Below are 54,867 nucleotides of genomic sequence, written 5' to 3'. Positions count from 1 at the left end.
TTCGCCGGGCTTTTCGCGGATGAGTTCTTCGGAGACGCCGTCATCCGGGTGGGTGCGGGGGCTGAGCCCCCGCGGGGGCGGCGGCCCCCCCCCCCCCCCGGCCGGGGCGCCCCCCCCGGGGCCCCACGACCGCGCTCCGCACCGGCCCGGTCCGGGCAGTGCGGTCGGAGCTCACTCCGCGGCCCGCGGTGGCGGGACGTCCGCGCAGGTCAGCCCGGTGGACGGCGAGCCGGGGAGGCGACGCCACCTTCGACGGTACCGAACCGCGGTGACCGTTCCGTCCTCCGGACGGAGGCAGCGCTCCCCGAAGTGGGTGAAGCCCGTGGAGTTCACTCCAACGGCCGCATCCGGTTCGGGGCGCCATACCCTCAGCCCGCGCGCAACGCCGAATCGTGCGCGATCGCGTGCTGGACGACGGAGATCAGCACCTGCTTGGCGGAGTCGCGCTCACGCGCGTCGCACGCCATGATCGGGACCGACGGCGCGATGGTGAGCGCGTGCCGCACGTCCTCGATCTGGTGGTGCAGAAGCCGGTCGAAGCAGTTGATGGCCACGACGTAGGGCAGCTTCCGGTTCTCGAAGAAGTCGATCGAGGGGAACGCGTCGGCGAGCCGCCGCGTGTCCACCAGCACGACCGCTCCGATGGCACCGACCGCGAGGTCGTCCCACATGAACCAGAACCGGTGCTGACCAGGGGTGCCGAAGACGTACAGCACCAGGTCCGAGTCCAGCGAGATGCGCCCGAAGTCCATCGCCACGGTCGTGGTGGTCTTGTTCGGCGTCGCCGAGGTGTCGTCGTGTCCGACGCTCGCCTCGGTCATCATGGCCTCGGTGGTCAGCGGGTCGATCTCCGAGATCGCCCCGACCATCGTTGTCTTCCCCGAACCGAACCCGCCGGCGACCACGATCTTGGCCGACGAGGTCGGACCCGTCACCTGCGGCGCGTTCGCGTCGGAGTCAAATTCTCCGAAGCCCACTGAGCACCCTTTCCATGAACTCGATACTCGGCCGGTCACCCACGGTCTGGTTGCTGGAGTGCACCAGCACCAGCCCGAGCCCCGCCACGTCACCAATCAACACCCGCACCACACCGAGCGGCAGGCGCAGCAGCGCCGCCACCTCGGCCACCGACCGGGTGTCGAGGCACAGGTCACAGATCGACCGGTGCTCGGGCACCCGGACCCGGTCGAGCATCCGGCCCTGGTCACTGGTCGAGATCAGCGCCTCGATCGCCAGATCGAGAGTCGCCTTCGTCCGGCCCCGGGTCCGGAAGTACGGCCGGACCAGGCCGGACGTCTCCATTTCGGTCGGCGCCGGCTCGTCGACGTACTCCTGGTGGGCCTGCCGCGGCAGCGCCGCGGCCAGCTCGCCGGAGTCCAGTCCCGCCGAGTAGTCACGATCGTTGCTGTACGCGGCGAAGTCGTGCGCGTCGTACAACGGCCCGCTCGACCCGCCGAACAGCTCCGCTCCGGGGCCGCCCAGCAGCCGGTCGCGGTACTCGCCGCTACCGGGCTGGATCGGCCGGATCGGTTCCTGACCGGCATTGCTGTCGGTCAGCCAGTTCGGCGGCTCTCGCACGGGGTCGTTGTCGGACGCCTGCACCCGGCGTGACCGCCACTCGCGGTCGACCCGTTCCCGGAACGACTGCCAGTCCTCCCGGCCGTCGTCCGAATGCTCGGACCACCCGCCGGAGAAGTCGTCACCGAGCCGGCCATCGCCCCTCAAGCGCCCGTCGTCCACGGCTCTCTCCTCGGTTCCCGGGTCCTCAGCGGCGGACTGCCGAGCCCTGCAGCTGGGCCCGCATCTCCGGTGTCAGCTGCTGGCCGACCCGCTCCACCAGCAGGGTCATCTCGTAGACGACCAGGCCGATGTCGCTCTCCGGCGAACCGAGCACCGCAAGGCAGGAACCGTCGGAAACCTGCATGAGGAAGAGGAAGCCGTTGGCCATCTCCACGACGGTCTGCGCGACCGTCCCGCCTTCGAACACCTTGGCCGCACCGCGTGCGAGGCTCGTGAGCCCCGACGCCACCGCCGCCAGCTGGTCCGCCCGGTCCTTCGGCAAGCCTCGCGAAGCCGCCAGGAGCAGGCCGTCGGCCGACACCACGACCGCGTGGGCCGCGCCGGGCACCCGGTGCACGAAATCCGTGATCAGCCAAGCGAAGCTGCCGGCATTGTTCGCCTTGGCATGCGCTTGGCCGTTCGGCTGCGCGGAGCCACCCGGCTGCATTGCACCCGCCCGTGTCACTTTCGCTCCTCACTGCTGTCTGTGGTGTTGCCACGCCCCGGAACCCTGCTGCTTTCCAGCTGTTCGTCGGCCGGGAGCTCCTTCAACGCATGCCGGCCGGAGGTGTAGCCACGCTGGAAGCTTGCCATCCTGCTCCGCGCCGCGGACGCCGAGCGGGTGATCGCACCCTTTCCGGGCATGCCCGCGGTGTTGTCCGCGAAGTTGTTCTGCGCCGGCCCGTCGGACGAAGGACCGTTGATCGACCCCGGCACCAGGTAGGCGTTCGGGACACGTTTGGGCAGCCCGGCCGTGGTGATCTCTTCGTTCTTGGCCTCCAGCAGCGACTGCGCCTTCTGCCAGCCGTCGTCGGAGGCACTGTGCCAGCCGTCGTCGGGCGGGAGGAGCGGGTGCCGGGTCGCCGCGGTCGGCAGCAGCTCGTCGGCCGGCCCGGGCTCGGGCACGCGCTCACGCTCGGGAGCACGCTCGCGCTCCGGGCGCCGGCTGACCGGCTCGGCGACGACGGTCCGCTCCGCCACCGGCTCGTCGGAGCCGGTGAGCGGCGGGAGGTTCGGGTCTTCACCCTCGCTCTGCGTCGGGACCGGGTCGGCCACCGAGTCGTCGCCTTCACTGAACCAGCGTGACAGCACCGACTGGTAGATCGGCAGCCGCCGGGTGGGTACATCGTCCTCGAGGGCCGACGGACCGACCTCCTCCGCACGCGGCGGGGGTGGTGGCGGCTCCTCGGGCGGGACGTACTTCGGCTCGCGCTTCGGCAGGACCAGCGGCGCGAACTGCGTGTCGTTCGCCCTCGAGCTGGCGCCCTCGCCGTTCGGCGACGGCGTCAGCGGCGCGAGGTCTTCGGCGGTCGGCCAGGCCGGCACCTCGGGCTTCGGCAGCTCGGGCGACAGGAACGGGCCCGCCGCGCGGCCACCGCTGACCAGGTCGTCCAGGCTGATCGGCTGGTCGAGCGGGACCAGCCCGCCCTGGTTCGCCACCGGTTCGTGCACCGGCGGAGGCGGGGGTGGCGGCGGTGCCGAAGGCGGGATCGGCGTGTGCGCCTGCGTCTGGTCGTAGTCCGAACGCGCGGCCGGGATCGGGATGCTCGGCATCGACATCGACGTCTCGGACCGGTTCGGCGGCAGCGGGGTCTGCCGCGTCATGCCCGGGCGGAGCTGGGTGAGCAGCTCGGCCGGGACGACGACGCGGGCGATCACGCCACCCTCGATGTCCTCGTTCTCGCGCAGCCGCACCTCGATGCCGTGGCGCTTGGCCAGCCGGGAGACCACGTACAGGCCCATCCGGCGGGTCACCGACACGTCCAGGTCCGGCGGCTCGGCGAGCCGCCCGTTGACCTCGGCCAGCCGCTCGTCGCTCATGCCGACACCGTGGTCGGTGACCTGGATGGCGAGGGCCTTCCGGCGGGTCACCACGGCGCGGACGATGACCTTCGTCTCCGGCTCGGAGAAGTAGGTCGCGTTGTCGAGCAGCTCCGCGAGGACGTGCACGAGGTCGTGGATCGCGAGGCCCTGGACCGCGACGTCGGGCACGATGCCGACCTCGATCCGGGCGTACTGCTCGATCTCAGACACCGCTGCACCGATGACGTCGGCGGCGGGCACCGGCTTGGGCACGGACTTCGCCAGGCCGGCACCGGAAAGCACCAGCAGGGACTCACCGTTGCGCCGCAGCCGGGTGGCCAGGTGGTCGAGCTCGAACAGGCTCGCCAAGTGGTCCGGGTCCTGCTCGTCGGCCTCGAGGCGGTCGATGACGCCGAGCTGGCGTTCCACCAGCCGCTGCGACCGCCGGGAGAGGTTCACGAAGATGCCGTTGACGTTCTCGCGCAGGAGGGCCTGCTCGGCGGCCATCTTGACGGCCTGTTCGTGGACGATGTCGAACGACCGCGCGACCTCGCCGATCTCGTCGCGTGAGGTGACGGGCACCGGCTGGACGGCCTTCTTCGAGGCGCCGACCGGGTCCGGGTCGTCGAGGATCGCCTGCACCGTTTCGGGCAGCCGGGTGTACGCGACGTCCAGCGCGCTCTTCCGCAGGATCCGCAGCGGGCGCAGCATCAGGCGGGCGACGATGAGCATCAGCGCGATCGCGGCCGCCAGCGCGGCGAGCACGATGGCACCGCCGACCCAGGCCGAGTTGACCGCCGCCGTGGCGAGGTCGTCGGCACGGGTCTTGAGCTGGGCCAGCAGGTTCGACTCGACCGCGTGCAGCTTGTCCGCCGACACGGTGCTGTCCTTGCCGAGCGCCGTGGTGTCGATGCTCGGCGCGTCACCCAGCTGGGCGAACGAGAACGCCGCGGTCTGGATCCGGCGGCGGTCGTCGACCTCCGGGCCGGAGTACGTGTCGTTGTAGAGCTGGCGCTGGTCGTCGTCGGCGTTCGCGAGGAAGGCCGCGACCGAGGCGTCCGCACTGGAGGCCGACGCACGCGTCTGGTCCAGGAGGTCACCGGGGAAGTTCCCGCGGAACGCGGCGATCTGCAGCTCGGCGTCGGAGCGGGTGGTGAACTCCTTCGCCTCGCTGATCGCCTGCGTGCTCGTGCCGAGCCGCAGCACGTCCCGGTCGGTGACCGCGGTGGTCACCTCGCGGCCGAGCTCGATCAGCGCGTCGAGGATGCCGGAGTAAGCGGTCATCACCGTGATGTCCGGCAGGCCGTTCGCGGTGTTGAACGCCGCCCGCAGCGGGCGCAGGGCGTCGAGGCGCTGGATACCGCGGGTGTAGCGGTCCTTGGTCGCCTGGTCGTCGTAGCTGAGGGTCGACGCCGCGTTGCGCAGGTCGGTCACCTCGCGGTCGACCTTGGCGATCTGCGCGTCGAGGCCCGTCTGCAGCAACTGGTTCGCGGACGCGATCCGGGCGACGGCCAGCGAGCGCTCGTTCTGCAGTTCGTGCACGACCGTGGTGACCTTGACCGCGAACGCGACCTGGTCGGCGGTGTGCTGGAACTCGGTCGCCTGCTGAGCGTCGTCGACCACGCGCAACGTGCCCAGTGTGAGCGCCGTCAACGTCGGGATCAGGAGGATCGCGGCCAGCTTGGACCGCAGCCTCCAGTCGCGCATGCCGGAGAACAGCCCGGCCTTCCGGCCCGGAGCATCTCCGGGCGACTGCGCGGGGGTCCCTCCTACCCCCGCGGCGTCTTCGTTCGGCACCGCCGCACCACCATCATCGTTCGTGCTATGGAAACCCTGGTCGGTCCAGCGCCCGCCAGGGCGCATCGCGTTCTCCTCAGCCACTCGTCTGCACGCTCCCGGCGCTCCGGCTCAACGGCCGATCGGTAGGAGCCCAGCGCGAGACGCTACCCGTACGGGTGAAAAGATCGTCTTCGACGGGGGTCCCTGAACCCCGTCCGATCGGACGGAATCGGTTCAGCTCGAGCATCACGGTCCGGTCCCTGCGCTGGTCCTGCATTGGTCTGTTTCTCCGGCCTAGCCCGCCCGAACGGCGGCTGAGCCCGGCCAGGCAGTGGTCTCCGCGGGGGAGTTTCTCTCAGGAAAAGCACAGCGTGCCCTGGTAAACCGGGGATCGTCTTGATCGGCCATCCAGGCACTCTCTCTCACTACATCGGAGGTTGATACCTCCCCGCAGGTGCAGAGGGTAGCGAACGCCCGGGGAAGATGTAACCCTCCCGACGCTTCGTGCACGATGTTGCACAGCGTTCGCTCAGTCGGCGCACAGCTGGCGGTCCCTCATTCAGGAACTGGGCCCTACGCTGGGTGAACAGCTACGGCGAGTGGAGCAGTGGGTCTAGACCAGAGGCCAATAGAGTGACGTGCGCCACTCTCTCGGGTATTTATCACACCCGTTGTGAGCGAGCTGTCACGTTCTCTACAGTGACCCGCGTACTCCCGAGAATGAGTTACGTACTTCCCCGGGATTCGGTCCACCAACCGTCAAATCTCCCAAGGAGCAGGCCTTGCTTCGAAACGCCATGAGCAGCCGCCGGGGTCACACACGCCGCGCCGCGCTCGGGCTCGCCCTCACTGTCGCGGCCGCGACAGCCCTCACCGGCTGCAGCGCGCTCGGCTCGGACGACTCGAACGCCTCGTCGAGCGGGGGTGGCCTGGAAAAGTCGAAGATCAAGGTCTCCATCATGCCGACCACCGACCTGGCGCCGTTCTGGCTCGCCCAGGACAGCGGCTACTTCAAGGCCGAAGGGCTCGAGGTCGAGCAGATCATCGCGCCGAGCGGCCAGGCGTCGATGACGAAGGCCATCTCGGGTGAGGCGGACATCGCGCTCTCGACCTACACGCCGTTCTTCGTCGCCAAGAGCAAGGGCGCCGCGGACATCCAGCTCGTCGCCGACGGCACGTCGGTGAACGCGAAGAGCAACGCCATCGTGACGGTGCCGAACTCCCCGGTGAAGACGGTCGGCGACCTGAAGGGCAAGCGGATCGCGATCACCGCCCTGAACACCGCGTCCGACATCCTCACCAAGTCGGTGATGAAGGACCACGGCGTCGACTACAGCACGGTCAACTGGGTCCCGATCCCGCTCCCGAACATGGCGGCGGCGCTGAAGGACGGCCAAGTCGACGCGGCCTACATGCCGGAACCGCAGCTCTCGCAGGCGGCGAAGATCGCCGGCGCGACGCCGGTCATCGACATCAACACCGGCGCCAGCCAGGACTTCCCGCTGACGGGCTACGGCACGACGGCGAAGTGGGTGCAGTCGAACCCGAAGACCCTCGCCGCCTTCCAGCGCGCCATGAAGAAGGCCACGGCCGAATCGCTCAACGACCGCGCGAAGGTCGAGCCGCTGCTGGTGAAGTACGCGAAGATCGACCAGGACACGGCGAAGCTGCTCACCCTGCCGGGTTACGGCTCCACCCTGGACGCCCGGCGCCTCCAGCGGGTGCCCGACCTGCTGCTGCAGATGGGCGTCATCACCAGCAAGGTCGACGCCGCGACGATGATCGCTCCGCAGGCGACCAGCTGACGTGACGAAACTGCTCCGCGGCCTGGCCGGCCTGGCCGGCTTCCTCCTGCTCTGGGAGGTCGTCGTCCAGGTCGACCTGGTCAGCAAAACGTTCATCCCGCCGCCGAGCGTCGTCCTGGTCACCGTAGGGGACCTGCTGGGCGACGCCGACTTCATCCGCGACGTCATCGCGACCATGCTCGCCTGGCTGATCGCCATCCTCATCGCGATCGTCGCCGGTGTGCTCGCCGGGCTGCTGCTGGGCAGCGTCCCGGTGCTGCGCACCGCCACCGCCGCGATCGTCGAATTCCTCCGCCCGATCCCGGTCACCGCGCTGGTGCCGCTGGTGCTGCTGGTGATCGGCTCCGGTCCCGACGCGAAGATCTCCCTCGCGGTGTACGCCTCGCTGTGGCCGATCATGTTCAACACCATCTACGGCATGGGCGAGATCGACCCGGTGCTGATGGAGACCGCGCGCGCGTGCGGGACCAGCCGGTTCCGCATCCTGTCGTCGGTCGCGCTGCCGCAGACCGCGCCGTTCGTCTTCACCGGCATCCGGCTCTCGGCGACCATCGCGCTGATCGCCGTCGTCAGTGTCGAGTTCCTGGCCGGTTCCGAAGTCGGGCTCGGCAACTTCATCCTCGTCGCCAGCACCGGTTCGGTCCGCTTCGACCTGGTCCTGGCCGGTACCGTGGTCGCCGGGGTGCTGGGTTACCTGATCAACGAGGGACTCGAACAGCTCGGCAAGCGGCTGTTCCGCTGGAGCAGCATCGACCGGGAGGCGATCGCATGAGCACGGCGACTCTTTCCGGCCGGGTGGGCCGCCGGGCCGCGCGCGGCGCGGCCACCGTCGCCCGCAACTGGCTGCTCTTCGCGATCCTCGTGGTCGTCTGGGAGTTCGCCGCCCGCGCCGGCGGCAGCAAGTTCTTCCCCCCGCCCACGGAGATCGCGGTCGCCGCCGCGAAGCTGTGGTTCACCGGGCCCGCGTCGCACCTGTTCCTCACCGACGCGGTGTTCGACAACGTGTTCCCCAGCCTCGGCCGGATGCTCGGCGGCTGGGCGCTGGCCGCGCTCGTCGGCATCGGGCTGGGCGTGCTGGTCGGCCGGTCCGAGAAGGCGATGGACTACCTCGGCCCGCTGTTCGCGTTCTTCCGCTCGATCCCGCCGCCCACGCTGATCCCGGTGTTCGCGGTGCTGTTCGGGCTGAGCTCGGGAATGCAGATCGGCGCGATCATCTTCGGTGCGATCTGGCCGGTGCTGCTCAACTCGGTCGACGGGGTCCGCTCCGTCGACTCGGTGAAGGTGGAGACCTCGCGGGCGTTCCGCACGCCGAAGCGCTACTGGGTCTCGATGGTGGTGCTGCCCGCGGCGGCGCCGAAGATCTTCGCCGGGCTGCGGGTCAGCCTGTCGATCTCGCTGCTGCTGATGGTCGTCTCCGAGCTGGTCGGCGCGTACAACGGCATCGGGCGGTCACTGATGAACGCCCAGCAGGACTTCGACTTCCCGACCATGTGGTCGTGGCTGGTGCTGCTCGGCATCCTCGGCTACGTCTTCAACACGATCTTCCTGGCCGCGGAGCGGCGGGTGCTGGCCTGGCAGCCGACCCGTCTCGGCCGCGACTGACGCTGGAAAGGCCTCTCCCATGTCAACCATGCTCGAAGTGTCCGGCCTCAGTCACCGCTACGGCACGGGCGCGAAGGCGCACACCGCGGTGAACGACCTTTCGTTCACCGTCGAGGCCGGGCAGCTGGCCAGCATCGTCGGCCCGTCGGGCTGCGGGAAGTCGACGCTGCTGCGCTGCGTCGCCGGCCTGACCCCGCCGACCGAGGGCTCGGTGAGCCTGCACGGCGACCGCGTCTCGGGCGTGCCGGACGACCTCGCCGTCGTGTTCCAGGACTACAGCCGGTCGCTGTTCCCGTGGCTTTCGGTGCAGAAGAACGTCGAGTTCCCGCTGCGCTGGCGGCCGATCTCCCGCGCCGAACGGCGCTCGCGGGCGGCCGAGGCGCTGGAGCAGGTCGGGTTGTCCGCGGTGGGCGGGAAGTTCCCGTGGCAACTGTCGGGCGGTATGCAGCAGCGGGTGTCGATCGCCCGCGCGCTGGCCAGCCGGCCGTCGCTGCTGCTGATGGACGAGCCGTTCGCCTCGGTCGACGCGCAGACCCGCTTCGAGCTCGAAGACCTGACCCGGCGGGTGCAGCGCGAGCAGGGCACCACGATCCTCGTCGTCACGCACGACATCGACGAGAGCGTCTACCTGTCCGACCGGGTGCTGGTGCTGTCGAAGTCGCCGGCGTCGATCGTGGCGGACCTCAAGGTGGGCCTGCCGGCCGAGCGCAACCAGATCACCACGCGCGAATCGGTGGAGTTCGTGACGCTGCGCGGCGAAGTGGCGCGGCTGCTGCAAGGCGGCACCCCGGCGGATGCGGCCGCGGCCGCGTCGGACGCCGCCGAATGGGAGCTGGCCGAGCGGGCCAAGAACGTGACGAGGTCGACGACCAGGAGCTGACGACCGCAGGGGGGATCATGGCCGCGGCCAGGGCGGTACTGGCTGGCCGAGGACGGCGGGTACTTCCGGCGCGAAGGCCTCGACGTCTCGACGACCGAGGCCGCGACCGGGCAGGCGTCGCTGACGAAGCTGCTCAGCGGCGAAGCCGACATCGCGTACTCGAGCTACACGCCGTTCTTCGTGGCGCGGAGCAAGGGAACCGCGGACATCCGGCTGATCGCGGACGCGTCGTCGGCCGGGCCGCGGTCCACGGGCGTGGTCGCGCTGCCGTCGTCCGGGATCCGCTCGGTGGCCGACCTGGCGGGCAAGCGGATCGGCATTTCGGCGCCCAACACGATCGCGGACACGCTGACGAAGTCGGTGCTGGCCGACAACCACGTCGACGCGTCGGGCATCAAGTGGGTCCCGCTGCCGCTGCCGAACACGGCGGCGGCGCTGAAGAACGGCGACATCGACGCGGGCTTCCTGACCGAGCCGTTCATCACGCAGGCTTCGCGCACGGCCGGCGCGGAGCTGGTCGCCGACACCGGCACGGGGTCCACAGTGGACTTCCCAACGGCGGGCTACGGCACGCTGGGTTCGTTCACGTCATCATCACCCAAGACGGCGGCGGCCTTCCAGCGCGCGATGGCGGCGGCGACGCGGGACGCGTCCGCGGACCGCAAGAAGATCGAGCCGCTGATGGTGAAGTACGCGAAGATCGACGCGGACACGGCCGCCCGCACCGGGTTGCTGACGTTTCAGTCCACTGTGGACGCCCGTCGGCTGCAGCGGGTGCCGGACCTGCTGCTGAAGACGGGCGTCCTCGCGAAACCGGTGGACGTCTCGGCGATGGTGGTGCGGTAGCTAGCGGTCGGCGGAGTCAGGGAAGACGACGTGGTGGTCGGTGTGCCGGTCGAACAGCCGCCACTGCTCGACGTTGCGCCCCGCGCACGCCGGGAAGACCTCGATCACGACATGTCCGGAAAGCCGCACCGACAGCGTCCCGACCGGTCCCAGGGCCGCCGCGTCGACGAGGCATTCGTGCTCCGTGACCATCCGGGTCAGCTGCCGGGCCTGGCGGTCGTACTTCGTCCGGTACTCGTCGAACGCCGTCTCCGCGTCGCCGGTGTCCCGGTAGCGCATGTCGACCGAGCCGAACAGGAGCTGTTCGCGGTGCGTCACGCGGAACGGGCACTGCGCGTGGAGGCGCTTTTCGACGTCCTCGCCGTGGAAGCCGACGATGGCGATGTCGAGGGTCCGGGAGAACTCGGTGACCCGGCATCCCGCCAGCCGGGCCACCGCCGCTTCCAGCTCTTCGGTTGTCGACAAGTCAGTAGATCGTCCGGTCCGACGCCGCCACCCGGATGTGCACCAGCGTCGGGCGCTTCTCGCCCAGCGCCGCCGTCAGCCCCGGGACCAGGCCCGACGGCTCGGTGATCGTCACGGCCTGGCAGCCCATGCTCGCCGCCAGTGCCGCGAAGTCGATGCCACCCAGCTGGGTGCCCGGGATCTTCTCGCCGCCGATCGCGTCGCCGAGGATGCGGACGGCCGCGTACTCGCTGTTGTCCAGGATCAGGATCGTCACCGGGACGTCTTGGCGTGCGGCCGTCCACAGTGCCTGGATGCCGTACATGCTGGAGCCGTCGCCGATGACGCCGATGACCTTGCGGTCCGGGGCACCGAGCGCCGCGCCGACGGTGCCCGGGACGCCGTAACCGAGGGCACCGCTGGCGATCGTCAGGAAGCCGGTGTCGGTCTGGGTGATCGGCAGGTGGTCGTGCAGGAATCCGCGGTGGCTGGGTGCCTCTTCGACGACGATCGCGTTGTCCGGCAACAGATCCGCGAGTGTCGAGTAGACGAACTCGGCGGTGAGCTTGTCGCCGCTGGGCTTCGCCGGGCGCTGGAGCGGGGCCGGCGCGGGCCGCGAGCTCTGGTCGACGACGTTCAGCAGGGCGCGGACGCCGAGCTTCGGCGTCGCCCGGATACCCGTGCCCTCGAAGGCGCGCGCGAGGATCTGCTCGTCGTCGCTGAGGATGAACAGCGGCGGCATCTGCGCGTCGTCGCGTCCGCGGTCGACGTGGTAGGTGAAAGCCGGCGCCCCGAGCACCACGACGAGGTCGTGCTGCGCGAGCCGGTCCGAGACCGCGCCGCGTTCGGGGTCCAGGAAACCCTGGAACAGCGGGTGATCCTCGGGGAACGAGCACCGGAACGACATCGGCGCGACCCAGACAGCCGCGTTGAGACGTTCGGCCAGCGCGACGGTCTCCACGACGGCACCGTCCTGATCGACAGCTCCCCCGACGACGATCGCGGGCCGCTCGCTCTTTTCCAGGGCGGCGACGAGCTCGTCGATCGCCTCCGGGTCCGGCGCAAAACCACGGATCCGGGGCCGGGAGATGACGGGCCGTTCGGTGGTGACGGTCCAGTCGTCGGCCGGCACCGACACGAAGACCGGCCCGGACGGCGCCTGCGTCGCCACGTGGTAGGCCCGGGAAAGCGCGGCCGGGACGTCCTCGGCGGTCGCGGGCTCGATGGACCACTTGACGTACGGCTTGGGGAACTCGGGCGCGTCCGTGGCACCGAGGAAGGGATCGTGCGGCAGGAGAGCCCGGTTCTGCTGCCCGGCGACGACGATCAGCGGCGTCCGGTTGCGGTAGGCGGTGAAGAGACTGCCCAGCCCGTGCCCGACACCGCCCGCGGAGTGCAGGTTGACGAGCACGGCCCGGCGCGTGGCCTGGGCGTAGGCGTCGGCCATCGCCACCACGGCGGACTCCTGCAGGCCGAGGACGTAGTCGAAGTCGTCCGGCCAGTCGGTGAGGAACGGGACCTCGGTGGTGCCGGGGTTGCCGAACACCGTGGTGAGGCCGAGTTCGCGGAGGAGTTCGCGGGTGGCGTCCAGCACCGTGCGCTTGTTCATGCCCACAGACTAATGCTTAGTCTTGCGAAGGAAAGCCCCCAAGCGGCCGGACGCCGGGGCCGTCGCACGGATGCGACAGCCCCGGCCCCCTGCGAACTCAGCCGATCAGGCCCGACAAGCCGCTCCCCTTGAACGAACCCCAGCCCGTCACCTGGTCATACCCGGTGCCCGCGGTGAAGCCCGTCGTCCCGTGCAGGGTGTTGTTGCCGGTCGTCACGTCGTGGAAGCCCGTGCCGTACGACGACCCGTTGCCGATCGAGTAGAACTTCGGGTTCAGGTTGCCCAGCCCACCGCCGTGGACCTGGTTCTGCAGCGTCGCGAACGCCGCCCACAGCGGGGCCGCGCCCGACGTGCCCCACACCGTCTCCCACGAACCCGCCGTGTAGATGTAGTAGCCCGAGCCGCTCGCCGCGTCGGCCGAGACGTCCGGGACCTTGCGGTAGGTCGTGCTCTGCGAGGACTGCCACGACGGCGCCGTGAACACCGTCGAGATGCCGCCACCCGTCGAACCGTTGGACGCGCCGTCGTTCCACGCCTTCTCGCTGCTGTACGCGTTCGAGGAGGTCACGGTCAGCTGCGTGCCGCCGACGCCCGTCACGTTCGGGCTCGACGCCGGGAAGTCCACGGCCTTCGCCGTCGACCCCGTCTGGCGGTAGCAGTCGGTCGTGCCGTCGTCGCCCGCGGCCGCGAAGTACGAGATGCCCTCCGCGGTGCCCGTCGCGATCGCGTTGCTGACGCTCTTCGCCGCGCTCGACCCCTCCGCGGATTCACAGGCGCCCCAAGAGATCGAGACGACGTTCACCGTGTGGTCCGACGCGATCTTCTGGTACATCGCCAGTTCGCCGGCGCTGGTGTTCGGCGCCTCGTACACGTAGTCGTTCGCCGCGGCCGCCAGCGCGTGCACGACCTCGATGTCGAGCTCGACCTCGATCTGGCCGTCGCCCGGCGCCGAGTCGTAGTTCGCGCCGCTGACCGGGACCGTGGTCACCGAGCCCGCCGAAAGGCCGTACGTGCTGTCGTACTTGGTGACGTTGGACTTCTGGTAGCCGTCGAACTCGACGAAGCCGACCTTCACGCCGCTGCCGGTCGCCGAGAGACCGCTGGTGCCGTACGCGGTCTTGAGCACCGGCGGGGTGACCGCCTTGACGACGTTCGGCTTCGCGGCGGCGGTGGTGTGCGTCCGCAGGGCGTGGTCGTCGAGGCCGACGACGTTGCCCACGACGGCCGAGACGTCCGCCGGCACGGTCGGGGCGGCGTCGTTGGCGAAGAAGTCCCGGCCGGACACCTGGTCGTGGTAGGTGCCGATCCGGGTGTGGAACGCCGATTCGAGCTGGGCCGCCGAGCCGGTGAACGTGACGGCCTGACGGTTGCCGGAAACCTCGATCCCGGTGGCGCCAGCCTTCTCGAGGAATGAGACGGCCTTGCCGACCTCGGCCTGGGTCGGGCCGAACTCGGCATTGAACTGCGCCGGGGTCAGAAAGTGGTGGTATTGCGGCGAGGCCGGGTTCTGCACGTCGGCGAGGAACTTTTCCAGCGCCTGCTGGTTGTGCAGTTTCAGCGACAGCGCCGCGGTGATCCGCTGCCCGCCCGCGACGTCACCGGTGCGAGCGCTGCTGACGAGTGGAGCGGCGTTGTCGGCCAGGGTGACCAGGGGTTCCGTCGCGGCGGCGGCAGGAACGACCACGGCGAGGCCGAGCAACGCCGGCAGCGGCACGGCGGCCGCGACGAGCTTGCGCAAGCGCATGGGGGATTTCCTCTCGGCGGTGGGGACCGGGCCTGCGCGGAATGCTCGCCGCAGGTTGCCGAGAAGCATAAGAAACCGCTGTCGCGCCGAGGAACCTACTTTTGGCTGCCCTTTCGCGGTTCCCCTTTTCAGTTTCCGGGCGGTTTACCTTTCCATGGCCATTCGATTATCGTCCGGAATGCCCGAGATCGCCGAGACGGTCGACGATCTCCCTTGCGTCCGCATTGCCGGAAAACCGGCGGGCCGCCGCCGACAGCGAGCGCAGCCGCTGCCGCGTCCGCGGCGACCGCAGGGCGCCCGCCAGCTCGATCGCCTCCTCGCCGACGGCGGTGGCGACGTCGAGGTCGCCGTCCAGCGCGTGCACGGTGGCGAGCCAGATCAAGGTCAGCGAGCGGCTGCGCGTCATGCCGGTGCCGTACCCGGCGATCGCGTCGGTGAGCGCGGGGATGCCGTCCCGGCCGTGCCGGATGTCGACCACCTGGGCCAGCTCGCCGTGCACCGTGCCGACCATCGCCGCCATGTCGGTGGCCCCGAAGAACGAGTCCCACGGCGACGGCTCGCGCCCCTCGGCTTCCGCGAACTCCTCGCGGGCGCGGCGGAGGTAGGTCAGCGCCTCGGCGACGTCGGCCTTCTTGGCGTGCGCCCACGCCTGGTTGGCCGACAGGATCGCCTGCGCGAGCTTGGAGTGCGCCTGCAGCGCGGCCTCCCGGCCCCGCGCGAACTCCTCGAGCGCCGCGTCGACGGCGCCGTAGTGCAGGTGCAGCCGTCCGATGCGGTACCGGATGTTGGCCTGGAGATCGTCGTTCTCGGCCTGGATGGCGAGCTCCAGCGCCCGCCGGAACGCGGCCAGCGCGGCGGCCGGGCGGTCCTGGTCGAAGTTCGTCCAGCCGGCCAGGTTGTACAGGTCGGCGACGGCGGTGCAGAGCCGCGCCAGGACGACGGTCTTGGTCACGCCCTCCAGCAGCGCGACGGCCGCGGGCAGCCGCGACTCGACGGCCCTCCGGCAGGCGCCGCCGCCGTAGCGGTAGTCCAGGCCCCTGAGTTCGGCGACGACGTCCTCGAGCCGCCGCACGTCGGCGAGACCCACGCGTGCGCCACGCTGGTCGTCCCGCCCTCCACTGCCCTCCATGGCAGCCCTCCGTCCGTAGAGAGCTGCCGGGCAGCTCCCGTTCATTCCCCTCCAGGCCAGGCCGGAGCCCGCTCCTTCGAGGGACTGGCGCCGGGCAGTACCCCGGCGGCGGTCAGCACCACGCCCGTGGCGGTTTCCGCGATCTTGACGGCGGCCAGCAGGCCGGTGAGGGCGAGCGAGCCGCCGAGCCCCAGCTTCGCGAACTCGTCTTCGGAGGTTTCGGTTCCGCGTTGCCGCGGTATCGCGCCGGTCACGATTCGGCCTTTCGGCTGGTTCCGGTCACAATCGGGCGATAGCCGCGGGGAATCAGCCGCTCCCACGCGACAGAAATCCACCGGATCGCCATGGTCTTGGTTTCCTGTTGTCCTCGCATCGAGCTCGTCTCGAACTGAATACGCGCGCTCACGGCGCCGCCTCCCGCACTGCAGAACGATTCATGAAGATCGATCGGATCGCGAAATGCGGGACAACCGTAGCCAGCCGGTCGACCCGAAATCAGCCGCCAACCAGGTAAGAACCCCGAGGTTCGCGTGCAGCCGCACGCGCAGACCCGCCCCGGCCGGTGCACGCGCCGAGTGCAATTTCATCGGGAAGATTCAACGGCAGAATACTGGTATGACCGGCAGGCGAATCACGTAATTGACCGCCTACCGGCTGCGGATTTCCAATCTTGCGCCGTGTGAACTGTACGACTTCCGCGGTTCTTCAGGATTTGACGAGGTCCACCCAGGTGCGCACCGATTCGGCGTCCACAGAGGACTGCCAGCCACCGGGGCGGACCGCGCTTCCGACATGGAACCCCCGCACGCCACCCGCGCGCAAGAGGTGCACCTGCTGCGCGCGCAGGCCGCCGCCGACGAGCAGCTCCGGCCCGCTGTCGCGCTGCGCGAGCCGCTGCAGCACGGAGAGCCCACTGGCTACGCCGTTCGGGTGCCCGGCCGCGAGCACGGTGTCACACCCGAGCGCGGCCAGCTGGTCGTACGCGCGCAGCGGATCCCGCGTGCGGTCGATGGCGCGGTGGAACGTCCACGGCAGGCCGTCGACCTCCTTGATCAGCGCTTCGCAGGCGTCCACGTCGATCTCGCTGTCGATGTTCAGGAACCCGAAGACGAACTCGCGCGCGCCCGCGTCGATCAGCCGGGCGGTGTCCGCGCGCAGCCCCTCGAGGTCGCCGACGGCGAAGGAACCGTTGTCCCGCAGCATGACCCGCACCGGGAGGTCGGTCGCCGAGAGCACGTCACGCAGCGTTTCCAGCGTCGGCGTCAGGCCGTCCTGCGCCATGTCCGTCACCAGTTCGAGGCGGTCGGCCCCGCCCGCCTGCGCGCCTTCGGCGTCCGCCGCGTCCAGCGCGATCACTTCCAGCAGGGGCGTCTTCGAGCTCATGCCTCATCCGTTTCACTGGTTCCGGGTGTCGTCTCCCCTCGCGTGCCGCCCTCGCCGGAAGCCGCCTTGAAGGCTCGTCATCCGCTCGCGTACCGCTTCCGGGGAAAGAGAGAGTATCGGCCGCTGCTCCGGCACCGCTCCCGGGCTCGCCGCCGAATCGGCGGCCTGCAGGAACGGCCAGGTGTCTTCGGCGCCGTCCTCCTGCTCCAGCTCGGCCGGGGTCGGCCACTCGTAGGCGGGCTCGATCGCGGCCGGCGGCGCGACGGGCGCGAACTGCGGTTCGGTGTCCTCGTCGTCCGGGTTCGGCTCGCGCACCGGCGGCGGCGGGGGTGGTGGCGGCGGAGGGGGCGGGGCCGCGGCCAGCGCGTGCCGCGGCGGGAGCGCGGCGGGCCGGGGCTCCTGGGCCACCGGAAGCGGTTCGGCGGGCGGCCGTGGCACCTCGGGCGCCGCCGCCGCGGGCGCCGCCGCCGCGGGGGCCGCCGACGCGTCGAACCAGCGCGACAGGACGTCGCGGTAGGCCGGCATCCGCTCGGTCGGGGCGTCGAGGTCCAGGTGCGAGTCGTCGTCCGTGGTCGGCCACTCCGGGCCGTGGTCGCGGGCCACCACCGGGGCCCGGCGCGGCGGGCCCGCCTCGATCGACGGCGGCGTCAGCTCTTCCGGCTCCGGCTCGGGCTCGGGTTCCGGCGGTGTGAGCGGGGCCAGCGGCGCCAGCAGCTCCGGCTCGGGGGCCACGGCCGGTTCGGCAGGCGGCGGCGGTCCCGGCATCGGCGGCAGCTCGACGATCAGGGCGGTCGGCACCAGCACGGTCGCGATCAGCCCGCCGTCCTGGCCCGAGCTCAGCCGGACGTCGATGCGGTGGCGCGTGGCCAGCGTCGCGACCACGAACAGGCCCATCCGGCGGGACACCTCGACGTCGACGTCCGGCGGGTGCGCGAGCCGCGCGTTGGTGCGGTCGATCTCGGCCTGCGGCATGCCGGCGCCGTGGTCGATGATTTCGATCTGCCAGTCGCCGTCGTGGGTTTCGGCGCTCGCGACGGTGACCGTCGTCTTGAGGGAGTAGCGCGTCGCGTTCTCCAGCAGCTCCGAGACGACGTGCACGAGGTCGTTGACGGCCTCCCCGCGCACGGCCACCTGCGGCGCCGGGCCGAGCTCGATGCGCTGGTAGTGCTCGACCTCCGAGAGCGCGGCGCCGATGATCTCGTCGGCCGAGACGGCACCGGCGTCCTCGCGCGTCGAGTCCTGGCCGGACAGGACCAGCAGGTTCTCGCTGTTGCGCCGCATCCGCGTCGCGAGGTGGTCGAGTTCGAAGAGCCCGGCGAGGGTGTCCGGGTCCTGCTCGTCGGCCTCCATCCGGTCGAGCACCGACAGCTGCCGCTCGACGAGGTCCTGGCTGCGCTGCGAGAGGTTGACGAACATCGCGTTGACGTTCTCGCGCAGCATCGCCTGCTCGCCGGCCAGCCGGACGGCTTCGCCGTGCACCGCGTCGAACGCGCGCGCCACCTGGCCGAGCTCTTCGCGCGTGAACACCGGGACCGGCGCGACGGCGAGCCGCTTCCGCAGGTTCTCCGGCGCGGGCTCGGGATCGGTGAGCAGGTTCTGCACGGCTGCGGGCAGCCGGTGCTCGGCGACCTCGAGTGCGGTCCGGCGCAGGATCCGCAAGGGGCGCAACAGGGACCGCGCGATGACGACCGACAGCACCCCGGCGACGAGCAGGACGCCGAGCACGACGCCGCCGTCCCAGATCGCCGCCGTGCGCGCCTGCGCCGCCAGGGCGTCCGTGCGTTCCTGCAACTGGACCAGCAGTGCTTGCTGCACCTGGTGGGCGAGGTTCACCGTGTGCGTCGCCGAGACGTCCCACTGGTTCGCGTCGAGGCCGTTGAGGTTCTGGCCGTTCTCGGTGCGGGTGAGCGCGGACTCGACCATGTCGTTGCCGATGTCGACGACCAGGCCGATCACCGTGTCGTCGAACATCCGCTGCTGCTCGGGCGTCGCGAAGGTGCGGTAGTCGTTGCGCGCGGCGGCGAGCTCGGCTTCGGCGCCGAGCAGCGCGCGCGTGCGGTCGCGGTTGAGGCTGCCCGCCGCGAGCGCCTCGCCCAGCACCGCGCGCTTGACCGACATCTGGTCCTTGATCCGGGCCAGCGCGTTGCCGGCCAGGCGCAGCCGCGCGAGCTCCGGGTCCGCGACGTCGGCGGCGGCCGAGTCGCTGATGTCGAGCAGGCCGGAGATCAGCTCGCTGTAGGAGCGCAGCACGGCGTCGGCGGGGAACGCCGAATGCTCCGCGGAGAACCGGAGGCCGCCGAGGACGCGCAGCCTGTCATCGGTCTGTTGCAGGCTTTCCGCCGCCTTGGCGTCGAGCCGGGGTTTACTGTCGGCGAGGGTCCGTTCGAACGTGCCGATCGCCTGGTCGACGCGTTTGCGCTGACCGGCGAGGTCGGCGGTGTCGCCCTTGCGGTCCTGGGCGACGAACCGGACGGTGAGGTCGCGCTCGCGCTGCAGCTCGTGCAGTGCTTCGGCGACCGTGCTGTCGACGCGGCCGCGGGTGGCGAACTCCGCGAGCTGCCGGGCGTCGCGCAGGTCCGAACTGATCCGCAGGCCGACGAGGGCGATCACCGCGAGCGCGGGGATGAGGAGGACGGCGAAGAGCTTCGTGCCGAGACGCCAGTTCCGGAGCCGCCACCGGCCACCGGCCGGACGTGGATCCGCCGCGTCGCCCTTGGGGGGACGCTGATCGCGACGGGTCACCTGGTTTCCTTTTCCGCCGCGGGCGGGAACCCGCGGATCCGACGACACTCGAACCTACTGAACGGTAGCCCGCTCCATGGAGATCCGAAAGCCGCGCTGGCGCGATACGGCCCTGCCCGCGATCGTATGGGGCGCGGACCATACGATCCAGCACGAGAACCAGATTCTCGCGGTAGGTGAAGGTTCATGATCAGACGCGGACGGATGATTCCGCTGGTGGCGGCGCTTCTGGCGACCGCCGGGTGCAGCGTGTTCTCTTCCGGCGCGACCTCCACCCCGCCGCCGCTGGAACGCAGCACCCTGCGCGTGGGTGTGGGCAACGCCATCGACACGGCCCCGCTGCGGATCGCCGTCGCGGCCGGGAAGTTCGGCGCCGTGGGGCTGAACGTGCAGCTCGTGGAGCTCGGCGGCGAAGACGGGCTGGCCAAGCTGGCCGCCGGCGACCTCGACGTCACCTTCGGGTCCGACATCGCGCTGTTCCGCGCCGCGGCCGGCGGGACGGCCCTGCAGCTGCAGGGCGAGGCCTACACGTCCGGCCCCAACACGATGGCGCTGGTCACGCTGCCCGGCTCCGACTACACCGTGCCGACGTCGAAGAAGTCGCCCGAGATCGCGGTGAACATGCTCGACGACATCGGCGCGCTGGCCGCGCGCTCGGTACTCGGCACCGCGGGTGTCGATGTGGCGAAGATCAAGTTCAAGCAGGTGGCGTTCGACGCGATGCCGCAGTCCCTGCAGTCGGGCGACGTCGACGCGGCGCTGATGATCGAGCCGTACATCACCCGCGCCGAGAAGGACCTCGGCGCCCACATCCTCGCCGACGGCGCCCGCGGCGCGACGCTCGACTTCCCGCTGTCGGCGTACGCCTCGGCCAAGCCGTTCGCCCAGGCCAACCCGCGGACCCTGGCGGCGTTCCGCACGGCGCTGGGCACGGCCCAGCAGAGCGCGACCGACCCGGCGATCATCCGCGACTCGCTGCCGAAGTTCTCGGACATCGACACGACGACGGCGTCGCTGATTTCGCTCGGTTCCTACCCGGCGTCGCTGAACGGGATCCGGCTGCAGCGCGTCGCGGACCTGATGCACAACTCGGGCCAGCTCGCGGACCGCCTCGACGTCCAGGCCCTGCTCCCCGACCAGAACAGTTATTAGCTGTCGCCAAACTTGCACTTGGTCTACTTTTGCACTCAGTCTACTTGAGGAGTGCGTGATGACCGACGTCCTGATCGCCGGAGCCGGCCCGACCGGCCTGATGACCGCCGCCGAACTCGCCCTCGCCGGCGTCGAGGTGACCGTCCTCGACCGCCGCGACGGCCCGGGCCTGCCGCAACCTGTCGGCCTCCAGCCCCGCACCGCCGAGCTCCTCGACCTGCGCGGCCTGGACACCAGCCCGGACCTCGACGGCCCCAGCGGCCACTTCGCCGGCCTGCCCGTCCCGCTCGACCACAACGTCTGGCACACCCGCCACCCCCGGGTCCTCAACCGCACCCAGGACGACGTCGAGGCGATGCTGGCCGAGCACGCCGCGAAGCACGGCGCCGTCATCGAGCGCGGCCACGACGTGACCACGGTCGACGTGGACGAAGACGGCGTCACGGTCGACGGGCTCCGGGCGCGCTGGCTCGTGGCCTGCGACGGCGCGCACAGCACCGTCCGGCGGCTGCTCGGGGTGCCGTTCCCCGGCCGCACCGAGACCTATGTCGCGACGCTCGCGCACGTCCGGCTCGCTGCCGCGTCCGAGCTCGTCCCGGCCCGCGCCGCGCACTTCAGCCAGGTGACGCGGCAGGCGAACGGCTACTGGTCGATGCTCACCCCGCTCGGCGACGGCGGCCACCGGTTCGTCTTCGGCTCCACGACGGCCCAGCCGGGCCGCGACGCACCGGTGTCGGACACCGAAGTGACCGAAGCGCTGACAGCCCTCTACGGCGCCGAGACGCGCTTAGGCGAGGTGTACGGCGCTTCGCGCTTCAACGACGCGACGCGGCAGCTGGAGCGCTACCGGCACGGCCGGGTCCTGTTCGCCGGCGACGCCGCGCACATCCACCCGCCACTCGGCGGCCAAGGCCTCAACCTCGGCGTCCAGGACGCCGTGAACCTCGGCTGGAAGCTGGCCGCGACGGTCCGCGGCACCGCACCGGACGGCCTGCTCGACACCTACCACGACGAACGCCACCCGGCCGCCGCACGCGTCCTGCGGCACACGGCGGCGCAGCGCGTCTTCACGACGCCGGATCGCGACGAGAACGTCGAGGCGCTGCGCGAGATCGTCGTCGACCTCATGCGGACGCCAGACGGCAACCGCTACTTCAGCGGGCTGTTGTCCGGGCTCGCGCTGGACTACCCGGGCGCGTACCGCGTCCCCGACCTCGGCCTGACGACGGCGGACGGCCCGACGCGGCTTTCCGCGCTGCTGCACGACGGCCGCGGGCTGCTCCTCGACCTCGGCGACCACGCGACGCCGCCCGCCTTCCGCGGCCAGGTCCGCGTCGTCCGCGCGGCCACCGCCGACGACGGGTACCGCGGCCGGCTCCTGCTGATCCGGCCGGACGGCTACGCCGCCGACCCCGCCGGCCTGGCCCGGTGGTTCGGCTAGATGTTCTCGCCCGGCGGTGCCAGGCACACGGTCCGGCGCGGCGGCCCGGGGTAGCTCAGCACCTGGTCGGCGTCCGGGCAGCTCTCGTCGCCGCGGTAGCCGGTGATGACCTCGGCGCGCTCCTTGGCCGTCGGGTCGTTGCAGCTCACCTTGCCGATGGTGGCCTGGTCGTCGACGTTGCGCAGGCACTCGCCGGTGCTGACGTTCAGCGCCAGGCAGAGCGTGCGCTGCGACGACCCGGTCCCGGTGATCTGGAACCGCACGTAGTCGCCGGAACCGCAGCGGAACGACCCGGTGTAGCTGTCGTCCACCTTGTAGGTCGCGCTGTCCGTCCCGCAGCCGACGCGGTGGTAGGCGAGCTTGCCGCCGCTCTCGCGCGTCAGGTACAGGCAGTCGCCGTCACCGGGCGGGCCGGCCCGGTCGATCCAGCGGATGCTCAGCGCGCCCAGCGAACCCAGGGCCAGCGCCAGGATGACGCAGGCGGCGAGGGTGATCTTCACCTTCGTCGTGAACCAGTGCGGGATCTGCTGCTGACCGGGCATCGGCGGCATCGGCGCGGACGACGACGCGTGGTCCGGCGACCGGAACGGGTTGTCGTCGAACGGTGGTGTGGTCAACGTGCCCTCCAGTGATCCCCTCGGCAAATCGTCCCACCGGCGACCCGCGACAGGGGCGGGCCGGAGCGAGCCACGTATAACAGTAGTTGTGACTGATGGCCCGCTGATCGTCCAGTCCGACAAGACCGTGCTCCTGGAGGTCGACCACCCCCAGGCCGGCGACGCGCGCGTCGCGATCGCGCCGTTCGCCGAGCTGGAACGCGCGCCGGAGCACGTCCACACCTACCGGATCACGCCCCTGGCCTTGTGGAACGCGCGCGCCGCGGGCCACGACGCCGAGCAGGTCGTCGACGCGCTGACGACGTACTCGCGCTTCCCCGTGCCGCAGCCGCTGCTGATCGACGTCGTCGACGTGATGGGCCGGTTCGGCCGGCTGCAGATCGCCAACCACCCGGCGCACGGCCTCGTCATGTCGACCACCGACCGCGCGGTGCTGACCGAGGTCTCGCGGAACAAGAAGATCAGCCCGATGCTCGGCGCCCGGATCGACGACGACACGGTCATCGTGCACCCGTCCGAGCGCGGGCGGCTGAAGCAGGCGCTGCTGAAGGTCGGCTGGCCGGCCGAGGACCTCGCCGGGTACGTCGACGGCGAAGCGCACCCGATCGCGCTCGACGAGCAGGACTGGCACCTGCGCGACTACCAGCGGATGGCCGCGGAGGCGTTCTGGGCGGGCGGCTCCGGCGTCGTCGTGCTGCCGTGTGGCGCCGGGAAGACGCTGGTCGGCGCGGCGGCGATGGCGCAGGCGCAGGCCACGACGCTGATCCTGGTGACGAACACCGTCGCCGGGCGGCAGTGGAAGCGCGAGCTGATCGCCCGGACGTCGCTGACCGAGGAGGAGATCGGCGAGTACTCCGGCGAGAAGAAGGAGATCCGGCCGGTCACCATCGCGACCTACCAGGTGATCACGCGCAAGACCAAGGGCGAGTACCGGCACCTGGAGCTGTTCGACTCCCGCGACTGGGGCCTGGTCGTCTACGACGAGGTCCACCTGCTGCCGGCGCCGGTGTTCCGGATGACGGCCGACCTGCAGTCCCGCCGGCGCCTCGGGTTGACCGCGACGCTGGTGCGCGAGGACGGCCGCGAGGGCGACGTGTTCTCGCTGATCGGGCCGAAGCGCTACGACGTGCCGTGGCGCGACATCGAGGCGCAGGGCTGGATCGCACCGGCGGAGTGCACCGAGGTCCGCGTGACGCTGACCGACGCGGAGCGGCTGGAGTACGCCACGGCCGAGGCCGACGAGCGGTACAAGCTGGCGGCGACGGCGCTGACGAAGACCCCGGTGATCAAGTCCATCGTGGAGAAGCACGCCGGCGAGCCGACACTGGTGATCGGCGCGTACCTCGACCAGCTGGAGATGCTCGGCGACGAGCTCGACGCACCGGTGATCCAGGGCGCGACCCGCAACAAGGAGCGCGAAGAGCTGTTCGACAAGTTCCGGCGCGGCGAGATCAAGACGCTGGTGGTGTCGAAGGTCGCGAACTTCTCGATCGACCTGCCCGAGGCGTCGGTGGCGATCCAGATCTCCGGGACGTTCGGCTCACGGCAGGAGGAGGCCCAGCGGCTCGGACGGCTGCTGCGGCCGAAGGGCGACGGCCGTCAGGCGCACTTCTACTCGATCGTCTCGCGCGACACGGTCGACACGGAGTACGCGGCGCACCGGCAGCGGTTCCTCGCGGAGCAGGGGTACGCGTACCACATCGTCGACGCGGACGACCTGCTCCGGCCGCTCTGATCCGCCTGCTCAGCGCGTGATGCGCTGCCAGAACGCGCAGTGGTGCTCGTCGGCCACGGCGGTCGTGTCCGGGTGCGTCGCGTCGGCGGTGAACCGGTGCACGGCGCTGGCCGGCCCGTGCCAGGCGGCCGCCGCGCCGGTGTGCGCGAACGCGCCCCAGGCGTCGACCATCACTGCGGCCAAGGCCTGCTGAGCCGGGGTCAGCCCGTAGACCGAGCCGTCCAGGTGCAGCGGCCGGCGGTGTGCGAGACGCCGGGCTCGAAGCCCGGCGTCGCCGGAACAGCGGTGGCGCGGTCCGGTCGGCGAACCCGTACCCGGTGACGGGGCCGTGCGCGGCGAGCCGGTCGTCGGCGCGCACCTGCGGGCAGACGAACCCGGAATCGGTGGAGACGACCGCCCACGCGGCTTCGGCCGACCCGGCGGCGGCCACCGAACCAACGCCGAGATCTCGAGCCGGCTCTACCTCAGCGAAGGCACCGTCAAGGGCGTCGTGTCCCGGCTGATGACCCACCTCGACTGCACCAACCGCACGCAGCTGGCACTGCTCGCCGCGCGCGGCATCGGCTAAGTCCGGCAGCCGCCGTACTTCCTTCGGCCTAGCGAATCGTCACAGGAGCAACTTCCGCCACAAGCGTCTCGACCCTGTCCCTGACCTGCGGATTTGCAGATTCACTCGAACGGATGAGCGGGCAGATCACTGGAAATTGTCGGACCCTCGAACTACTGTTCGACATGCACCAGCCGAACACAAGTTCGAGGGGACGTCCATGACGATCGCACCGCTCCGCCCCGGTACGCCCGCGCCGCCGGTCCAGACCCTGCCACCGGGATCGTGGCACGGCAGGCTGTGGGTGTCCGACCTGCCGCTGACCCGGCCCGAGCGTTATCTCGGCTGCGTGGCCGAGTTCGAGCGGTCGGGGTTGTGGCCGGTGCTGATCCCCCACGACCAGCGTTTCGCGGCGAACGGCGAGGACTGGATCGACGACCGCGGCCGCCTGGCCCCGGCGGGCCACCGGGTCCCCTCGGCGGACGCGGCGGGGGCATTGGCCCGCTGGTGGGACACCTCCTGCTGCGACGGCGCATGCCTGCGCCCGTTCGGCCCGCGGTTCCCGGGTCTGGCAAAGCGCAGCCCCCGCAGGTCCGACCCACTGGCGGAGGCGGGCAACACGGGCTCGATCCTGTCGGCGCGCGCCCCGCACCGGCTGGGCCTGGTCCAGACCGAGCGGCCGGCGGACATCCCGGCCCTCCTGGGCTGGACTGGCATGATCAAGTGCACGGACCAGGTGGCCGAGCTGTCAGCGGTACTGCGCAGCTGGGAGGACCGCTTCGGCGCAACGCTGGTGGGTCTGGGGTTCGACACGCTGGAGCTATCGGTATCGGCACCCCCGAGGAACCAGGCGAGGGCATTGACGGTGGCGGCGGAGCACCGGGCGTTCAGCTTGCCGACGTTCACGGGCCAGCCGGGGAATCTGCGGGAGTACGCATCGGGGTTGGTGCAGTCGAGGCTGTGGCGGTTCTCCTGGGCGTGAGCACGGAGCGGCCGGACCCCGGGCCCGCGGGCGCGAGGAGCAGAGAGCCGGAGCCGGCGGCGAGAGCTATCCACCTCCAGACGACAACCCTCCGCCCGGCGCAAAGCCAGGCAACAACCCACAAAAGAGCTGGGTGGTCATCCCGTCGCCTGAGGCCAGAAAATCACTTCGAGCCAGGCCCGCAACCCACGAACCAAGGCGAGAAAGAAGCAAAACCTTGCGGGCCTGGCTCGAAGTGATAGGCCTCAACCAGGCGACGGGATGACCACCCAGCGACCCAAACGCAAAGGCGAGATGAAAGCAAAACCCGAGACCATCCCCGAGCCTGCCCGTCCGGCGAGGACAGTCTTTCCACCCATGGCAGCCCTCTCCAGCAACCCGCCGCCCGGCACAGACCGGAACTCACCAGCCTCACAGGCCACCCGATGAGCAAACACTTCAAAGGCCCCATCAGACGACCGTCCACAAACCTGGGTCACCTGTCCCACCCGACAGCCCACCTGTCCGAACGCCACCCAAACAACCACGTTTGGCCACCCCGCCGAACGGGAACCACCCACCGCGGAAAGGCGGTGAGAACGATCGCCGAAATCCGGATAGGCACATCAGGGTGGCGCTACCCACCATGGCGCGGAGACTTCTACCCACCCGAACTAGCCCAGCGCCGAGAGCTCGAATACCTCTCCAGACGGATGAACACCGTCGAGATCAACGGCTCGTTCTACTCACTACAACGCCCAGAGCGATACCGAGCCTGGTTCGACGAGACTCCCTCCGGCTTCCTCTTCGCGGTAAAGGGCGGCCGCTTCATCACGCACATGAAGCAACTCCGAGACGTCGAAACGGCACTGGCGAACTTCTACGCATCCGGCGTCCTGGCCCTAGGCGCAAAACTGGGCCCGTTCCTCTGGCAGCTCCCACCAAGGCTGACGTTCGACCCCGACCGCCTCGCGAACTTCTTCACCCTCCTGCCCCGCACCACGACCGACGCGGCCGAGCTCGCCAAGAAGCACGACGACAAACTGAAAGGACCTCCCCACCTCGAAGCCGGACCGCGAAGACCACTCCGCCACGCGCTCGAAGTCCGCCACCCCAGCTTCACCGAACCCGCGGCGAAGGAACTACTCCGAAGAAACGGGATCGCCCTGGTCGTCGCCGACACCGCGGGCAAGTGGCCGTTCCTCGAAGACCAGACCGCGGACTTCGCCTACGTCCGCCTCCACGGCGACGAAGAGCTGTACGTCAGCGGCTACTCGGACCGGGCCCTGCGCGAGTGGGCCGAGAAGATCCGGGCCTGGCACGACGGCGGCAAGCGTGACGTCCACGTCTACTTCGACAACGACGTCAAGGTCGAGGCACCGCGCAACGCCGAGACCCTCGCCGGACTGCTCGGTATCTCCCCACCGAACGAGACAGTGAGTGGACAGTGAGCGCCATCGGCTTGAGTGGACCCGCGGGCCGGACCGGCTTGCGTGCTGTCGCTGGGGGTCAGCACGCGGGCGGTCCGCCACGCGCACCCCGTCAGCTCCCGGCCCCCACCAAGGCCGCCAGCTTCGCGCGCACGTCGTCCGCGTCCGGGTGGCCGAGCTCCGTCAGCAGCCGCACCGACCGGACCCAGCACTCGCGGGCCACCGCCCGGTCCCCGTGGCGCAGGTGGATCGTGCCCAGCTGAGCCAGCACATCCGCCGCCTCGTACTGCTCGCCCATCTCGAAGAACATCGCGACCGAGTCGCGGATGCACGCGATCCCCTCGTCGACCCGGCCCAGCCCCACCAGCGCCAGCCCGCGCGTGTGCTGCGTGAACCGCGTGTCCACCGGCTCGCCGTCCGGGCCGAGCACCGCCAGCGCCGCGTCGGCCAGCCGCAACGCCTGGTCGTGGTCGCCCATCGACGTGCAGATGTCGCCCAGCGCCCGCAGCACACTCGCCTCGAACGCCCCCAGCCCCAGCTCGCGGACGATCTCCAGCGCCTGCATGCCGTGTTCGTACGCCCAGGCGTAGTCGTCGAGGTTGTGCGCCGCCATCGCGAGGTTGTACTGCGCCCGCGCCTCGCCCTCCCGCGCGCCGAGCTCGCGCTGGATCGCCAGCACCTGCTCCAGGAACCGCCGCGACTCGTCGTACTGCCGCGCGACGCCGTTGACGACGCCGAGCCCGCTGAGGATGCCCGCCTCGCCCGGACGATGACCGCTCGCCCGCGCGGCTTCGAGCGCCACCGCGAACACCGAGCGCCACTCGTCGAGCCGCGAGCGCGTCACGAAGTAACTCTGCAGCAGCCAAGCCAGCTTCCAGCAGACGTCGTCACGCCGGCGCCGCGCCAGGTGGACCGCCGCGATCAGGTTGCCGGCTTCCTCGCCGAACCAGGCCAAAGCCTCGTGGTACGAAGCGAACGCCAGGCCGCCGTCGAGGTCGTCGAGGTCCAGCAGCCGGTAGTAGCGCTCCGGCCGCATCCACCGTGACGCGCTCAGCGCCGACGCCAGGTACCAGTCCAGCAGCCGATCCAAAGCCTCGTCGCGCTGCGAAGCCGAGTCGACCTGCGAAGCGACTTCGCCGGCGTACGCGCGGATGAGGTCGTGGAACTGGTAGCGACCCGGCCGCGGCTGGGCGAGCAGGTGCGCGGCGGCCAGGGTTTCCAGCATGGGCCGCGTCGTCGTGACGTCCAGCCCGGCGACCGCGGCCGCCGCCGGCGCGGTGAAGTCGACGCCGGTGGTCAGCCCGAGCAGCCGCAGCAACCGCGCCGTCTCCGGCTCCAGCGCCTGGTAGGAGTAGGAGAACACCGAGCGGATGTTCGTGCCTTCGCCGTCGGCGAGGTCGAACGAGCCGAGCAGGTCGGCCTCGAGCGAGTCGACGAACTCGTCGAGCGCCAGGTCGGGGAACTGCGCCGCCCGCACGGCCAGGATCCGGATCGCCAGCGGCAGCCCGCCGCAGTGGCGCACGAACCGCTCGGTCGCGCCGGGATCGCGCGCCACCCGGTCGAGGCCGATCGCCGACGCGAGCAGCTCGACGGCGTCCTCTTCGCCGAGCTCCTCCAGCGCGATCCGCCGCGCGCCGTGCGTCGCGACCAGCGCGCGCAGCTGCCAGCGACTCGTGATCACGACCAGGCAGCCCGGCCCGGGCAGCAGCGGGCGCACCTGCTCGGTGCGGTTGGCGTTGTCGAGCACGACCAGCAGCCGCCGCCCCGCGCTGTGCGTCCGCCAGCTCGCCGCGCGGCCGTCGAGGTCGTCCGGGATCGCGTCGCACGGCACGCCGAGCGCGGTCAGCATCGCCTCCAGCGCCGCCGACGGCTCGACCGGCTCGCCGGGCCCGTAGCCGCGCAGGTCGAGGTAGACCTGCCCGCCGGGGAACCGGTCGGCGATCTCGTGCGCGAAGTGCACGGCCAGGGTCGTCTTCCCGATGCCGCCCATGCCCTCGACGGACGCGATCGGCGTCGACGTCCCGGCGTCGATCGCCTCCGGCAGCAGCGCGTGCAACGCCTTGAGGTCGCTCTCGCGCCCGGAGAAGGCCCGCAGGTCGGCGGGCAACTGGTGCGGCACCTGCGGCTCGACGCCAAGCCGGTAGCGCGCCAGCCGGGAAGGATCTTCATCGTCCGCGCCGGTGAGGATCGCCTGGCGCGTGCGCTGCAGCGACGGTCCCGGGTCGAGCCCGAGCTCCTCGGCGAGCACGTCGCTGATCCGGCGGTGGACGTCGAGCGCGTCGGCTTGGCGCCCCGACCGGTAGAGCGCGACCATCAGCTGCTCGTGCAGGCGCTCCCGCAGCGGGTTTTCCCTGGTCAGCCGAGTCAGTTCGGGGACGATGGTGCCGTACTCGCCGACGTCGAGCAGGGCGTCGGCCCACTGCTCGCGCACGCGCAGCCGTTCTTCGGCCAGCTGACCGGCCTCGTCGCGGTGCAGGGCGTCCGACTCGACGTTCAGCAGCGCCGGGCCGCGCCACTGCCCGAGCGCGTCGGCGAAGTGCGCGGCCGCCCGGCGGCTTTCGCCGCGGTCCATCGCGGCCTTGCCCCGGGTGGCGAGGGCGCGAAACCGGGAGAGGTCCAGCAGGTCGTCCTCGACCTCGATCAGGTAGCCGCCGCTCTCGGTGCGGATCGCGACCTGGTCGCCGAGGGCGCGGCGCAGGCGCAGCACGTACGTCTGGAGCGCGCCCTTGGAGCGGCGGCGGTCGTCGTCCCAGAGCCAGCGGCCGAGCTCGTCGACCGGCACGACCCGGTTCGCGCGCAGCAAAAGCCCGGCCAGGACGATCAACGGCCGGCTGCCCCCGAGCGGTACCGGGAGGCCGTCTGCCGTGACCTCGGCCGGACCCAGCACGCGGAAGTCGAGGACCACGGAGTCATTCTGGCCGGAAACGCGCTGTTCGGCACCCGTTCGCCGAAGTCGGGAGTGGCATGATCGGCGACGATGAAGGTCTACGCGATCCCCCTGCGCAACCGGTTCCGCGGCATCACGGTCCGGGAGGGCGTCCTGCTGCCCGGCCCGGCGGGCTGGGGCGAGTTCTGCCCGTTCGCCGACTATTCGGACGCCGAAAGCGTTCCCTGGCTGCACGCGGCGCTGGAAGCGAGCGAGACGGGCTGGCCGACGCCGGTGCGCGACCGGGTCGAGGTGAACACGACGGTGCCGGTCGTCGCCCCGGAGAAGGCGTACGAACTGGTCCGCGCGTCCGGCTGCCGGACGGCGAAGGTGAAGGTGGCGGACCCGCGCTCGACGGTGGCGGAAGACTGCGAGCGGGTGGCGGCGGTCCGCGACGCGCTCGGCCCGTCCGGCGCGGTGCGCATCGACGCGAACATGGCGTGGGACGTCGACACGGCGATCCGCGCGATCACCGACCTCGACAAGGCGGCGGGTGGTCTGGAGTACGCGGAGCAGCCGTGCCCGACGATCGAGGACCTGGCGGCGGTCCGCCGCCGGGTGCCGGTCCGCATCGCGGCGGACGAGTCGATCCGCCGGGCCGAGGACCCGCTGAAGGTGGCGGTCGCGGGAGCGGCGGACATCGCGGTGCTGAAGGTGGCGCCGCTCGGTGGGGTGCGCCGGGCCCTGGAGGTGGCGGAGGCGTGCGGGCTGCCGTGCGTGGTGTCGTCGGCGGTGGAGACGAGCGTCGGCCTGGCGGCCGGACTGGCGTTGGCGGGCGCGCTGCCGGAGCTGGAATTCGCGTGTGGACTGGGGACGATTTCGTTGCTGGAAGGCGACGTCTGCGCGTCACCACTGTCCCCTGTGGACGGATATCTGCCGGTGCCACGCCAGGCCCCGGAACCGACCGACGCGTACTTGGCGGCACCCGAGGTCGAGGCGGCGTGGAAGGCCCGGCTCGAGCGGGTGCGCGGCTTGTCGTGAGTGTGAAACAGGGTTCTAACCCTGTTTCACACTCACGACCTCACGCCGCCTGCCAGGCCGAGTCGTAGGCCCGCACGAGCCACTGGTCGGCCCAGGCCCGATCCGGCTGCTCCGGCAGCGGCGACGCACCCCGCACCAGCCGGTCGAGCCGATCTTCCAGCTCGGCGGCGGCCGCGATGGCCTCGTCCTGGGTGTGCTTCCCGCGCCGCAGGTCACGCAGCCAGGTCAGCCAGGGTTCGGCGATCGGCAGCGTCATCCGGCCGGTCTCGAGCAGCTCGACGCCCTGCACGCCCAGGCGCACCATGTGCATGGCGTACTTGGTGTCGAAGCCGTACTTCTCGATCAGCTCCGGCCGGTTGACCTTGATCGCGCCGTCGAGCATCCGCTGCCGCTGGGTCCGCAGATAGCCCGCGAACCGCAGCCCGGCCTGCCGCGACACGACCTTCGCGGCGTTCGCGCGCAGTTCGTGACCCAGCTCGGTGATCCGCACGATCTCGTTGCCAGGAACGAAAAGCGGCAGCAGGATCGTGGGGTTCCCGGTGAGGGCCAGGCTCATCCACTTGCGCAGCGAGTAGACGATGAGGTCCAGATCGCCGGGCCCGGACCGGACGCCTTCGGGCTGGGTGCGGAAGATGTACTGCTCGAACCGCCGAAGCCCGCTGACGTACTCGGCCGGCTCCACGCACAGCCCCATTTCGTCGCGGTCATCTTGACCATCGACGGCGGTACCGTGCAGTCCGGACCCGACCTGGCAGCGCAGGATCGTGCCCCGCTCGGCGATCGCTGCGAATTCGGGCGTGTCGTGCTTCATGGTCCGAAGTTGTACCGGGAGCCTGCCACTGCGGGCACATGGTTTTCCCCGAGGGCAAGTTCAGGGTCGGCTCCGGGCCGTTCCCGATGTTCCCAGGGGCTCCCGGTAGCCACCATTGAGCCATGACGAACAGCGTGTACACCCCGGAAACCACCAAGAAGCTCCGCCGCAGCACCACCGACAAGATGCTCACCGGCGTCTGCGGTGGCTGGGCCACCTACCTCGGCATCGACGCCAGCGTCCTCCGCATCGGCATGGTCGCCGCCGTTTTCCTTTCCGTCGGCATCGCGATCCCGGTCTACGTCGCCGCCGCCATTCTGACTCCGGAAGAGGGCTCCTGACCCGGGCGGGCGCCGGCTCGCAGGGGGAGCCGACGCCCGCCGGATGACCGGGGTGTGCCGCGGGCGTCGGGGGACGCCGCGAGCGCCGGTCCTTCGGGGGAACCGGCGCGTGAACGGCCCGGACGCCAAGGGGACGTCCGGGCCGTTCGGCCGAGCACGGTAGGCCGAGCGGCCCAAAAGGGCACCGCGAACCCCGGACGAGGGGTTAGGGTTCGCGGTCGTGGATCAAGGGAGCAGAACGGCGGCGAAGATCGTCGTCGGGATCTTGGGTGGGCTCTACCTGATCGCCGGGCTGGGGCTGACCGCCCTCTCCGCCCTCGTCGTGCTCGGCTTCGACGACACCGGTGGCGTCAGCGCCACCAGGACCGTGCTGTACGCCGCCGCCGCACTCGCGATCTGGGTCCTGCTCACCGGCATCGGCGCCATCGTCGTCGCGCTGGAAGTCGAAGAAGCGATCACCGCCTGGCTCGGGGGCCTCGGCGTGCTCGCGCTCGGTGTCGTCATCCTCGGCGCCTACGCCGTGTGGTTCTTCACCCGCCCATAAAGAAAGCCCGGCCCGCCGAAGCGGACCGGGCTTTCCCTGCGTGGATCAGAAGTCCATGCCACCCATGCCACCGGACGGGTCGGCGGGAGCGGCCGAAGCCTTCTCCGGCTTGTCCGCCACGACGGCCTCGGTGGTCAGGAACAGCGCCGCGATCGACGCGGCGTTCTGCAGCGCGGACCGGGTGACCTTCGTCGGGTCCGGCACGCCGGCGGCGAGCAGGTCCTCGTAGACACCCGTGGCGGCGTTCAGGCCGTGACCCTGCGGCAGGCCCTTGACCTTCTCCACCACGACGCCACCCTCGAGGCCGGCGTTGATCGCGATCTGCTTGAGCGGCGCCTCGACGGCCACCTTGACGATGTTGGCACCAGTGGCCTCGTCGCCCTCGAGCTTCAGACCCGCGAACGCAGCCTCGGCAGCCTGGATGAGAGCGACGCCACCACCGGCGACGATGCCCTCTTCAACAGCGGCCTTGGCGTTGCGCACCGCGTCCTCGATGCGGTGCTTGCGCTCCTTGAGCTCGACCTCGGTCGCGGCACCGGCCTTGATGACGGCCACGCCGCCGGCCAGCTTCGCGAGCCGCTCCTGCAGCTTCTCACGGTCGTAGTCCGAGTCCGAGTTGTCGATCTCGGCGCGGATCTGGTTGACGCGACCCTGGATCTGGTCGGCGTCGCCCGCACCCTCGACGATGGTCGTCTCGTCCTTGGTGATGACGGCCTTGCGGGCCTTGCCCAGCAGGGACAGGTCCGCGTTCTCCAGCTTGAGGCCGACGTCCTCGGAGATGACCTGGCCACCGGTCAGGATCGCGATGTCCTGCAGGATCGCCTTGCGGCGGTCACCGAAGCCCGGGGCCTTGACGGCGACGGACTTGAAGGTGCCGCGCATCTTGTTGACGATGAGGGTGGCCAGGGCCTCGCCCTCGACGTCCTCGGCGATGATCAGCAGCGGCTTGCCGGACTGGATGACCTTCTCCAGCAGCGGCAGGACGTCCTTGACGGTGGAGATCTTGGAACCGAAGAGGAGGATGTAGGGGTCCTCCAGCTCGGCTTCCTGACGCTCCGGGTCGGTGACGAAGTAACCCGAGATGTAGCCCTTGTCGAAGCGCATGCCCTCGGTGAGCTCGAGCTCGAGACCGAAGGTGTTGCTCTCCTCGACGGTGACGACGCCTTCCTTGCCGACCTTGTCCAGCGCCTCGGCGATCAGCTCGCCGATGGTGCGGTCAGCGGCCGAGATCGAGGCGGTAGCAGCGATCTGCTCCTTGGTCTCGATCTGGACGGCGGCCTTGTGCAGCTGCTCGGTGATGGCCTCGACGGCCGCCTCGATGCCGCGCTTCAGGCTGATGGGGTCGGCGCCGGCGGCGACGTTGCGGAGGCCTTCCTTGACGAGGGCCTGCGCGAGCACGGTGGCGGTGGTGGTGCCGTCACCCGCGACGTCGTCGGTCTTCTTGGCGACCTCCTTGACGAGCTCGGCCCCGATCTTCTCCCACGGGTCCTCGAGCTCGATCTCCTTGGCGATGGAGACACCGTCGTTGGTGATGGTCGGCGCGCCCCACTTCTTCTCGAGCACGACGTTCCGGCCCCGCGGGCCGAGGGTCACCTTGACTGCTTCGGCGAGGATGTTCAAGCCGCGCTCAAGACCGCGGCGGGCGTCCTCGTCGAACGCGATCAGTTTGGCCATTGCGGTGTGGTCCTCCGGTATTGGGCGCCGCCGCCGCGCTGTGTTGCTTTGCAGCGGCGGCAGCAGGACTCTTTCCTCGGCCAGGCTCGGTGCCCGCGACGGACGACTGATCCGGGTGGGGTCAGCCTCACCGTCCCGACCTCAAGCACGCGGCCGGTGGCCGCGCACCTGGCACTCAACGGCGTCGAGTGCCAAGTCCGTGTTTAGCACTCTGCGGGGGAGAGTGCAAGAAGGCCAGCTCAGCGCGACACGATCACGCGCGCCCGCGAAGCCATGAACGACTCGTTCAGGGCGCCGGACGTCAGGGCCCCGGCGAAGTCGCCCGGCTTGGCCGGCCCGGCGCCGGTCGACAGGTGTGACGCCGCCCGGCCAAACGTCTTGAATGAGTCATTCAGGACGTGCGAGGTCCTGAATGACTCATTCAAGACAACCGCCGGCGGTGCCGGGACCCTGACGTCCGGGTCAGTTGCCCGGCTTGATGGAGATCGACGTCGGCGGGGCGTTCAGCGACGACGTCGGGTTGCTCTGCGAGTCGCCGGGACCCACGGGGATGTTCGGGGCCGTCGTCGTGCCGCCTCCGCCTCCGCCCCCGTCGCTGAACAGGAAGATCGCGCCGACGACCAGGCCGGCCACCACCAGGAGGCCCAGGATGATGAAGATCCACTTCTTGCCGCCGCTGCTCGACGGCTGGTGGAACGCGCCCGCGCCGCCCGCGGGCATCGGGGGGCGCAGGCGCATCGGGTCCTGGCCGTAGCCCTGCGGGGGCATCCCCGGCTGCTGCGGGTAGCCGTACCCCGGCGGCGGGCCCTGCGGCATCCCCTGGGGCGGCATCCCGGGCGGCGGGCCCTGCGGCGGGTAGCCGTAGCCGGGCGGCGGGCCCTGCGGCGGCATTCCCTGGGGCGGCCCCTGCGGCCCGGGCTGCTGGCCGTAGCCCGGCTGCTGTCCTCCGTACGGGTGCACGGGGGCCCCCTCTCCCTGCGGTGCGCTGTTCTGGTGCGGCCCCTGTTGTACCTGACCGGGGCGCTGCGGCGCGGGGATTCCACCCGAATTGGACCCGGGAGGCCCCGGTGGGGTGTCGGACGCCGCCTGGGGGCCGAGCGCGCGGCGGGCGGCCGCGATCATCTCGACGCAGCTGGGGTAGCGGTCGGCCGGGCTTTTGGCCATGCCCTTGCGGATGACCTCGTCGATCGCCGGCGGCAGCGCGACGGCGCGGGAGATCGCCGGCGGGTCGCCGTTGAGGTGGCCCTTGATCACTGTCGGCACGTCGCCCTTGAACGGCGGGCTCCCCGTCAAGCACGCGTAGAGGACGCACGTGAGCGCGTACTGGTCGGTGCGCCCGTCCAGCGGCTCGCCGCGCAGGTGCTCGGGCGCCGCGTACGTCGGCGAGCCGAGGAAGTCGCCGCCGCGCGTCCGGTGTCCCGTCGCGCCGCGCCGCGTCAGCCCGAAGTCGGCGACGTACACGTGCTCGCGCGAAGTCTCCTTCTTCGTCACGAGCACGTTGGCCGGCTTGACGTCGAGGTGGACCAGACCACGGTTGTGCAGGGTGTCGAGAGCGTCCGCGACCTGGTCGAGCATCGTCAGGGTGCGCGCGGGCGCGATCGGGCCGCCGGCGATCAGGCCGGCGAGATCGCCGCCGTCGACCATGCGCATGGCGATGTAGAGCATGCCGTCGAGCTCGCCGAAGTCGTACAGCGGCACGACGTTGGCGTGGTCGATCGCGGACGTGTTGCGGGCCTCGTCGACGAACCGTTCGCGGAACTCGGCGTCCGCCCCGAGGTGGTCACCGATGACCTTCAGGGCCACCTTGCGGCCCAGCCGCACGTCCGTGGCCTTGTAGGTCACGCTCATGCCGCCCTTGCCGAGCACTCCGTCGATGCGGTAGTTGCCCAGCCGGCGACCGGTGAGGTCCCCCGACACATCGCCTGTCACGCCCGGCAGCCTAACGTCCCTGGTTCGGAGCCTGCCGGGGGTTCGCCAATCGGGTGATGCGCGCCGTTACGAGACCTTCCGCACCTCGGCGGCCTGGCTCCGCCCGTCACGCCCGGACTGGACTTCGAACTCGACGCGGTCACCTTCGTCCAAAGTGCGGAATCCGTCGGCCTGAATGGCCGAATAGTGGACGAACACGTCCGGTCCTTCGGTGGATTCGATGAACCCGTAGCCCTTTTCCGAGTTGAACCATTTGACGGTGCCGACAGCCACGGCGCCCTCCCTCAGCACAAAGGATCCGCTGGCCCGAGCGGATGCCAGCGGCGGAAGTGTCATTCACGCTACCGCAATAATTCCCCTCGGCAATGGGCAATTCGTCCGAAGATCACACGTGGGAAAGGCGGCTGTTGCGCGCTTGCACGAGCACCGTCCCGGGACCCGCGAAGTCGACCGCGAGCCCTTCACCCGTGCGCAGCGACTGCGGCCCGCCGGGATCGAGCGCCCGCAACCGGCACTGCACGGTGTCGGGGTAGGCCAGCAGGTAGTCCGGCCGGACGGTGACCAGCTCGCCCTTGCCGAGCTCGAACGCGTCGACCGGGCCGGGCGCGGCCAGCACGAGGGGCCCGGTCCCGCTGTAGTGCTCGAGGAACCCGGAGTCGGCGCCGAAGAGCTGCTGCAGCGGCACCCAGTTCGGGTCGTGCCGGACCGACGACGGCCGCACCAGCACGGCCTCGCGGTGCACCGACCAGCCGGTGCCGCCGCCCAGCTCGAGCGGGTAGACGTCGCCGGGGCGCAGCGGCGCGAAGTCGATCCAGCCGCCGTCAGACGGCGCGGTGTAGACGGCCGCCGTGGACTTGCCCGCGCGGACGCCGCCGCGGCCCGCCGGTGCCTCGGTGACGCCGAAGCGGCTGGCGAGCAGCGTCTCGGGCGCGGCCTGCACGGACTCGCCCGGGTCGAGCAGGACGCGGGCGACGCCGAAGCCGGGGGTGTGCCGGGTCTGGACGCGCATCAGCGGGAGGGGACGTGCGAGACGATCCAGCTGACCAGCGCGGACGGGTTGCGCGTCTGCGTCATGATCTGGCCGGGGCCGACGAAGTCGAACACGAGGCCTTCGCCGCTCTTCATGGACTGGATGATGCCCGTCGCGACCTTCCGGATCTGGTACTGCACGGTGTCGGCGTACGCGACGACGTGCCCGGTGTCGACGGTGACCATCTCGCCCTGCTGCAGCGTGACGGTCTCGACCGCGCCGTAGCAGGCGACGAGCAGCTGGCCCTGGCCGGTGGCGTGCGTCAGGAACCCGCCTTCGCCGCCCATCAGGTTCTTCATCCCGCCCCACTTGGTCTCGGTCTGCACGCCGTGCGACGACGCGAGCCAGCAGCCGCGGGTGACGGCCCAGCCGGTGCGGCCGTCGAGGGGGATCACCTGGATGTCGCCGGGCAGGTTGGCCGCGACGTCGACCCAGCCGCCGTTCTGCGGTGCGGTGAAGGTGGAGATGAAGAAGGACTCGCCGGAGAGGAACGCGCGGCCGAGGCCCTTCATGATCCCGCCCTGGGACTGCGACTGGACCTGCACGCCGTAGCTGGTGGCCATCATGGCGCCCGACTCGACCTGGCACGGCTCACCGGGCGCCAGCATCAGCCGGGCGACGGCGAACGAGGGCTGTTGACGGACTCCGACCTGCATGCGTGCTCCCCTGTGGCGTGCTCTCGAACGACGAGAGTCTTGCATGCCCTGCACAGGGGTGGAGGATGGTCCGGTGATCTCCGTCGACGACTACCGCGACCGGGTTGCCGCGCTCCTGGGCACCTCCCCCGCGACCGCCCTGCCCCTCGCCGCCGCGGCCGGCCTCGTCCTGGCCGAGGACGTGCGGGCCGGCGTTTCCCTCCCGCCCTTCGACAACTCGGCGATGGACGGCTACGCGGTCCGCGCCGCCGACGTTGCCGACGTACCGGTGACTCTGCCGGTGGCCGACGACATCCCGGCGGGCCGCGTCGACGTCGGGACGCTGGAACCGGGCACCGCACACCGGATCATGACCGGCGCCCCGCTGCCGCCCGGCGCGGACGCCGTCGTGATGGTCGAGGACACCGACGGCGGCACCGAGACCGTGACGATCTCCGCCGCCGCCAAGGAAGGCGCGCACATCCGGCACTCCGGCGAGGACGTCCTCGAAGGCACCATCGCGCTGCACGCCGGGACGGTGCTGGGCCACTCGCAGCTGGGCCTGGCGGCCGCGGTCGGGCTCGCCGAGGTGCTGGTGCACCGGCCGCTGCGGGTGGTCGTCGCCTCGACCGGCACCGAGCTGATCGACGCGCCGGCGCCGCTGCGGCACGGCCAGATCTACGAGTCCAACAGCGTGATGCTCGCCGCCGCGGTCCGCGAACTCGGCTGCGAGGTCGACGTGGTCCGCAGCGTCGTCGACGACGTCGAGGAGTTCCGCAAGGTCATCGAGCCGAAGCTGGCCGACGCCGACCTGCTGGTCACCTCCGGCGGGGTCAGCGCGGGCGCGTACGAAGTGGTGAAGGACGCGCTGACCGGCCAGGGCGTCGAATTCGCGAAGATCGCGATGCAGCCGGGCGGGCCGCAGGGCTGCGGGCGCTGGCAGGGCGTGCCGGTGGTGACCCTGCCCGGCAACCCCGTCAGCGTCCTCGTGTCGTTCGAGGCGTTCCTGCGCCCGGCGCTGCTGACGGCGATGGGCCACACCGACGTCTCGCGCCGGCGGGTGCGGGCCCGGCTCACCGAGGCGATGTCCTCGCCGGGCGGACGCCGTCAGTACCGCCGGGGCGTGTTCACGCCGTCCGACCGGGAGGTCACCGGGGTCGTCGGGCCGCGCGGCGGGCCGGGCTCGCACCTGCTGGCCGCGTTCACGCAGGCCAACTGCCTGATCGTGCTGCCCGAGGACGTCACATCGGCAGCGGAAGGCCAGGAAGTGGACGTCCTGCTTCTCTGACCGGGAAGTCGCGCAGCTTCCGGTACGGCGCGAGCAGCGGGAGCGCCGCGATCAGCAGCACAGCGGCGACCCAGAGCGTCGCGCGGACGCCGATCGCCTCGCCCAGCGCGCCGGCGAGCACCCCGGCCAGCGGGATCGTGCCGTAGGCGACGAGGGAGGCGCTCGAGGTGATCCGGCCGAACAGCTCGGGCGGGCAGTAGCGCTGCCGGAACGTCGCGGTCAGCACGTTCGAAGCGACGACACCCGCGCAGACGCCGAAGTCCGCGAGCACGAACAGCACCAGACCACCACCCGGACCGGCGAGCGGGCCGAGCAGCATCATCGGAGCCGCGAAGACCTCGCAGAGCAGGAACGCCCGCGCGGCGCCGAAGCGCGCGCCGAGCCGTCCGGCCAGCGCCGCGCCCAGCACCCCGCCCGCCGCGGCCAGTGCCAGGACCAGGCCGACGAGGCCGGGCCCGGCGCCGAGCGTGCGGGACAGGAAGACGATCTGGATGGACGTGTACCCGGTCAGCGCGAGGTTCGAGGCGGCGGCGAAGGCCATCATCGACCGCAGGTACCGGTCACCGGCGACGAACCGCAGCCCTTCGGCGATCTGGCTGCGCAACGGCGTGCGCTCGGCCGGGACGACGGTCTCGCGCACCCGGATCGCCCGGACGCACAGCACCGAGATCCCGAAGCTGACCGCGTCCGCGAGGATCCCGCTGACCGGGCCGAACGCCTGCGCCAGCAGCCCGGCCAGGCCCGGCCCCGCGACCTGTGTCGCGGACTCGCTGCCCTGGATCTTCGCGTTGGCGCCCAGGAGCTCGTCCTGGCCCACCAGGGCCGGCAGGTACGCGCGGTAGGCGAGGCTGAAGAAGACCTTGGCGGTGCCGCCGAGCAGGGCCGCGCCCAGCAGGTACGGCATCGTCAACGCGCCGAAGGCGGCCGCGACCGGGACGCTGCCGAACACCGCCATCGACACCGTGTTGCAGACCAGCATCACCGGCCGCTTCGGCAGCCGGTCGACCCACGCGCCGGCGGGCAGCCCGACCACCAGCCACGGCAGCCACGCGACGGCGGTCAGCACGCCGACCTGGAAGGTGCTCGCCTGCAGCGTGAGCACCGCGACCAGCGGCAACGCCGTGCTCGCGACCATGCTGCCGAGCATGCTGGTGGTCTCGCCGGTCCAGAGCAGCCGGAAGTCCCTGTTCCCCCAGAGCCCCTTCACGGCTTGCCCAGCGAAGCCCGCGCGGCGAAGAAGACCGGACGGCGTTCGATGCCGTCACCCGGTTCGGTGCGATCCTCGAACTCGGCCAGCAGCAGCAGGACCCGCTCGTTCAGCTCTTCGAGGTCGGCGGCGGACAGGCGCATCCAGGTGTCCGTGCTGAACGCCACGCCCCGCCACTCCGGCGGGTAGGTGTCGCGCGTCGCGAGCCATTCGCGCGCGATCGCCATCTGGTGGTCGAGGGTGAGCACTTCGGCGGCTTCGGCGACCGGGTCGTCCGGGAAGTCCGCGGCCGCCCACCGGAGGGTCTTCGCGGACCGCTTCCACCAGCGTTCCCGCTGGTCACGGGCCAATTCCGGGGCCTCCTCGACCAGCTTGGCCGCGGCCAGCACCTTCATGTGGTGGCTGATGTTGCCGACCGCTTGGTCGGTCTTGCCGGCCAGGATCGACGCCGTCGCCGGGCCGTCCAGGTGGAGCAGCTCCATCAACCGCCGCCGCAGCGGGTGCGACACCGCCGCCAGCACCTTCGAATCCCGGATGTCCCGGACCTCATCGCTCATGACGCACAAGAGTAGTTGTACAAGAACTCTTGTGCAATGGCTCTTGTACAACCGCTCGCGTAAGCTCGCGCCATGGGTTTCGTGGCTTGGGTGATCTTCGGCGCGCTCGTCGGCTGGGCGGCGAACCTCGTCGTCGGCGGCCGGGACCGGCACCGGCAGGGCTGCCTGGTCAGCGTGCTCGTCGGCGTGGTCGGCGCGGCGCTCGGCGGGCTGGTCTACCGGCTCGCGACCGGCCAGTCGAAGACGTTCGACTTCGACTTCCCGAGCTTCGGCGTGGCCGTCCTGGGCGCCGTCGTGCTGCTGGCGATCCTGCGGCTCGTGAACGGTCTCGGCCGTCGACCGAGTGACCGTTCGTAACTTTTGCCGGACGAATCGTGATCGATGCCGCTCCGGCGGCTAAAATGCTTCCTCACGCGCATCGCCCGGTGGCCGGGGGGGGGGGCGCCGGGGGGGGGGGGGGCCCCCCCCCCCCGGCCGCGTTTCTTCGCCTCGATGACGACGTCGACGGCGCGCTCCGGGTCCACCAGCCGCGGCACCGGCACCTCGTCGATCTCCCGGCACCACGCGCCCAGAAGCTCGTCGAGGCGGGCTTCGGCGGGATCGTGGTACTCGGTCATCGTCCCCTCGCAAGGTCTCGCGGCAGCGCCCCGAACGGCGTCGACTACTCAGTGTTGTCGCCGAATTCGACTTTGCGTTACCGGGACGTGGCCGCTCCCACCCGCTGCGGGGACACCCTCGTGAGGGAGCCGATCAGGGGCGCGCGCCGACCCTCACCTGGGGCAGCGGTAGCGTGGTGCCGCCCGTACCCGGCCGCCGGCACCCCGGCGCCGACCCGTTCTTCCGACACGAAACCAGGGGACCCGACCATGAGCGGCACCCGGCCGGAGCCCGCCGGCAACCCCGTGGCCCACGCCCTCCAGCTCGCGCGCGAAACGCTGCCGCCGATGCACCCCGCCGGTCGCCCGTTCGTGGCCGGTGGCGCCGTCGCGACGCTGCTCGCGCGCCGGTTCTCCAAGCGCCTCGGCGTCCTGGGCGCGCTGACGACCGTGGCGATGGCCGCGTTCTTCCGCGAGCCGAAGCGGGTCCCGCCGCCGCGTGACGGCGTCGCGCTCGCCTCGGCCGACGGTCTCGTGTCGCTGATCGAGGAAGCCGTCCCGCCCGCCGAGCTCGGCCTGCCGGCCGAGCCGCGGATGCGCGTGTCGGTGTTCCTCTCGGTGTTCGACGTGCACGTCCAGCGCGTGCCTGCGAACGGCGTGATCGAGCGCGTCGCCTACCGGCCCGGCAAGTTCCTCTCCGCCGACCTGGACAAGGCCAGCGACGACAACGAACGCAACTCCGTGCTGATGCGCACCGAAGACGGCCACGAGCTCGTCGTCGTGCAGATCGCCGGGCTGGTCGCGCGCCGCATCCTCTGCGAGATCCGCGAGGGCGACAAGGTCGGCGCCGCCTCGACGTACGGCATCATCCGGTTCGGCTCGCGGGTCGACCTCTACCTCCCGCCGGGCTCGCGCGTGCTGGTCGCCAAGGGCCAGCGCACGGTCGGCGGCGAGACCGTGATCGCCGAACTCCCTGCCGCGCCTGCGAAAGGCTGATCGATGGTCCGCGTGACCACCCCCGGCGTCCGGCTGCTGCCGAACGCCATCACCGTCCTCGCGCTGTGCGCGGGCCTGTCGGCCGTGCAGTTCGCGCTGACCAAGAACTACGCGATGGCGATCGCCTCGATCGGCATCGCGGCGGTGCTCGACAGCCTGGACGGCCGGATCGCCCGCCTGCTCGACGCGACGTCGAAGATGGGCGCGGAGCTGGACTCGCTGTCCGACGGCATCTCGTTCGGCGTGGCGCCGGCGCTGGTCATCTACGTGTGGCAGACCGGCGCGGACCGGATCGGCTGGGTGGCGTCGCTGATCTTCGCCGTCTGCATGATCCTGCGGCTGGCCCGGTTCAACACGCTGCTGGACGACACCGAACAGCCGGCGTACGCGAGCGAGTTCTTCGTCGGCGTCCCGGCGCCGGCCGGTGGCCTGCTGGCGATGCTGCCGCTGGTGGCGGAGTTGCAGTGGGGCCACGGCTGGTGGTCGTCGCAGTGGGTCGTCTGGGCGTGGACGGTCGCGATCGCGGCGCTGCTGATCAGCCGCATCCCGACGCTGTCGCTGAAGACGGTCAAGGCGCCGGCCAAGGCGATCGCGCCGCTGCTGCTCGGCGTCGCCCTGCTGGCCGCGGCGATCATCCAGTTCCCGCTGGTCGCGCTGATCGCGGCGATGATCCTGTACCTGGCGCACATCCCGTACTCGGTCTACCGGCACCGCTGGCTGGCCGCGCACCCGGAGGCCTGGACGGTCCCGCCGCGCGAGCGCCGCGCGATCCGCCGGGCCCGTTCCCCGCGCCGCCTGGGCCTGCGGCCGCCGCTGCGCCGCCGCGTCGCGGGCGCGGCGATGCGCGCGGTCCGCCTGCCACGCACCGGCGAGACGGTCCGCACCCCCCGCGGCAGCGAAAACGGCCAAGGCCCGCGACGCCGCTCGTGGCGCCAGATCGGCCTCCGCCGCAAGTAAGCCGTGTCGCCCCTCCAATCACACGTGATGCCCTCCCAATCACGCGAGATCCCCCTCCAATCACACGAGATCCCCTCCCGATCACGCGAGATCCCCTCCCGATCACACGAGTCACGCCCCCAATCACGCGAGTCACGTCTCCAATCACGCGAGATCGGTCCCTGAGCACGCGAGCCGACCCTCCGAGTACGCGAGTCGACCCTCCAGGCACGCGAGTTCGCCGTCCCGGTACGGCGTTCGCCCGTGATCCAAGAGGCATCACGTGTGATCAGCGGGGCATCACGCGTGATTGCACGGGCATCACGTGTGATCGGAAGGTCGACACGGGTTCCCCCGGCACATCGCCTCCTGCGGGGCCGCCGGATCGCTAGGGTGAACGGCGTGAGCCACCCGCAGATCACGCTGACCGTCCGGCACACGCCGTCCGCGCTGGACACCCGCCGCGGCGTCGTCCGGCTGCACCCCGAGGTCCTCGACGCGCTCGGCCTGCGGGCCTGGGACGCCGTGCACCTCACCGGCGCCCGGGTCAGCGCCGCCCTCGCCGCGCCCACCGACGAGGCCGACGTGCCCGGTGTCGTCTTCACCGACGACGTCACCATGTCGAACCTCGGCGTCACCGAGGGCGCCGAGATCGTGGTGGCCCCCGCCGACGTCGCCGCGGCCAAGACGGTCACCGTCGCCGGGTCGCGGCTGGCCAGCGTCTCGGTCAGCCCGCACATGCTGCGGCTCGCCCTGATCGGCAAGGTCCTGACCGTCGGCGACGCCGTTTCCCTGCTGCCGCAGGACCTCGCGCCGACCCCGGGGTCCGACCCGGCCGGCCTGCGCGGCCAGCTGTCGCGGGCGATCGGCGCGACCTGGACGAACGAGCTGCTCACCGTCACCGCGACCGAGCCGGCCGGCACCGTCGCGGTCGGACCGTCCACAGTGGTCGTCTGGCGCGACGGCGCGCGGCCGGCGCCCGAGCCCGCCACGCCCCGGACGGCGACCGCGCTCGTCCGCACCTCCGCCGTCACCGCGGCCGAGGAGTGGATCGACGCGGAGATCGTCGAGGACGAGGTGGTGATCGAGGAGGTCATCGAGGCGGCCGTGCCGCTGGCCGACCTCATCGGCGCCGAAGCGACCGCGCGCAAGCTCGCCGAGTGGTTCGACCTGGCGTTCCACCGGCCCGAGCTGCTCGCCCGGCTGGGCGCGCCCGCCCACCTCGGCGTCCTGCTGTCCGGCCCCGAGGGCGTCGGCAAGGCGACGCTCGTCAACTCCGTCGCGAACGAAGCCGACATCCGCGTGGTGCCGGTGGCCGCGCCGAACCTCGCGGTGCTGGACCCGAACGTCGCGGTCGCGCGCCTGCGCGAGGCGATCCGCGCGGCCGAGGGGCCCGCGGTGCTGCTGCTCACCGACGTCGACGCGCTGCTGCCCGCGGCCACGCCGCCGCCGGTCGCCACCGTCGTGCTGGAGGAGCTCCGGACGGCGCTGCGGCGCGAGCGCTTCGCCGTCGTCGCGACGACGGCCCGTGCCGAGGCCGCCGACCCGCGGCTGCGTGCCGCCGACCTGCTGGACCGCGAGCTCGGCCTGGCGCTGCCGGACGCGAAGACGCGCCGCGAGCTGCTGAACGTCCTCCTCCGCGACGTCCCGCTCGACACGGGCATCGACTGCGGCGTCCTCGCCGAACGGACGCCGGGCTTCGTCGCCGCGGACCTGATCGCGTTGCGGCGGGACGCGGCCTTGCGCGCGGCCCTGCGCCAGCGCGAAGCCGACGAACCGCGGATCTCGCAGCAGGACCTCCTGGACGCGCTGGCCACCGTCCGCCCGGTGTCGATGTCCACTTCGGACAACCTCGCCACCGGCGGGCTGACCCTGGACGACGTCGGCAACATGATCGACGTCAAGCAGTCGCTCACCGAGGCGGTGCTGTGGCCGCTGCGGTACCCGGACTCGTTCGCCCGGCTCGGCGTCGAACCCCCGCGTGGCGTGCTGCTGTACGGGCCGCCCGGCGGCGGCAAGACGTTCCTGGTGCGCGCGCTGGCCGGCACCGGCGCGCTGAACGTCTTCGCGGTCAAGGGTGCCGAGCTGATGGACAAGTGGGTCGGCGAGTCCGAACGCGCCGTGCGGGAGCTGTTCCGCCGGGCCGCCGAGGCCGCGCCGTCGCTGATCTTCCTCGACGAGATCGACGCGCTGGCCCCGCGCCGCGGCCAGTCGTCGGACTCGGGTGTCGCCGATCGCGTGGTCGCGGCGCTGCTGACCGAGCTCGACGGCGTCGAGCCGATGCGCGAGGTCGTCGTCCTGGGCGCGACGAACCGGCCGGAGCTGGTCGACCCCGCGCTGCTGCGGCCGGGCCGGCTTGAGCGGCGCGTGTACGTGCCGCCGCCGGACGCCGAGGCTCGCGCGGCGATCCTCGCGGCCAGCTCGAAGAACACGCCGCTGGCCTCCGATGTGGACCTCGCCGAGGTCGCGTCCACACTGGACGGTTACTCGGCCGCCGACTGCGCGGCGCTCATCCGCGAGGCGGCGCTGACGGCGATGCGCGAGTCCCTGGAGGCCCGCGAAGTCACGGCGGCGCACCTGGACGCGGCACGCAAGACGGTCCGGCCGAGCCTCGACCCTGGCCAGCTCGCGGCACTGGAGGCCTACGCGAAGACCCAGGCCGGGGACTGAAAAAGGGGCGCCACCCCGGCGGGTGGCACCCCTTTCACGACAAGATCGTCAGCTGCCCTTGTGGCCTGACTCGTACTCTTTCGTCACGATCACTATCACGCCTGGCGTCGCGCTCTCTATCCCCGGGAAACGGGGCTCCGCCTTGATCCCGAACTCCTGCGCGAGCTGCTTCGCCGCGGCTTCCTCGTCGGTGCCCGGGCGGTAGAACGCCGTCGTCGTCGGGATGACGCCCTGGGAGTAGTTGCTGACCTCGTTGACGTTCCAGCCGCTGCCGCGGAAGTCCTCCGCCGCGCGGTCCGCCAGGCCCTTGATCGTCGAGTTGTTGAAGACCCGGACGGTCACCCACTTGTTGGACGTCTGCTGGTCACCGGGCTGCCCCGGCTGACCCGACGTGGGCTGACCCGGCGCCGGTGAAGTCGGTGACGGCGGGGTGGTCGACGCCGGCGAAGTCGTGCTCTGCGGCGGCGTCGAAGTCGTGCCCGAAGGCGGCTGCGACCCGGTGGTGGTGCCCGGCGAGCTCGGCGTACCGCTCGGCCCGGCTTCGTTCGATCCGTCGCCACTCAACGCGGACACGCCGCCGATGACCGCGGCGATGATGGCCACCCCGATCAGGACGACGCCCGCGGCCTTCATCGGCCGGGACATTCCCGAAAACACGCTCATTTCAGCTCGATCCCCAGTCGCCGGGCGCCTCGCTTGCGCTGACGGGCGGCACGCGTCTTCTGCAGCCGCCTCACCAGCATCGGGTCGGCTTCGACCGCCTCCGGCTTCTCCAGCAGCTTGTTGAGCAGCTGGTAGTAGCGCGTCGCGGACAAGTCGAAGCGTTCGCGGATGGCGTTCTCCTTCGCCCCGGCGTGTCGCCACCACTGGCGCTCGAACGCGAGGATCTCGACCTCGCGTTCGGTCAGGCCGGGCACGGGCTTCGGCGGCGACGGCTGCGGCTCAGCCATCGACTCCGCGGCGTCCATCCGAGTCCCTCTCAATCGGGCGTATGGCGAATCAGACCTAGCTCTTCCGCGGGCGCCATTCAACCACGGAAGCGCACGCCGACGTGGGCATCCGCGTCGGCGCGTCACGGTCTGATGCAGGTCTACCAGAAGGGTCCGACTAAACTGCGTGGTCGTGAGCATCCATCCCATCGTGATCGCCGGCGAACCCGTGCTGCACCAGCCGACTCGGGAGATCACCGAGTTCGACGAGAAGCTGCGCACCCTCACCGACGACATGTTCGAGACGATGTACGCCGCCGAGGGCGTCGGCCTCGCGGCCAACCAGATCGGCCTCGACCTGCGGGTGTTCGTGTACGACTGCCCGGACGACGAAGGCGTGCGGCACAAGGGCCTGGTCGTGAACCCGAAGCTCGAGACGTCGGAGATCCCGGAGACCATGCCGGACCCGGACGACGACTGGGAGGGCTGCCTGTCGGCGCCCGGCGAGTCGTACCCGACGGGCCGCGCGAAGTGGGCGAAGGTGACCGGCTCCGACCTCGACGGCAACCCGATCGAGGTCGAGGGCACCGGCTACTTCGCGCGGTGCCTGCAGCACGAGACCGACCACCTGGACGGCTTCATCTACCTCGACCGCCTGGTCGGCCGGCACGCGCGCGCGGCGAAGAAGATGTTGAAGTCCAACAAGTGGGGCGTGCCCGGCCTGTCGTGGCTGCCGCCGAAGACCCCCGAGGACGACGGCGCCGTCATCTGACCTTGAAGTGCCGTTAAGGCCACCTTACGGGCGTCTGACGCCCGTAAGGTGGCCTTAACGGCTTTTGGCGGTGGGTCAGCAGCCGAGGTAGTGGCAGCGGACCACCTGCGGCGTCTCCAGCGTCGAGCCCGCCTTGACGTCCCAGGCGAGCCGGACGTACTGGGCGTGCGTCCAGGCCAGCGGGGTCGCCGAGTTGTTCGGCGTGCCCGTCGGGAAGCCGGTCTGGCCCGACGGCGCATTCTCGTCCCACACCTGCTCCGGCATGGTCTCCGCCGAGCTGCCCACCCGGCCGAGGTCACGCAGCCGGCGCGCGGCCGACGACGAGTCGCCGAGCGTCAGCTCGTACTCGCCGCGCTCACCGGCGAGCAGCGGCCACAGCCGCCCGAACGTCGTGCGGCTCTCGGCCGGGAACGTGTAGTCCCACGGCGAACCGTCGGCCTGCTCGCCGTAGCCGTCCTTCGTGTACCGGTGCCAGAACTGCCCGGTCGGCGTCGTGAACGCGATGTCCTTGTCGGTGACCCGAATGCTGTTCTTGATCACCGGGTCGTCGGCGCGGTAGATGCCGAGGCGCACCAGGTCGAGGAAGCCCGCGTCGGTGACCGCGCGCTGGTCCATCGTGACGCTCGAGTTGCCGAGGTTGTACGTCGTACCCGCGTTGGCGTTGGCGTCCTTCGTGAGCCGGACGAAGTACGGGTCCTTCGACAGCGGCCCGTTCGTGGTGATCGTCTGCTTCGGCAGGTCGGCCTTGAACTTGTCGGCCGCCGCGAGGTAGCGGGCGGCGTCCGCCGGAGCTCCGTTGTGCGAAGCCAGATCCGCGGCGCAGACGAGCCCGGCGATCACCGAGGCGATGGTCGACGGGGACCAGCCGTCCTGCTCCTCCCAGCGTTCCTGCTGGGTGTACGGCGCCGGCTGCCCGTTCGGGCCGACGTAACCGATGATGAAGTCGGCGGCCTTCCGGACGCCGGGCCACAGGTCGGTGCGCCCGAGCTGCTGGGCCAGCACGATCGGGAAAGCGGTTTCGTCGAGCTGGATCGACGTCCAGTACGGCACGCCGTCGACGCGGCTGTTCTGCGGCATGTGCCCGTCGGCCTGCTGCTGCGTGCCGAACATGTAGCTCACCGCGCGGTTCGCGGCAGCCTTGTCGCCGCCGGCGGCCAGGCCGGTCGCGATCTGGTAGAGGTCACGCGGCCAGACCAGGTGGTAGGTGCCGGACGGCGACCACTCCGGGTCGTTGTTCCCGAAGCGCCACGGCATGCTCGGCGACGCGATGAAGGCGCCCGGGTGGTGCTTGTCCTCGCTCGCGGCGAGGGTCAGCATCGACGCCTTGTAGAGGTCGCGCTCGGCGTCGGTCTTCAGCGACGACGGCGGCTTGCTGACCCCGCGCAGGTACTGCTCCCAGCCGCGGTCGTACGCGCGCGTGATGTCACGGACGCCACGTCGCTGCGACGCTTGCGCGCTGCCGAGCGCGTCGGCGGTCTTCGCGCCCATGCCGAGGGCGAGGGTGACGTGCCGGTTGCGGACGCCGTCGGCGCTCGTCTGCCCGGTCAGCAGGACGTTGCCCTTCGCGGCGGTGTCGTAGGTGTTCAGCTTGAAGGTCTTGGTGAGCTGCGTGTTCCCGTCGGACGAGCCCGCGTAGCCGACGCTGGTCTTCGTGAAGGCGGGCTTCGCGGTCAGGGCGGCGGCGTTGGTGGCGTCCTGCGCGGTGACGGCGTCGCCCTTCCGCCCGGCCGAGTCGTCGGAGCCGTCGTTGGTCAGGTCCGGGTCGGCGACCGCGTAGAGCTGGTACGGCCGCCCGGTGAGCGACTGGAAGTCGACGTCCACCAGCACCGTCGTGGCGGCCGGGTCGGTGACGTAGGTCTTGCGCAGGCGCCAGCGGTGCTGGTCGTCGGTGATGGTCTGCTCGTAGGTCAGGCTGTCGTCGTCGGTCCGCCGGACCTGCTGGGACTTGGCGGTGTAGTCGGCGACGGCGAAGCCGCGGCCGTCGGTGACGACGAAGTTCATCGACCGGACGCTCGGCGTCGACAGGTCCGGGTAGTAGACCTCGGACAGCTGGCCACCTTGGAGGGTGAACCAGACGTTGCTCGACCGGTCGTGCGCGGTGCCGAAGCCGGTCTTGTTCGCGGGCAGCCAGCTGGGATGGGCGCCCGGAGCGCCGGGAGCCTCTCCCGCGGCCGCCGCTATCCCCGGGATCAGGCCGGTGACCAGCAGCCCGGCGAGGGCGCCGAACATGAGTTTTCGCATATCAACCCCACAGAAAGTCGCTTCTGCACCGTTACAGAAGCGCCTGGAAGTCTCTCGCCGATCCTTCACCGGCGCATGGTCCGATCCGGTGAACCACTGACCGTCACTGGTCCGGTAAAACGCTTGCCCACCGTGTCCGGCGCCCGCGACGATCGGGGAATGCCGAACCTGCTCGCGTTCCTCCCCGCCGCGTTCCTCATCGCGATGGTCCCCGGCCCCGCGACGGTCATGCTGATCAAGCAGGCGGCCCGCGGCTCGAAGCGCAACGCCTTCGCGACCATCGCCGGCATCGAAGCCGGGGTTGCGTTCTGGGGGCTCGCCGCGGTGTTCGGCCTGATCGCGCTGCTCGCGGCTTCTCAGACCGCGTACGACATCCTGCGGTTCGCGGGCGCACTCTTCCTCGTCTACCTGGGGATCAAGGCACTCTTCTTCCGCGGTCGGGGCGAGGAGAAGGAGATCCGGCCCGGCGCGGGCTTCCGGTCAGGGCTGCTCACGAACCTCGGCAACCCGAAGGCGGGCGTGTTCGCCCTGTCGTTCCTGCCGCAGTTCGTCCCGGCCCACGCGGGCGCCGGCGCGCTGCTGGTCTGCGTCGCGGCTTGGATCGCCGCCGACGTCGTCTGGTACTCGGCGCTCGCCCTGCTCGTCACGCGGCTCGGGCAGTGGCTGCGCCGCGACGACGTCAAGCGGTGGCTCGAGCGCACGTCCGGCGGGCTGCTGATCGGCTTCGGCGTCACCGTGGCCCTCGAAGGCTGAGTTCACGAACAGCGAACGGACTTCCGCGGCCTTCGAGCGCACACTTGTAGTACCTGCAACGGTGTAATCGAGGTGCCTTCATGGATGACGCGATGGACGCCTACTCGCGCGCCGTCAGCACGGTCGCCAAGACCGTCACCCCGCACGTCGCCGGGGTGCAGCTCGCGCGCGGCAGTGGCTCGGCGGTCGTCTTCGCCGAGGACGGCCACCTGCTCACCAACGCCCACGTCGTCGCCGACCACCGGCGGGGTGTCGCGACCTTCGCCGACGGCAGCGAGGTGCCCTTCGACGTCGTCGGCGCCGATCCGCTGTCCGATCTCGCCGTGCTGCGGGCGCGTGGCGAGACGCCGTCGGCCGCCCGGCTGGGTGACGCCGACGAGCTCGTCGTCGGGCAACTCGTCGTGGCCATCGGGAGCCCGCTCGGCTTCTCCGGCACCGTCACCGCCGGCGTCGTCAGCGCGCTCGGCCGGGCGCTCCCGGTGCGGCAGGGACGGACCACCCGGGTGATCGAGGACGTCATCCAGACCGACGCCGCGCTCAACCCCGGCAACTCCGGCGGCGCGCTCGCAGACTCCACCGGCCGCGTCGTCGGGATCAACACCGCGGTCGCCGGCGTCGGGCTCGGGCTCGCCGTGCCGATCAACACGACCACCCGGCGGATCATCGACACGCTCGTCGTCGAAGGCCGGGTGCGGCGGGCGTACCTCGGCGTCGTCGGCGTGCCCGCCCCGCTGCCGGACGACATCGCCGAGCGCACCGGCCAGAGCGCCGGGCTGCGGGTGCGCGAAGTCGTCTCCGGCGGCCCCGCGGACCGGGCGGGCCTCAAGGCAGGCGACCTCGTGCTGACCGTCGGGCGCACCCGCGTCTCGGACGCGCAGGGCATCCAGCGGCAGCTGTTCGCCGAAGTGATCGGCACCGCACTGCCGATCACCGTGCTGCGCAACGGAGCCATGGTCGACGTCTACGCGACACCCGCCGAACTGGTCGGGTGAGGTGAGCGGACTTGAGTATGTCGCCCCGGCGTGGCATGGTCGGTGGCACAACACCAACGCGGGAGCTCGCGCCATGGCGGGCTGAGAGGGTGACTTGCGTTTCGCAGGCGTCACCGACCGCATGAACCTGACCGGGTAATGCCGGCGTAGGGAGTGAAAGTCGTTGACGACGCTCGAAAACAAGGACGTCTCCGTCACCACGGGTCCGATCACCGGATCGCACAAGGTGTACCACCAGACCGAATCCGGGCTTCGGGTTCCGGCACGCCGGATCGACCTCTCGAACGGCGAACACTTCGACGTCTACGACACTTCGGGCCCGTACACGGATCCCGAAGCCACCATCGATGTCCACAGTGGACTCCACCGGCTGCGCGCCGGCTGGGCCGACGGCCGTGAGCACAACACACAGCTCGGCTGGGCCAAACAAGGCGTCGTCACCAGGGAAATGGAGTACATCGCAGCCCGCGAGCGCGTCGACCCGGAGTTCGTGCGCACCGAGGTCGCCAGCGGTCGCGCGGTGATCCCGGTCAACCGCCGCCACCCGGAGTCCGAGCCGATGATCATCGGCAAGAACTTCCTGGTGAAGATCAACGCCAACATGGGCAACTCGGCCGTCTGGTCGTCGGTCGAGGAAGAGGTCGACAAAATGGTGTGGGCGACCCGCTGGGGCGCCGACACGATCATGGACCTCTCCACCGGCAAGCGGATCCACGAGACGCGCGAGTGGATCATCCGCAATTCGCCGGTCCCGGTCGGCACCGTGCCGATCTACCAGGCACTGGAAAAGGTCGACGGGGAACCGGAAAAGCTGTCGTGGGAGATCTACCGCGACACGATCATCGAGCAGTGCGAGCAGGGTGTCGACTACGTCACCGTGCACGCCGGCGTGCTGCTGCGCTACATCCCGCTGACCGCGCGGCGCGTCACCGGGATCGTCAGCCGCGGCGGGTCGATCATGGCCGCGTGGTGCCTCGCGCACCACCAGGAGTCGTTCCTGTACACGCACTTCGAGGAACTCTGCGAGATCCTGCGGCAGTACGACGTCACGTTCTCCCTCGGCGACGGCCTGCGTCCCGGCTCGATCGCCGACGCCAACGACCGCGCCCAGTTCGCCGAGCTGGAGACCCTCGGCGAGCTGACGCACATCGCGCGGTCGCACGACGTCCAGGTGATGATCGAGGGCCCCGGTCACGTGCCGATGCACAAGATCAAGGAGAACGTGGAGCTGGAGGAAAAGCTCTGCGGCGAAGCGCCGTTCTACACTCTCGGTCCACTTGCGACGGACATCGCGCCCGGCTACGACCACATCACGTCGGCCATCGGCGCGGCGCAGATCGGCTGGTACGGCACGGCGATGCTCTGTTACGTCACGCCGAAGGAGCACCTCGGCCTGCCGAACCGCGACGACGTCAAGACCGGCGTGATCACGTACAAGATCGCCGCGCACGCCGCGGACCTCGCCAAGGGGCACCAGTACGCGCAGGAGTGGGACGACGAGCTGTCGAAGGCGCGCTTCGAGTTCCGCTGGAACGACCAGTTCAACCTCTCGCTCGACCCGGACACGGCGCGTTCGTTCCACGACGAGACACTGCCCGTCGAAGCGGCGAAGACGGCGCACTTCTGCTCGATGTGCGGCCCGAAGTTCTGCTCGATGCGGATCACGCAGGACGTCCGCAAGTACGCCGAGGAGCACGGTCTGTCCACTGTGGAAGCGATCGAAGCCGACATGGCTTCGAAGTCGGCGGAGTTCGCCGAGGCCGGGAACAAGGTCTACCTGCCCGTGGTGCAGCCATGACTCCGCCCACCGCCCTCACCATCGCCGGATCCGACTCCGGCGGTGGTGCGGGCATCCAGGCGGACCTGCGCACGTTCTTCGCGCATGGTGTCCACGGGCTGGTCGCGCTGACGGCGGTGACCGTGCAGAACTCGTTGGGCGTCCAGGGTTTCACGGAGATTCCCGCCGACGTCGTGACCGCGCAGATCAAGGCGGTGGCGTCCGACATGGGCGTGAACGCGGCGAAGACGGGGATGCTGGCCACGGCCGAGATCATCCGCGCGGTGGCCAAGACCCTGGACGAGGTCGAGGTCGGCCCGTTGGTGGTCGACCCGGTGGCGGCGTCGATGACGGGTCACGCTTTGTTGCGGGAGGACGCTCTCGAGGCGATCCGCACGGAGCTGTTCCCCCGCGCGACGCTGATCACGCCGAACCTGGACGAAGTCCGCCTGCTGACCGGGATTTCAGTGGTGGACGCGGCATCCCAGCGTTCGGCGGCGGAGGCGCTGCTGGAGTTCGGCTCCCAGTGGGTGCTCGTCAAGGGCGGCCACATGCAGGGCACGCCGGAGTGCGTGGACCTGCTGTCGGACGGCCGCGAGTTCATCTCGTTGAGCGGCCGGCGGTACGAGACGGAGAACACCCACGGCGGCGGCGACACGATGGCATCGGCGATCACGTCGTCCCTGGCGAAGGGCGCTTCGGTGCCAGACGCGGTGGCGTCGGGCAAGAAGTTCATCGAGCGCTGCGTGGCGGAGTCCTACCCGCTGGGCGCCGGTGTCGGCCCGGTGTCGCCGTTCTGGGTGCTCGGCGGTCGTGAGTGAGAAACAGGGTTAGAACACTGTTTCTCACTCACG

At 70.8% G+C, this 54,867-nt stretch carries 47 protein-coding genes, 1 pseudogene and 1 riboswitch; of the genes and pseudogenes, 24 read left to right on the top strand and 24 right to left on the bottom strand.

Features of this window, described 5'->3' with window-relative positions; all coding sequences use genetic code 11:
* Positions 1 to 368: 368 nt before the first annotated feature.
* From QQ657_RS50720 to QQ657_RS50705, 4 genes are read right to left on the bottom strand one after another with little or no spacing between them, the layout of a single operon-like run.
* Positions 369 to 977 (bottom strand): GTP-binding protein, encoded by a 609-nt coding sequence (locus QQ657_RS50720; RefSeq protein ID WP_247017872.1) that lies wholly within the window; start codon positions 975 to 977, stop codon positions 369 to 371.
* Positions 958 to 1,740, bottom strand: a complete 783-nt coding sequence (locus tag QQ657_RS50715) for a DUF742 domain-containing protein (RefSeq protein ID WP_284749638.1) — start codon at positions 1,738 to 1,740, stop codon at positions 958 to 960. Before QQ657_RS50715 ends, QQ657_RS50720 begins: the two co-directional genes overlap by 20 nt.
* Positions 1,741 to 1,765: 25 nt before the next feature.
* Positions 1,766 to 2,227, bottom strand: coding sequence for a roadblock/LC7 domain-containing protein (locus QQ657_RS50710; protein ID WP_284749641.1), 462 nt, complete (start codon positions 2,225 to 2,227; stop codon positions 1,766 to 1,768).
* 14 nt (positions 2,228 to 2,241) lie between these two features.
* On the bottom strand, positions 2,242 to 5,445 hold the full coding sequence (locus tag QQ657_RS50705) for a sensor histidine kinase (RefSeq protein WP_284749637.1): 3,204 nt from the start codon (positions 5,443 to 5,445) through the stop codon (positions 2,242 to 2,244).
* Between the two features lie 713 nt (positions 5,446 to 6,158).
* Between QQ657_RS50705 and QQ657_RS50700 the strand changes: the two genes are divergently transcribed.
* The 5 genes from QQ657_RS50700 to QQ657_RS50680 are packed head-to-tail and all read left to right on the top strand — an operon-like array spanning position 6,159 to position 10,494.
* Positions 6,159 to 7,166: an ABC transporter substrate-binding protein gene (locus QQ657_RS50700; RefSeq protein ID WP_284749640.1), complete on the top strand. Its 1,008-nt coding sequence runs from the start codon at positions 6,159 to 6,161 to the stop codon at positions 7,164 to 7,166.
* A gap of 1 nt (position 7,167) precedes the next feature.
* On the top strand, positions 7,168 to 7,938 hold the full coding sequence (locus tag QQ657_RS50695) for an ABC transporter permease (RefSeq protein WP_284749636.1): 771 nt from the start codon (positions 7,168 to 7,170) through the stop codon (positions 7,936 to 7,938).
* Positions 7,935 to 8,768: an ABC transporter permease gene (locus tag QQ657_RS50690; protein WP_284749635.1), complete on the top strand. Its 834-nt coding sequence runs from the start codon at positions 7,935 to 7,937 to the stop codon at positions 8,766 to 8,768. The genes QQ657_RS50695 and QQ657_RS50690 overlap by 4 nt, the downstream gene beginning before the upstream one ends.
* A gap of 19 nt (positions 8,769 to 8,787) precedes the next feature.
* Positions 8,788 to 9,648, top strand: a complete 861-nt coding sequence (locus tag QQ657_RS50685) for an ABC transporter ATP-binding protein (RefSeq protein WP_284749634.1) — start codon at positions 8,788 to 8,790, stop codon at positions 9,646 to 9,648.
* Positions 9,649 to 9,690: 42 nt separating this feature from the next.
* Positions 9,691 to 10,494 carry an ABC transporter substrate-binding protein gene (locus QQ657_RS50680; protein WP_284749639.1) on the top strand — a complete coding sequence of 268 codons (804 nt, stop codon included), beginning with the start codon at positions 9,691 to 9,693 and terminating at the stop codon, positions 10,492 to 10,494.
* On the opposite strand, the gene QQ657_RS50675 is transcribed toward QQ657_RS50680, so the two are convergent.
* The 6 genes and pseudogenes from QQ657_RS50675 to QQ657_RS50645 form a co-directional block, all read right to left on the bottom strand.
* Entirely contained in the window at positions 10,495 to 10,959 is a 465-nt protein-coding gene (locus QQ657_RS50675; RefSeq protein WP_284749633.1) for a hypothetical protein, read from the bottom strand.
* Position 10,960: 1 nt separating this feature from the next.
* Positions 10,961 to 12,547: a benzoylformate decarboxylase gene (gene mdlC, locus QQ657_RS50670; RefSeq protein ID WP_284749632.1), complete on the bottom strand. Its 1,587-nt coding sequence runs from the start codon at positions 12,545 to 12,547 to the stop codon at positions 10,961 to 10,963.
* Positions 12,548 to 12,644: 97 nt separating this feature from the next.
* Entirely contained in the window at positions 12,645 to 14,291 is a 1,647-nt protein-coding gene (locus tag QQ657_RS50665; protein WP_284749631.1) for a S53 family peptidase, read from the bottom strand.
* A gap of 166 nt (positions 14,292 to 14,457) precedes the next feature.
* A pseudogene (locus QQ657_RS50660) lies at positions 14,458 to 15,585 on the bottom strand (tetratricopeptide repeat protein); the annotation flags it as partial.
* Between the two features lie 540 nt (positions 15,586 to 16,125).
* Entirely contained in the window at positions 16,126 to 16,803 is a 678-nt protein-coding gene (locus QQ657_RS50650) for a copper homeostasis protein CutC (RefSeq protein ID WP_284749628.1), read from the bottom strand.
* Between the two features lie 12 nt (positions 16,804 to 16,815).
* Positions 16,816 to 19,545, bottom strand: coding sequence for a sensor histidine kinase (locus QQ657_RS50645; protein ID WP_284749627.1), 2,730 nt, complete (start codon positions 19,543 to 19,545; stop codon positions 16,816 to 16,818).
* 186 nt (positions 19,546 to 19,731) lie between these two features.
* Between QQ657_RS50645 and QQ657_RS50640 the strand changes: the two genes are divergently transcribed.
* Both QQ657_RS50640 and QQ657_RS50635 read left to right on the top strand, forming a co-directional pair.
* Positions 19,732 to 20,697, top strand: coding sequence for an ABC transporter substrate-binding protein (locus tag QQ657_RS50640; RefSeq protein ID WP_284749626.1), 966 nt, complete (start codon positions 19,732 to 19,734; stop codon positions 20,695 to 20,697).
* 58 nt (positions 20,698 to 20,755) lie between these two features.
* Positions 20,756 to 22,138, top strand: coding sequence for an FAD-dependent oxidoreductase (locus QQ657_RS50635; RefSeq protein WP_284749625.1), 1,383 nt, complete (start codon positions 20,756 to 20,758; stop codon positions 22,136 to 22,138).
* Here the strand turns inward: QQ657_RS50635 and QQ657_RS50630 are convergent.
* The gene (locus tag QQ657_RS50630; protein ID WP_284749624.1) at positions 22,135 to 22,755 is read right to left on the bottom strand and encodes an LppU/SCO3897 family protein; all 621 of its coding nucleotides are present in this window, start codon (positions 22,753 to 22,755) and stop codon (positions 22,135 to 22,137) included. The genes QQ657_RS50635 and QQ657_RS50630 overlap by 4 nt on opposite strands.
* A gap of 88 nt (positions 22,756 to 22,843) precedes the next feature.
* Here QQ657_RS50630 and QQ657_RS50625 point away from each other — a divergent pair, with 88 nt between their 5' ends.
* Positions 22,844 to 24,490: a DNA repair helicase XPB gene (locus QQ657_RS50625; RefSeq protein WP_284749623.1), complete on the top strand. Its 1,647-nt coding sequence runs from the start codon at positions 22,844 to 22,846 to the stop codon at positions 24,488 to 24,490.
* 9 nt (positions 24,491 to 24,499) lie between these two features.
* Here QQ657_RS50625 and QQ657_RS50620 read toward each other — a convergent pair whose 3' ends face one another.
* Entirely contained in the window at positions 24,500 to 24,673 is a 174-nt protein-coding gene (locus tag QQ657_RS50620; protein WP_284749622.1) for a hypothetical protein, read from the bottom strand.
* Positions 24,674 to 24,818: 145 nt separating this feature from the next.
* Between QQ657_RS50620 and QQ657_RS50615 the strand changes: the two genes are divergently transcribed.
* From QQ657_RS50615 to QQ657_RS50605, 3 genes are all read left to right on the top strand, one after another.
* Positions 24,819 to 25,058, top strand: coding sequence for a helix-turn-helix domain-containing protein (locus QQ657_RS50615; protein ID WP_284749621.1), 240 nt, complete (start codon positions 24,819 to 24,821; stop codon positions 25,056 to 25,058).
* A 199-nt stretch (positions 25,059 to 25,257) separates the two neighbouring features.
* Positions 25,258 to 26,019 carry a DUF4253 domain-containing protein gene (locus tag QQ657_RS50610; RefSeq protein WP_284749620.1) on the top strand — a complete coding sequence of 254 codons (762 nt, stop codon included), beginning with the start codon at positions 25,258 to 25,260 and terminating at the stop codon, positions 26,017 to 26,019.
* 572 nt (positions 26,020 to 26,591) lie between these two features.
* On the top strand, positions 26,592 to 27,449 hold the full coding sequence (locus QQ657_RS50605) for a DUF72 domain-containing protein (RefSeq protein WP_284749619.1): 858 nt from the start codon (positions 26,592 to 26,594) through the stop codon (positions 27,447 to 27,449).
* A 91-nt stretch (positions 27,450 to 27,540) separates the two neighbouring features.
* Here QQ657_RS50605 and QQ657_RS50600 read toward each other — a convergent pair whose 3' ends face one another.
* Complete coding sequence (locus QQ657_RS50600) at positions 27,541 to 30,333, bottom strand: AfsR/SARP family transcriptional regulator (protein WP_284749618.1); 2,793 nt, start codon at positions 30,331 to 30,333, stop codon at positions 27,541 to 27,543.
* A 72-nt stretch (positions 30,334 to 30,405) separates the two neighbouring features.
* Between QQ657_RS50600 and QQ657_RS50595 the strand changes: the two genes are divergently transcribed.
* Positions 30,406 to 31,335, top strand: a complete 930-nt coding sequence (locus QQ657_RS50595; protein WP_284749617.1) for an o-succinylbenzoate synthase — start codon at positions 30,406 to 30,408, stop codon at positions 31,333 to 31,335.
* Positions 31,336 to 31,375: 40 nt separating this feature from the next.
* Here QQ657_RS50595 and QQ657_RS50590 read toward each other — a convergent pair whose 3' ends face one another.
* On the bottom strand, positions 31,376 to 32,146 hold the full coding sequence (locus QQ657_RS50590; RefSeq protein WP_284749616.1) for a nucleotidyltransferase domain-containing protein: 771 nt from the start codon (positions 32,144 to 32,146) through the stop codon (positions 31,376 to 31,378).
* A 122-nt stretch (positions 32,147 to 32,268) separates the two neighbouring features.
* On the opposite strand from QQ657_RS50590, the gene QQ657_RS50585 reads away from it, so the two are divergent.
* Both QQ657_RS50585 and QQ657_RS50580 read left to right on the top strand, forming a co-directional pair.
* Positions 32,269 to 32,487 (top strand): PspC domain-containing protein, encoded by a 219-nt coding sequence (locus QQ657_RS50585; protein ID WP_284749615.1) that lies wholly within the window; start codon positions 32,269 to 32,271, stop codon positions 32,485 to 32,487.
* A 220-nt stretch (positions 32,488 to 32,707) separates the two neighbouring features.
* On the top strand, positions 32,708 to 33,031 hold the full coding sequence (locus QQ657_RS50580; RefSeq protein ID WP_284749614.1) for a hypothetical protein: 324 nt from the start codon (positions 32,708 to 32,710) through the stop codon (positions 33,029 to 33,031).
* Positions 33,032 to 33,076: 45 nt separating this feature from the next.
* Here QQ657_RS50580 and groL read toward each other — a convergent pair whose 3' ends face one another.
* The 5 genes from groL to QQ657_RS50555 all read right to left on the bottom strand — a co-directional run bounded on the left by groL (position 33,077) and on the right by QQ657_RS50555 (position 38,320).
* Positions 33,077 to 34,705 carry a chaperonin GroEL gene (groL, locus tag QQ657_RS50575; RefSeq protein WP_155540626.1) on the bottom strand — a complete coding sequence of 543 codons (1,629 nt, stop codon included), beginning with the start codon at positions 34,703 to 34,705 and terminating at the stop codon, positions 33,077 to 33,079.
* A 462-nt stretch (positions 34,706 to 35,167) separates the two neighbouring features.
* Positions 35,168 to 36,634, bottom strand: coding sequence for a serine/threonine-protein kinase (locus QQ657_RS50570; RefSeq protein ID WP_284749613.1), 1,467 nt, complete (start codon positions 36,632 to 36,634; stop codon positions 35,168 to 35,170).
* A gap of 66 nt (positions 36,635 to 36,700) precedes the next feature.
* A complete protein-coding gene (locus QQ657_RS50565; protein WP_284749612.1) occupies positions 36,701 to 36,907 on the bottom strand; it encodes a cold-shock protein in 207 nt (68 codons plus the stop codon).
* Between the two features lie 112 nt (positions 36,908 to 37,019).
* Positions 37,020 to 37,643 (bottom strand): AIM24 family protein, encoded by a 624-nt coding sequence (locus QQ657_RS50560; RefSeq protein ID WP_284749611.1) that lies wholly within the window; start codon positions 37,641 to 37,643, stop codon positions 37,020 to 37,022.
* Entirely contained in the window at positions 37,643 to 38,320 is a 678-nt protein-coding gene (locus tag QQ657_RS50555) for a TIGR00266 family protein (RefSeq protein ID WP_284749610.1), read from the bottom strand. The genes QQ657_RS50560 and QQ657_RS50555 overlap by 1 nt, the downstream gene beginning before the upstream one ends.
* Before the next feature lie 73 nt (positions 38,321 to 38,393).
* Between QQ657_RS50555 and moeA the strand changes: the two genes are divergently transcribed.
* Complete coding sequence (moeA, locus tag QQ657_RS50550) at positions 38,394 to 39,587, top strand: molybdopterin molybdotransferase MoeA (RefSeq protein WP_284749609.1); 1,194 nt, start codon at positions 38,394 to 38,396, stop codon at positions 39,585 to 39,587.
* Here the strand turns inward: moeA and QQ657_RS50545 are convergent.
* Together QQ657_RS50545 and QQ657_RS50540 are read right to left on the bottom strand one after the other, a co-directional pair.
* Positions 39,541 to 40,794, bottom strand: a complete 1,254-nt coding sequence (locus QQ657_RS50545; RefSeq protein ID WP_284749608.1) for an MFS transporter — start codon at positions 40,792 to 40,794, stop codon at positions 39,541 to 39,543. The two genes, moeA and QQ657_RS50545, sit on opposite strands and share 47 nt — an antisense overlap.
* Positions 40,791 to 41,351 carry an ArsR/SmtB family transcription factor gene (locus tag QQ657_RS50540; RefSeq protein WP_284749607.1) on the bottom strand — a complete coding sequence of 187 codons (561 nt, stop codon included), beginning with the start codon at positions 41,349 to 41,351 and terminating at the stop codon, positions 40,791 to 40,793. The genes QQ657_RS50545 and QQ657_RS50540 overlap by 4 nt, the downstream gene beginning before the upstream one ends.
* A 72-nt stretch (positions 41,352 to 41,423) precedes the next feature.
* Here QQ657_RS50540 and QQ657_RS50535 point away from each other — a divergent pair, with 72 nt between their 5' ends.
* The 4 genes from QQ657_RS50535 to QQ657_RS50520 all read left to right on the top strand — a co-directional run bounded on the left by QQ657_RS50535 (position 41,424) and on the right by QQ657_RS50520 (position 46,549).
* Positions 41,424 to 41,708, top strand: coding sequence for a GlsB/YeaQ/YmgE family stress response membrane protein (locus tag QQ657_RS50535; RefSeq protein WP_284749606.1), 285 nt, complete (start codon positions 41,424 to 41,426; stop codon positions 41,706 to 41,708).
* A 509-nt stretch (positions 41,709 to 42,217) separates the two neighbouring features.
* On the top strand, positions 42,218 to 42,943 hold the full coding sequence (locus tag QQ657_RS50530; RefSeq protein WP_284749605.1) for a phosphatidylserine decarboxylase: 726 nt from the start codon (positions 42,218 to 42,220) through the stop codon (positions 42,941 to 42,943).
* A gap of 3 nt (positions 42,944 to 42,946) precedes the next feature.
* A complete protein-coding gene (pssA, locus tag QQ657_RS50525) occupies positions 42,947 to 43,900 on the top strand; it encodes a CDP-diacylglycerol--serine O-phosphatidyltransferase (protein WP_284749604.1) in 954 nt (317 codons plus the stop codon).
* Between the two features lie 381 nt (positions 43,901 to 44,281).
* Entirely contained in the window at positions 44,282 to 46,549 is a 2,268-nt protein-coding gene (locus QQ657_RS50520) for an AAA family ATPase (RefSeq protein ID WP_284749603.1), read from the top strand.
* 48 nt (positions 46,550 to 46,597) lie between these two features.
* Here the strand turns inward: QQ657_RS50520 and QQ657_RS50515 are convergent, their stop codons facing one another.
* Together QQ657_RS50515 and QQ657_RS50510 are read right to left on the bottom strand one after the other, a co-directional pair.
* Positions 46,598 to 47,212: a LytR C-terminal domain-containing protein gene (locus QQ657_RS50515; RefSeq protein ID WP_284749602.1), complete on the bottom strand. Its 615-nt coding sequence runs from the start codon at positions 47,210 to 47,212 to the stop codon at positions 46,598 to 46,600.
* The gene (locus tag QQ657_RS50510) at positions 47,209 to 47,517 is read right to left on the bottom strand and encodes a DUF3263 domain-containing protein (protein WP_284749601.1); all 309 of its coding nucleotides are present in this window, start codon (positions 47,515 to 47,517) and stop codon (positions 47,209 to 47,211) included. Before QQ657_RS50510 ends, QQ657_RS50515 begins: the two co-directional genes overlap by 4 nt.
* Before the next feature lie 154 nt (positions 47,518 to 47,671).
* Here QQ657_RS50510 and QQ657_RS50505 point away from each other — a divergent pair, with 154 nt between their 5' ends.
* Positions 47,672 to 48,250, top strand: a complete 579-nt coding sequence (locus tag QQ657_RS50505) for a peptide deformylase (protein WP_284749600.1) — start codon at positions 47,672 to 47,674, stop codon at positions 48,248 to 48,250.
* Between the two features lie 75 nt (positions 48,251 to 48,325).
* Here QQ657_RS50505 and QQ657_RS50500 read toward each other — a convergent pair whose 3' ends face one another.
* On the bottom strand, positions 48,326 to 50,491 hold the full coding sequence (locus QQ657_RS50500) for a glycoside hydrolase family 15 protein (RefSeq protein ID WP_284749599.1): 2,166 nt from the start codon (positions 50,489 to 50,491) through the stop codon (positions 48,326 to 48,328).
* A gap of 159 nt (positions 50,492 to 50,650) precedes the next feature.
* Between QQ657_RS50500 and QQ657_RS50495 the strand changes: the two genes are divergently transcribed.
* From QQ657_RS50495 to thiD, 4 genes are all read left to right on the top strand, one after another.
* The gene (locus QQ657_RS50495; RefSeq protein ID WP_284749598.1) at positions 50,651 to 51,244 is read left to right on the top strand and encodes a LysE family translocator; all 594 of its coding nucleotides are present in this window, start codon (positions 50,651 to 50,653) and stop codon (positions 51,242 to 51,244) included.
* Between the two features lie 80 nt (positions 51,245 to 51,324).
* A complete protein-coding gene (locus QQ657_RS50490; RefSeq protein WP_284749597.1) occupies positions 51,325 to 52,236 on the top strand; it encodes a S1C family serine protease in 912 nt (303 codons plus the stop codon).
* Between the two features lie 48 nt (positions 52,237 to 52,284).
* Positions 52,285 to 52,406: riboswitch (TPP riboswitch) on the top strand.
* A complete protein-coding gene (gene thiC, locus QQ657_RS50485; RefSeq protein WP_284749596.1) occupies positions 52,400 to 54,034 on the top strand; it encodes a phosphomethylpyrimidine synthase ThiC in 1,635 nt (544 codons plus the stop codon). It overlaps the preceding riboswitch by 7 nt.
* Positions 54,031 to 54,834, top strand: a complete 804-nt coding sequence (gene thiD / locus QQ657_RS50480) for a bifunctional hydroxymethylpyrimidine kinase/phosphomethylpyrimidine kinase (protein ID WP_284749595.1) — start codon at positions 54,031 to 54,033, stop codon at positions 54,832 to 54,834. The genes thiC and thiD overlap by 4 nt, the downstream gene beginning before the upstream one ends.
* The last annotated feature ends 33 nt before the right edge of the window (positions 54,835 to 54,867 follow it).

Origin of the sequence: Amycolatopsis ponsaeliensis (genome assembly GCF_030182635.1) — a bacterium.
In the GTDB taxonomy this organism is placed as follows: domain Bacteria; phylum Actinomycetota; class Actinomycetes; order Mycobacteriales; family Pseudonocardiaceae; genus Amycolatopsis; species Amycolatopsis ponsaeliensis.
Note: the sequence above shows the minus strand (reverse complement) of the source record. Positions and strands in the feature narration are given on the sequence as shown.

What these genes read in the sequence shown, in the direction of transcription:
- QQ657_RS50710 (WP_284749641.1), bottom strand. Translation starts at nt 2,227, where the DNA reads ATGCAGCCGGGTGGCTCCGCGCAGCCGAACGGCCAAGCGCATGCCAAG.
- QQ657_RS50705 (WP_284749637.1), bottom strand. Translation starts at nt 5,445, where the DNA reads ATGCGCCCTGGCGGGCGCTGGACCGACCAGGGTTTCCATAGCACGAAC.
- QQ657_RS50700 (WP_284749640.1), top strand. Translation starts at nt 6,159, where the DNA reads ATGAGCAGCCGCCGGGGTCACACACGCCGCGCCGCGCTCGGGCTCGCC.
- QQ657_RS50690 (WP_284749635.1), top strand. Translation starts at nt 7,935, where the DNA reads ATGAGCACGGCGACTCTTTCCGGCCGGGTGGGCCGCCGGGCCGCGCGC.
- QQ657_RS50685 (WP_284749634.1), top strand. Translation starts at nt 8,788, where the DNA reads ATGTCAACCATGCTCGAAGTGTCCGGCCTCAGTCACCGCTACGGCACG.
- mdlC (WP_284749632.1), bottom strand. Translation starts at nt 12,547, where the DNA reads ATGAACAAGCGCACGGTGCTGGACGCCACCCGCGAACTCCTCCGCGAA.
- QQ657_RS50665 (WP_284749631.1), bottom strand. Translation starts at nt 14,291, where the DNA reads ATGCGCTTGCGCAAGCTCGTCGCGGCCGCCGTGCCGCTGCCGGCGTTG.
- QQ657_RS50650 (WP_284749628.1), bottom strand. Translation starts at nt 16,803, where the DNA reads ATGAGCTCGAAGACGCCCCTGCTGGAAGTGATCGCGCTGGACGCGGCG.
- QQ657_RS50640 (WP_284749626.1), top strand. Translation starts at nt 19,732, where the DNA reads ATGATCAGACGCGGACGGATGATTCCGCTGGTGGCGGCGCTTCTGGCG.
- QQ657_RS50635 (WP_284749625.1), top strand. Translation starts at nt 20,756, where the DNA reads ATGACCGACGTCCTGATCGCCGGAGCCGGCCCGACCGGCCTGATGACC.
- QQ657_RS50610 (WP_284749620.1), top strand. Translation starts at nt 25,258, where the DNA reads ATGACGATCGCACCGCTCCGCCCCGGTACGCCCGCGCCGCCGGTCCAG.
- QQ657_RS50595 (WP_284749617.1), top strand. Translation starts at nt 30,406, where the DNA reads ATGAAGGTCTACGCGATCCCCCTGCGCAACCGGTTCCGCGGCATCACG.
- QQ657_RS50590 (WP_284749616.1), bottom strand. Translation starts at nt 32,146, where the DNA reads ATGAAGCACGACACGCCCGAATTCGCAGCGATCGCCGAGCGGGGCACG.
- QQ657_RS50585 (WP_284749615.1), top strand. Translation starts at nt 32,269, where the DNA reads ATGACGAACAGCGTGTACACCCCGGAAACCACCAAGAAGCTCCGCCGC.
- groL (WP_155540626.1), bottom strand. Translation starts at nt 34,705, where the DNA reads ATGGCCAAACTGATCGCGTTCGACGAGGACGCCCGCCGCGGTCTTGAG.
- QQ657_RS50560 (WP_284749611.1), bottom strand. Translation starts at nt 37,643, where the DNA reads ATGCGCGTCCAGACCCGGCACACCCCCGGCTTCGGCGTCGCCCGCGTC.
- QQ657_RS50555 (WP_284749610.1), bottom strand. Translation starts at nt 38,320, where the DNA reads ATGCAGGTCGGAGTCCGTCAACAGCCCTCGTTCGCCGTCGCCCGGCTG.
- QQ657_RS50540 (WP_284749607.1), bottom strand. Translation starts at nt 41,351, where the DNA reads ATGAGCGATGAGGTCCGGGACATCCGGGATTCGAAGGTGCTGGCGGCG.
- QQ657_RS50535 (WP_284749606.1), top strand. Translation starts at nt 41,424, where the DNA reads ATGGGTTTCGTGGCTTGGGTGATCTTCGGCGCGCTCGTCGGCTGGGCG.
- QQ657_RS50530 (WP_284749605.1), top strand. Translation starts at nt 42,218, where the DNA reads ATGAGCGGCACCCGGCCGGAGCCCGCCGGCAACCCCGTGGCCCACGCC.
- pssA (WP_284749604.1), top strand. Translation starts at nt 42,947, where the DNA reads ATGGTCCGCGTGACCACCCCCGGCGTCCGGCTGCTGCCGAACGCCATC.
- QQ657_RS50515 (WP_284749602.1), bottom strand. Translation starts at nt 47,212, where the DNA reads ATGAGCGTGTTTTCGGGAATGTCCCGGCCGATGAAGGCCGCGGGCGTC.
- QQ657_RS50510 (WP_284749601.1), bottom strand. Translation starts at nt 47,517, where the DNA reads ATGGACGCCGCGGAGTCGATGGCTGAGCCGCAGCCGTCGCCGCCGAAG.
- QQ657_RS50500 (WP_284749599.1), bottom strand. Translation starts at nt 50,491, where the DNA reads ATGCGAAAACTCATGTTCGGCGCCCTCGCCGGGCTGCTGGTCACCGGC.
- QQ657_RS50495 (WP_284749598.1), top strand. Translation starts at nt 50,651, where the DNA reads ATGCCGAACCTGCTCGCGTTCCTCCCCGCCGCGTTCCTCATCGCGATG.
- QQ657_RS50490 (WP_284749597.1), top strand. Translation starts at nt 51,325, where the DNA reads ATGGATGACGCGATGGACGCCTACTCGCGCGCCGTCAGCACGGTCGCC.
- thiD (WP_284749595.1), top strand. Translation starts at nt 54,031, where the DNA reads ATGACTCCGCCCACCGCCCTCACCATCGCCGGATCCGACTCCGGCGGT.